Source organism: Pseudoalteromonas sp. SR45-1 (assembly GCF_014163655.1).
GTDB classification, from domain to species: domain Bacteria; phylum Pseudomonadota; class Gammaproteobacteria; order Enterobacterales; family Alteromonadaceae; genus Pseudoalteromonas; species Pseudoalteromonas distincta.
The window spans coordinates 1-57,671 of the sequence record NZ_JACJDR010000015.1; the positions used below are offsets into that span (position 1 = coordinate 1).

Below are 57,671 nucleotides of genomic sequence, written 5' to 3' on the forward strand. Positions count from 1 at the left end.
AAACGAATAAACGAATAAACGAATAACTAATAAAACAAATAAGGATATATTTATGAAACGTTTACTTATCGCACTATCAATATTAATGCTCAGTGCATGTGCTAGTACAAAAAGTGATTTTAGGTTTGATGGATCTACGCCTGAATCAACTCAGGCAGGAGTTAATAAAGTTTTAAAGGCATTAAAAACTCAAGATTCAATGCGCTTTTTAGGCGCTTTAATCGCAATTCAGTTTTCTGACGTGCAAAGCGCAGAAGATATAATAGGCGACCCTACCATGATGAATGAAGTGAATTACTTTATTATTGGTAAAAAAATTGATGGCTTAAATTATTATGAAGTACTGGATCTTGCGAGTTCGTCTCCATCAAAAGTTGAATTTTCTGTAGAAGAGTAATTTTATTTTGTTAGTTACAATATAATTTTACGCCAATGATGCAGTGCATTATTGGCGTTTTTATATGAAATTATTTATATTTAACTATTTATACTTAACTATTCGGGATGATAGTTCATTTTTTTAAAAGCGTCGTATACAGCTAAATGTAGTGTTTCAGTGTGATCTAGGTTTTCAAAATAGCCAAATTGCACTTGGCTTTTACTACTCAGAATAGGCGCTACTTTTTTATGTAATTGCTTTGCTAAACCTTCCATTAATTCGCCTTCTTTACCTACTCCAATATAAACCGATTGAGGAAAGGCAGTTGGCTCAAAAGGGCCATTCAGTAATTCATTATCGGCCCACCATAGGCTTGGGCTAATTATTACGTAATGATTAAACATTGCAGGGTGATTAAACAAAATTTCGGTGGCTAGTAAACCACCTAACGATTGACCAATTAAAGTACTTGTTGAGTTGGTACGGTATGTTTTATTGATCAGTGGCCGTAGTTCGTCGTTTATAACACTAATAAACTTTTTTGAGCCACCGTGCGTTGGCAAGTCTTTTAAATCGAGGGCATTATTACTCGGTGATGTAAAATCGTGTTTACGATCGATATTTGCTATACCCACAACAATGGCTTCGGGTATATGGTTTATCCACGGAAAAGAAGCAAATTGTACAAGTCCTGCAATATGAATAAAGTCTTCATCTTTTGAGCCATCGAGTAAGTAAATAACAGGGTAATGCTTATCGCTTGATTGCTCATAACTATTAGGCATGTAAACGTTTATAGTGCGTTGCTGCTCAAGCGTGGTTGATTTAAAGGTAAAGGTTTCACCAATACTAAAAGGTTTTGTTTTAATCGGTTCTGCATGGCTTAATAAGCTAAAAGCTAAACATATTATTGTAAATAAACTTAACACTTTATTTTTCATTAGATTGCCTTTAGTTATTGTTATCACTTAATTTAAACTTCTTTCCCGCCATGGCTCTGTGCAAGGTCATCAAGTTCGGCGCAAGTGTAATCAAAACCACTTTCGTCGTATTCGTATGTCACTTTTACACTATCGCCGCCATTAAAAAGTCGTGTTTTTACATCGTTAACCGGCCAGTCTTTGAGCTCGTGTAAAAATCGGTTAGCAACTTGTGAAGATTCAAAACAATAGCGAATTTCTGTTTTCATAAATAATAAAGCTCTGGCTGTTTACCCCTGCAGCTGGTGCATTATTAATGGGGCGTTCATGATTCGGTTACAAAAAATAAAGAGTTAAATTGTAAATTTTGTGTTTCAATAAATGCATTAAACTCGGTACACACTAACGTACTTTAATTAACAAATGATGACGACTTTACATGCATTATAAATTTGCTCTTATCGCAAGCTCGGTTTTTATACTAAGCGCTTGCGGTGGTTCCGGCTCCGATGATACGCCAACCGTTAACGGAAATAAAATCCCCATTTTGTCAGTCGCTGATATTCCTAGTGAATTAAGTAAAGGCCAAACAATTGAGCTAACAGCAACAGCCAGTGATAAAGACGGCACTATTACATCGGTTGTGTGGCAACAAACGCAAGGGCCTGAACTAATTAGTGGGACTTTAGAGGCAACAACTACTTCAGTAACACTGCTAAATGCGCAAAGTTATAAGCCTGTTGATTATGCTTTTTCGGTAACAGCAACCGATAACGAAGGGGCAAGCAGTGTAAAAACGCTAAGCTTTACTGCACGTAATAATATGGATGACATTAGCGCCGCACGGTTACTACACCAAGCAACAATGGGGCCTAAGCTTAGTGAAATACAAAACGCACAAGGTTTAAGCGAGCAGCAATGGCTTGATAAACAAATAGCGCTACCTATTAATTATCACCGTGATTATTTAGTAAAGTTAAATGACGATGATGACTTTAAATACATAAGCCGCATAGACGCATGGTGGAAGGCAGTAATGCAAAGTGACGATCAACTTCGTCAACGTGTTGCATTTGCGTTAAGTGAAATATTAGTAGTGTCGGATGAAAACAGTGCCTTAAGAGGCCAACCTGAGGGCATGATCACTTATTACGATTTGCTACTAAAGCATGCCTTTGGTAATTATCGTGACTTACTCGAAGATGTCACGCTTTCGCCTATTATGGGAACTTACTTAAGCCATTTGGGTAACGAAAAAGCAGACGATGCACTTAATATTCGCCCAGATGAAAATTACGCACGTGAAGTAATGCAGTTATTTACTATTGGCCTTGAAGAGCTAAATCTAGATGGCAGCGCCAAGCTTGATGCACAAGGTAATACTATTGCTACTTACGGACAGGTCGAAATAGAGGGTTTTGCACGCGTATTTACTGGTTGGACGTTTGCCGATAGTGAAACATTTAAGCGTAAAAGTCGTGACTATATTAAACCAATGGAAGCATTTGACGAGTACCATTCTAGTAAACAAAAAACCTTACTAAATGGCGAGGTTATACCACAAGGTTATACAGCAGAAGAGTCATTGCAAATAGCGCTCGATAATTTATTTAACCATCAAAATGTTGCGCCATTTATTACTAAGCAACTTATTCAGCGATTAATTACGTCAAATCCAACCCCCCAATACGTTGAACGAGTAGCTAATGTGTTTGTTGATAATGGCGCCGGTGTACGCGGCGATTTAGCGGCTGTAGTAAAGGCTATATATTTAGATGATGAAGCACGGCATTTTGGCTCAGTGCTTAACTATCAAGGTAAAATTAAAGAGCCTATCTTAAAAACCGTACATTTTTGGCGAAATCTCGATGCTAAATCTTTGGCTGGTTACTATAAAACATGGAATTTAATAAATAACTATGGGCAAGGGCCCATGCAGTCGGCTTCGGTATTTAACTTTTTTAGGCCTGATTATCAAACCGCAGCTTTGCGAAATGAAGGTATTGTTGCGCCAGAGTTACAAATAGCAAACGATGCAACACTGATTGGCACCATGAATGCGCTTTACGCAAGTTTAGTGTGGAGTACCGCTGAAGCACACAGTGATCTAAATTCAAATGGTATTTATGTTTATATTCAAGACGACATGAATGTTTTAGAGAAAAACGGTGTTAGCGCGCTATTAACTCAGTACAACACGTTATATTTTGCAGGCGCAATGAGCAGTGACACACGCCAAGCATTACTTGATTTAGATGCCTACTTTAATGAAGATCAATACCGTGAACGGGTTTCGTATTTATTATATATGATTGCTATTTCACCTGAATTTAACGTGCAGTATTAGGAACGCATAATGAGCATTAATAGAAGAGAGTTTTTGTCGTTATGTGTAAAAGGAAGCGTATCGGCTGCCGCGTTAACGAGCCTGCAATTACAAGCATTAACTGGAGCGACTAATGCTGTTGAGCTAGGTGATTACAAAGCATTAGTGTGTGTGTATTTATACGGAGGGAATGATTCGTTAAATATGCTCGTTCCGCTTGAAGGCGAGCAACGTAGTATTTACGAGCAAAGTAGGCAGAACCTAGCGGTAGAGAGCCCACTTGAGTTAAGTATTAAAAGCCAGTTTGCTGGTGGAGTCGGTATTCATCCTTCACTTGAACCGATACAAAATGTGTTTGAATCTCAAAATTTAGCATTTATAGGTGGGGTAGGTACTTTACTCGCTCCCACAACATTGAGTGACTATAAAAATAAAACAATAGGTTTGCCTAAGCATTTGTTCTCGCATAACGATCAGCAAGCTGCGTGGATGTATGGTCGAGAAAAGCAATCACTTAATAGCGGGTGGGGCGCACGACTTTTAGAACGTTTAGAGCTACAAGATGAGTTTGCAGCTAATGTATCACTCGACGGTACTAATTTATGGCAAACGGGAAGTGCTAGCAATGCATTTGCGCTTAACAAAAGTGGCATTAGTAGTATTAACGCGTTTGGAGGGTATCAACCTCGTAGCGAACATGTAACTTCTATTATGAACCGCTTACTAGGCAATACGAGCCATCCGTTAAGTACAGCTTATGCCAATGGCTTAACAAGTGCGATAAATAACACTCAAGCAATGAACAGCGCGTTAGAAAGCGCGCCTGCACTTATTACCCCATTTAGCGATAATAGCCTTAGTGAGCAATTTGCAGCAGTCGCTAAAACAATTAGCGTACAGGCAAAATTGAGCACTCAGCGCCAAGTGTTTTTTGTTTCTATGGGGGGGTATGATACCCACGATAACCAATTAACAACGCACCCTGCTTTATTAAATACGTTAGCTCAAGGGTTAAGTGAATTTGATAGTGCGATGAAAGAGCTTGATATGGCAGATAAAGTGACTACGTTTACTATGTCTGATTTTGGTCGCACGTTGACCTCAAATGGCGATGGTACTGACCATGGTTGGGCAGGAAACCAAATAGTAATGGGCGGCGCAGTAAAAGGCGGTAATATATATGGTGAGCTATTAACTCAACATTTGGATGGCCCACAAGATACCGGTGGCGGGCGTTTAATTCCAAGTGTTGCTAATGAGCAGTACTTTGCCACATTGGCTAAGTGGTTTGGTGTGCCAAGCTCTGAGCTTGTTGATATTTTTCCAAACTTGAGTAACTTTGATCACACAACATTGGACTTTTTTGTGTAATTAGTCGCTAATAGTAATCTAAAAGCGCTTGTTAGTAGTATAAGCTACTGTTTAATAGTGCTTAATTGTTTTAATAATAAAAAATCACACAATATAGGAATCATAAAATGAAAGTTTTAGTGAGCTTAGTTAGTCTAATCGCCTTTTTACTCGTCATACTGCCAGGGCCTTTGTATAAATTTGGTATTGTAGAATTAGGTGTTGCGTTTACGGGGTTTAAATTTGGTGTTTACGCTGGTGGCGCTGCATTGGTGCTACTTATAGTACAAGCGTTATTTATGCGTAAAACGTTAACGCTAAGCAGTGGTGTTATTGCGCTTGTGTTTTCGGTTGTGGCTATTGCTATGCCACTTAACATGATGAACAAAGCTAAAAGCGTACCGGCAATTCATGATATTTCAACAGATTTAGTTAACCCACCAAAATTTGTAGCAATTGCGCCACTTCGTGCTGAAGCACCAAATCCAGTAGAGTACGCGGGTGAAGAAACGGCAGTACAGCAACGCAAAGCATACCCTGAACTGGCAACGTTAAGCTTTGCACAATCTAAAGCCGATTTAATGACAGCAAGCGAACAAGCAGTTAAAAATCTTGGTTTTGCAGTGGTAAGTGCAAACACGGCTACAGGTATTGTAGAAGCTACTGATACAACCACATGGTTTGGTTTTAAAGACGATGTGGTAATTCGTATTAAAGATGAAGGCAGCCAACGTTTTGTTGATATTCGTAGTAAATCGCGAGTAGGGCGTAGTGATTTAGGAAAAAATGCAGAGCGCATTCATTCAATTATTAATGAACTAAACAGCTTACTTGCAAAATAATTAAATTTAGCGCCCTAGTACTAACGATTGAGCCCAAACACTGTTTGGGCTTTTTTTCTGCCTATTTTATATTGTCAGGTTCTATTCACGGGCTATGGACTATGCTGTTGATGATTTAAATTTTTAACCACTATGGAGTTATTATGAAAACAGTAGGATATGCAGCAAAAAGCCAAGGTTCTGAATTGACAGAGTTTTCTTTTGAGCGCCGCGATTTACGAAATAACGATGTAGAAATTGAAATTTTATACTGTGGTGTGTGCCATTCAGATTTACACGCCGTACGAAATGATTGGGGTGGCAGTGACTATCCGCTAGTACCTGGGCACGAAATTGTTGGTAAAGTTATGTCGGTAGGTAGCGACGTTAAAAAATATAAGCAAGGCGACACAGTTGCTGTGGGTTGTATGGTTGATTCGTGCCAAAGTTGCGATCAATGTGATAACGACGAAGAACAATTTTGCCGCGAAGGCATGGTTGGTACTTACGCAGGCAAAGACCGCGTTAGTGGTGAAATGACCCAAGGTGGGTATTCTAAACATGTTGTTGTACGCGAAGAATTTGTACTTTCTGTACCAGAAAATTTAGACCTTTCACGCGTTGCACCGCTACTTTGTGCAGGTATTACTACGTATTCGCCACTTCATAAGTGGGGCGTAAAAAAAGGTAGCCGTGTTGGTGTTGTTGGTCTAGGTGGTCTTGGTCACATGGCCGTTAAAAATGCAGTTGCAATGGGTGCAAGCGTTACGGTAATTGGCCGTAGTGAGTCTAAAAAAGATGATGCGGTTAAATTAGGCGCTCAGCACTATTTAGTGTCATCTAATGATGACGAAATGAAAGACTCGCAATCTGCCTTTGACGTCATTATAGATACAGTCCCTGTAAAACATGATTTATCTATTTACACACCGCTACTTGATGTAGATGGTACATTAGTTATTGTTGGCCAAGTTGGTCCAGTGGATGAGCTAAGCACGGTGCCATTATTAATGGGTCGCCGTCGTATTGCAGGCTCACTTATTGGTGGTATTGCACAGACGCAACAAATGCTCGACTTTTGTGGTGAAAATAACGTGCTACCTGAGTGCGAAATGATCAACATTGACGAAATTAACACGGCATACGAGCGTATGGAAAAGTCAGACGTACGATACCGCTTTGTTATTGATATGGCATCGTTAAACGCTTAATTTACTAGGTAAATTAAAAATAAAAGAGCCGCTAATTAGCGGCTCTTTTTGTATTTTAAATTAACTCGAACTCAGTTAATTAGTAGCTTGCGCTGTTGGTTGCTGTTTGTTTAGTTGTAAGTAACTTAATAGCCACATACCCAAACCACCTAAAAACAATGCAGCTGCTACGTAACCTGTTTGATTAGGTGCAGCACCTTGCGCTATTGCAATTCCGCCAACCCAAGGACCTATAGCATTGGCAGTATTAAATGCGCACTGTACTAAGGCACCAATCATAGCGTGGCCTTCGGGCGAAACGTCCATTAAAAGCGTTTGAATCAGCGTAGCCAAGCCCACACTGCAACCAATAAAGAAGATCACCGCGTAAAGAGCCCAAATATTATGGCTTGCCGTTACATATGCAAAGGCAAATACAATAGTACATACAAGCGCAAGGCCAGTCGTTTTAATTGCTGATTTATCGGCAGCTTTACCCAGTACATAGTTACCGAGTGTACAACCGATACCAAACATTACCATTGCGATAGAAATAGTATACGGAGCTGTTTTTGTTACCACTAATATGGTGTCGGCAATGTAAGTATAAATACAAAACACTCCGCCAAAGCCAATAATTACAATACCCAAAATGGACCAAACCAGTTTATTTTTAAGTACGCCAAACTCGTTTAGTAAGTTAGAAGGCTTAGCGTTATCGATACTAGGCACTACTTTATAAACAAAAACAAAAGCAATAAAGGCCAGTACTGCAGCGCCAGCTAAACAATAACGCCAACTTAAATTTTGACCTACAAGTGTAACTATAGGCACGCCAACAATAGTAGCCACAGTTAAACCCATAAACACCTTAGACATAAAGCTTGCACGCTTACCTTTTGGGGCAATATCTGATGCTAATAAAATAGCAGCACCAAAATATGCACCATGAGGTAAGCCACTTAAAAATCTAAATATTACAAGCTGCTCAAGCGACGTTGCCATCGCGCTTAACCCGTTTGAGATAAACATTAAGCTTATAAAAATGAGCAATGCTTTGCGCTTTCTCATATTAGCAGTAGTGAGCATTAAAATAGGGGCGCCAACTACAACACCAATGGCGTAAGCACTAATTGCGTAACCACTTTGTGAGGGCGTTGATCCAAATGTTTCGCTAATTAGTGGCAGCATAGGCATCATCGAAAACTCAGATAATCCTAAAATAAATGTGCCAAGTGCTAATACGAGTAAAATAGCGGTTCTGTTAAGTTGACTAGATGCCGACGTTACATCTGATGTCATAGATGATCCCTTAAGATTTAATTTTAAAAGTGAAACAGCACAATAAATTCTGAATAGAAAATATTATATGTATGCTTAAATTTTGGTGTGAGAGGGTAGTCTGTGAGAGTGCTATTTTAAGTTAAAAAAAGTACAGAGTCATGCATAAATTAGTGTTTTTGTTAGGTTTTTAAAATGTTAATTAGAAGTAAATACTACTTAAAATTTATAAAATAAAAAAACTATTTATAAAGCATGCATCTATAAGGTGTTAAATATTCGCCGAAAGGTTATTTAGAGCTTATATTTACAGTATAGTTACATATTTGTTTAACGTTATTCTGCTAATGTTTTTACTAATTTACTCCTTAAGGTTTTTATATGTTTGGTATTTCTAAAAGAAACGCAAAAATTGAAGAAATGGAGCTTCAATTAATTCAAAAACAGTCTATCTTGTCGGCAATTAACAAGCATGTGGCTTATATAGAGTTTACACCTGAAGGAATAATATTAGACGCAAATCAGTTATTTCTAGCTACTGTAGGCTACAGCAAAGAGCAAATAATTGGCAAACATCATCGCATGTTTTGCGAACCTGAATATGCAAAGTCAGATGAATATAGCCAATTTTGGCAAGCATTAAAAACCGGAGATTCAAAATCAGGATCGTTTTTAAGATACAAAGCTAATGGCGATAAGCTTTGGCTTGAGGCAACTTACTTTCCTGTAGAAGAGCATGGCGTAGTCACTAAAGTGATTAAAATAGCCTCTGATATTACGACTAGTTATATACAACGAAAGGCACAAGAAGCCATAGCTAGTGCACTCGATAAAGCATTGGCTACAATAGAGTTTACCCCACAAGGTAATATTTTAAGCGCAAATCAAAACTTTTTAGCGACAGTAGGCTACAGCTTAAAAGATATTGTAGGTAAACATCATAAAATGTTTTGTACTGAAGTGTTTTATGAGAAAAACCCACACTTTTGGAATGAATTAGCGCAGGGGCAGTTTAAGTCAGGAAAATTTAAACGTATTGCCGCCGACGGTTCAGAAATTTGGCTAGAAGCTACTTATAACCCAATATTAGATAGCAAAGGTAATGTAATTAAAATAATTAAGTTTGCATCAAATATTACTGATCGTATACACAATAATAATGCAGTGACTGAAGCCGCTGCAATCGCGTATGAATCGGCGGTAGCTACAGCGCAAACCGCTAAAAAAGGTTCTGAGATACTACAAAGTTCTGTTGCAAACTCAGATGCCATTGTAAGCCAAGTTCTTAAGTCAGTTGATTTAATTAAAAATCTTAATGAACAATCAGCTGTAATAGGCTCCATTGTTTCTACAATCAGCAGCATTGCTGATCAAACTAATTTACTTGCACTCAATGCTGCTATTGAAGCTGCACGTGCTGGTGAATACGGTCGAGGTTTTGCTGTAGTAGCTGACGAAGTAAGGCAACTTGCAGCCAGTACGAGTAGTTCAACTAATGAAATAGCGACCGTTGTTAAAAATAACCAAGAGCTCACTAATGATATATCAAGGCAAATTACGTCGGTTTCAGACTCTTCAGAGCAAGGCCGAGAGCTTATTGCGAATGTATCTGAGGTTATTAAAGAGATTGAGCGAGGGGCTGATATTGTTTCTCAAACAGTCGCTGAGTTAAATACTTAATTTATTATATGACCTTTTAGATTAAACACGCCTAACAACATTCAAAATTGATAAAGTGCGACAATATGTCGCGCTTTTGCTTTTGCAGTTCACACTATAATTACGCCAATTATTACAGTGGCATAAATTAACAATGGTTTATAAAAGCAAAACTCAAAAAACTTACTTACTTTCCCCTGTCGCACTTTTTATTAGCGGTGTGCTATCTACTTTTGCATTTGCCGACGATACGTCTTTAGAAGTAATTGAAGTACACGGACATGCTCAAAATAAGCATTTAGCACTTGGTTCGTCAGAATCGTTATTAAGTGATTTAGGTGTCGACTTTTCAGCTGCGGGCGGCGTATCTAAACTCCCTATTTTAAATGGTTTAATGGGCGACAGAGTTAAAGTGTTAATTGATGGCGCAGATGTAACCGCTGCATGCGCTAATCACATGAACCCGCCACTGTCGTATATCTCGGCTAATCAAATTACGTCTTACAATGTGGTTGCAGGCGTATCGCCTGTAAGCGCGGGCGGCGATAATATTGCCGGTGTAATAAGCGTTAATTCTATTTCACCACAGTATAGCGATAGCAATGAATTAGGTTGGCACTCAGGTTATGTGTCAGCAAAGTACAGTAGCGTTGATAACGGACGTAAACTTGGCGTTGGTGCACGTTTAGCAAGTGACACGCTTAGCCTTAATTATCAGGGTTCGTTTAGTGACGCAGATAGTTATGAAGACGGTAACGGCGATGTAGTATTAGATACATTGTATCGAGCACAAAATCATAGTTTAACCGCAGCTATGCGCGATGATAAACAGCAATTAGTTATAAAGCTAACGCATCAAAAAATCCCATATCAGGGATTTGCAAATCAGTATATGGATATGACCGATAACACCAGCTACGGTGCAATAGCTCAATACAAACGCTCCTTTGAAAACAGCGAGCTTGAAGGGCAAGTTAACTGGCATAGCGTAAAGCACGAAATGGGTTTTTTCAGTGAAGAAAAAACAGGCATGATGCCAATGAAAACCGATGCACAAGATATAAGTACGCAGCTTAAATGGCGTATTGCGCTTAATAAAAACAGCAGTATTTTACTCGCTCAAGAATATTACAATTACAGCATTGATGATTGGTGGCCAGGTATTGAAGGCTCAACCATGATGGGACCAGACGATTACGTAAATATAAATAACGGTAAACGAGAGCGCATAGCGGCATTTGCTGAATTTGAGAGCCAAATAAATACCAAGTTATGGTTAAATGCAGGCGTACGTATTGAAAGTGTTAATACCCAAGTAGGTGAGGTTCAGCCTTACAACGACGGTATGAGCATGATGGATATGGGCGATATGAGCGACATGGGGGGTATGGAAAGTATGACCATGAGCGATACGTCTACAGATAATAGCATTGCTGCACAGAACTTTAATGCTGGCGACAGAGATAAAACCGACACTATAGTTGATGCTAACTTTTTAATTAACTACCAAATAACAAATTATGATGAGCTGCAATTTGGTCTTGCCCGTAAAAACCGCGCGCCTAATTTATACGAGCGATACAGCTGGGGCGTAAGTAATATGGCAACCACCATGATTGGTTGGTATGGCGATGGTAATGGCTATATTGGTAACCCTGATTTAGACGTTGAAACAGCGCATACTTTAAGTGCTACTTATATTAAATCGGCTAAAGATGACCGTTGGCGTTTAAGCACCAATGTTTGGTATACAGATGTGAATGATTATATTGATGCTGATATTGTAAGAAGCTTCAATAGTTATGACTTGGACAACACAGCGCGTAATATTTTGCAGTTTACTAATGTAGATGCCATTTTATATGGTGCAAAAATAGATTTAACAGCCAACATTTATGAATCTAAGGATTTAGGTAACTGGCAGTTACACGCTAATGTTACTAATACGAGAGGCAAGCGCGACGATACTAACCAGCCGCTTTATCAAATTAAACCACTGCAAACCCAGCTAGGTATTAGCCAGCAAATGGGTCGGTTTGAAAACGCATTATCTTGGCAGTGGGTAGATACTAAAAACCGTGTAAATAATAATCGTTTTGAAAACCAAACAGACAGCTACAGCTTGGTTAATTTAAGCTCTAAAGCCACATGGGATTCATTAACGCTAAGCGCAGAAGTGAGTAACGTGTTTGATGAGTACCACCAACTCCCACTATGCGGCGTAAGTATTGCAGCACTTAAACAAGATAGCAGCAACGGGTTTGAACAACTTGCTGGGCAGGGTCGTTCATTTAATGTAAGCATTAGTTACGCGTTTTAACTAAATTAAATTTTAAAATAAAGTAAAAGCCATAACTGTGTTATGGCTTTTTTCATACGCTTTAATATGTAAGCCGTAAACTTATTTTTATGAAATATTTGTACGCAAAAAGCGTTCTATTAAGCACGCTTGTACTAATTTTACAGCGTTATTTTAAGGCAATGCAGTAAAAAGCAGTAACTTGTTCATCACCCAATGATTAGGAAGTACAGTGTTTAAGCAATTTAAAAATAAAGTGATGGGTGCGCCAACAGCTATGGCCGGTTTAGCTTTGGGTATTGCTAGTATGGGATGGACATGGGAAAACGTTTTTAATTTAAACTCCCAAGGGCAATTTTTGGGAGCGGTATTAGCTGGCGTATTAGTTTTACTTTTGGCTGCTAAGTTTTTACTACACCCTCATTTATTAAAAGCCGATTTAGCACACCCAGTTGCAGGAAGTGTGATCCCTACATTTGCAATGGCTAATCTTGTTATTTCAAACTCAGTTGGGCAATTTAACCAATTAGCTGGCGACATTATGTGGGTTTTAGCTTTTGTGTTGCATCTAACCTTTTTGGTGAGTTTTTTATACCAGCGAGCAAAAAAGTTTAATTTTGAAGATATGGCGCCTAGCTGGTTTGTGCCACCAGTGGGGATAATTATTGCAGATGTTACTTTTTCGGGAAATCCGACATTAGCGTGGTTAGCTTATAGTGCATTAGTTATTGGTATATCAACGTACGCGATAATGCTGCCAATTATGTTTTATCGTTTTTTATTAGCATTAAAAAGTGACTACGAAATACAGCCAACACTTGCCATTTTAGCTGCGCCTGCCAGTTTAACATTAGCGGGGTATTTTCATATTGTAGCTAATCCATCACTTGTTATAGTGGGGGCATTATTTATATTAGCGATAATAAAAACACTGATTGTTTATGTGTTATTTATAAAGTTATTAAGCAGACCTTTTACGCCGAGCTACGCTGCTTTTACATTTCCAATGGTTATTGGGGCAACTGCATTATTTAAAATGGCTGATTGGATGCAAAGTATAAACCTCGCAATGCCATATGTAGATACAGTTAATTACTTAGCCACGTTTGAACTTATAGTTGCCACGGCAGTGGTATGTTATGTAAGTGGTCGCTACTTTTGCCACTTTAAATTATCAAAGCAACAGGTAACATAAAGCTACTCTTGGGTTGCCTGTGGCTCATTACTTTCTTGTTCAGCTAGTTTTTCGCGCTCAGCTTTTGATACATAAGACGGTTTGTTGCTTTTATGCAATTTAGCGTTAGTGCGTTTATCTTTTTTTTGAAATTTAGTGACGATTTTTTTACGACGGTTCACAATTAAATACCCTGTTAATTTTAAGTCGCGCATTATACAGTCATCCTCATAAAAGCTGCTATATAAATATTTAACATGAACTCTGGGCAAGAGATTTACTTGGCCTATTGCAAGTAAGTTCAACGCAGTTAGCGCTGAAAATAGCTGCTTGAGATAGATTTATTATCCAGAGTTCCGGTTATTTACCTTAAGTTACCTGTGTGTTTGGCGTAAAGAGCTATAAGTAGGCACTTCATAGCGTTATAATTACCGCTCTTAGTTATTAATTAAATGGGAATTGTTTTGAAAAAGTTAGCTTTAGCCAGTATTGCTTTATTTGCATTTGGCGCTCATGCGCAGTTAAATAAAAATATTGATAGCGTTGCCGATTACGCAGTAAATACCTACCAAAATGCTCAAATACACACACTAACTAACTTAGTGGCTTTTCCGACGGTTAATAAAAGCGACATTAGCACTCCTCAAAATCCCGATTTTATTGGCTTTAAAGCACTTTTAAAAATGAAAGCCGCAGAGCTTGGTTTTGACTACCAAGATTTAGGCTACACCGTATTAATTGGTATGGGCGAGCAAAGCGAAAAAGTAACGGTAGTAACCCACGGCGACGTGCAACCTGCTAATGCAAGCAAATGGAAACAAAGCCCTTTTATTATTGATACATCTGAACCGGGTAAATTAGTTGGTCGTGGTACTGAGGACGACAAAGGTGCAATAGCAACAGCGCTTTACGCCATGAAAGCAATTAAAGATAAAGGCATAACCCTTAATAACCGTATTGAGCTTATGATTTACCTTGCTGAGGAGTCTGATTGGGGTCCGCTTACTCAATTTATGAAAACGTACGAACAACCAAAATATGCAGTAACGATTGATGCATCATACCCTGTAGTGGTTGCCGAGAAAGGCTGGAGCTTAATTGCACCTACTTTTAATGCAACATCACCACAAACGGGTTTATATGTAAAGGATGTAACTGGCGGTGCGTTTAGAAGCCAAATTCCAGAAGACGCCAGCTTAGTGCTTCACAATGCAGACGCGGCACTTATTAATACATTAAAAGCAAAAGCTAAAACATTAAATAAAGTTGAATTTAACTTTAGTGAAAAAAGTAATGGTTTAGCAATAAGCGTTAAAGGTATGTCGGCGCATTCATCTGAGCCGGAGTCGGGTATAAATGCTATTGCTTATTTAGCTGAGTTATTTAAAGGTGTGAAGCTTGAAAATAACAGTGACGGCGAGCTAATCGACTTTGTGAATCAGTTAATTGGTTTAGATATTCACGGTAAACAATTTGGCGAAATAGCTTACAAGCACGACTTTATGGGCCCAATGACAGTGGCACCAACCGTTATTGAGCGCGATGGTAATGCGCTAACACTTGCTGTAAATGCACGTCGCCCAATGGGTAAAGACGAAGCTGTATTACAAAAGCAAATTGATGATGCACTCGCTAATTGGCAAGCTACTAACAATGTAACACTTGCTAACATAGAAACAATTATTGGCACACCTATGCTACTTGATGGCGCGCCACATGCGCAAAAGCTGCTTGATATTTTCAAGCATTTTACGGGCGACGAAAAAGCTGACTTTGTATCAATAGGTGGTGGCACTAACGCAAAGCTGTTTGATAATGCTGTATCGTTTGGCCCTTCAATGCCGGGTAAGCGCTACACAGGTCATTCAGAGCATGAATTTATGACACTTGAGCAACTTGAACTGAATTTACGTATGTACACAGCAATGATGATAGAGCTTGGTAATATGTAGTTATAGTTGTTTAGTAAAAGCCGCCTTGGTTAACTGAGCAGACCCAGCAAGGCGGCTTTTTTGTGTTTATTAAAACTGGGCTACAAAGCTAAGATTGTATATATCATAGTTATCATTATCAGTGTAATTAGCTGTGAAGTAGTAGCTATCATTAATAAAGTACTTACCTTCAATAACTAAATCAGAGTCGTTTGAGCCAATACCGACTGCAACATTTTTATTGAAGTAATAGTTTGCGAGCACATTAAAAACTGAGTCGTCGCCAACATCTAGATAGTCAACATTTACAGCAAAATAGCTGTCATCATAAAGATGGGCAAAGTAACGTGATGATAGGTCCCACGACTCTGTTTCATCATCTGTTTCAACAGTAAAACCAATGTAGTCGGTGTCGTTAATTTCATGATTATACTGAGCTTTAAACAAATAAACTGTATCGCTATATTCATAATCTAACATACGTACAGATACTTTTAGTGAATCAGCAAATAAGTAACCTAAACCTAGTGAATAGTTGTCGGCATCACCAATATTAGGTAATTCAAAAGTTGCAAAAGCATTGCCGTAAAAACCTTCTCCAAAAATACCTTTTCCACTGTAACCATCTGAATTAAAATAATTTAAGCCTATATTACTATCTGTATCCAAGTAGCCATAATCATCCCAAACACCAGAGTTTTGCTGCTTCTCAAAGTAATAGTGAGTTGATAGCCCGTACACATCATCGTTGTAATAATCAGAATCAATTTTTGCGTAGTTTATAGAGTTAAACCATTGTTTTGATTGTGACTGCTCAGCGTTTACAGACGCTGTGCAGCTAAGTGTGAGTAAAGTGAGTGGCATTAAAAAGCGCATAAGTATCCCTTCTTATAATTGAGTAAACTTGTTACTAGAATGGGTATTCTATTAATGCAGTTTTATAAGGCAATTAAATGATTGTAATAAAGTGTTTGCATATTGTAGGCTTTCCTAATTAAAAACGTAGGTTACCTCAGGCAAGTTTTCGAAGCTTGGTTTGGCAAATAAATACCCTTGCATAAGCTCAACACCTGCGTTTTTTAGCCACGTATATTCTTCTACTGTTTCAATTCCTTCAGCCAGTGCGGTAATGTTTAAGTCGCGAAACATATTTAAGCAATGAGTTACTATTAATTGGCGTTTTTTATCGTTGCTGATATCGCGTATTAGCGCCATATCAAGCTTGATAATATCTGTTTGAAAGTCAGCCAGTAGATTTAAACCAGAATAACCTGCACCAAAGTCATCGGTAGCCGTTTTAAATCCGAGAGACTGGTAGTAATCAACAACGCGTTTAATGTGTGCGGTGTCTTCTATTTTTTCTACTTCAGTAAATTCAAACATAATATTTTGAATAGGAAAGTTATACTTTTTTGCAGCTTCTAGTGTGGTGCGTATACATCGTTCTGGTTTATAAATAGCATTAGGTAAAAAATTAATACTTAGCATTGATGTTATGCCCAGCTTTGCGGCTAGTTGAATAGCTTTAATACGACAAAGCTGATCAAATGCATAGCGGTTGTCTTCATTCACTTTTGAAATAATTGAATAAGCAGACTCGCCATTTAAACCTCTAACCAATGCTTCATAGCCATAAATTAGGCGAGTTTTACAGTTTATAATCGGTTGAAAAGCCATAGAAAAATCAAATTCAAGATCGTTGGCGTCAGCACAATTACTACATGTCACTTTTTCACAATCTTTTGATTTTTCGATCACTTAGTTCATCCTCTGATGTTTATTTTTAAAGTTAGTTGAGGGTAGATCCTAACACAAATAGATTAAAGTATTAGCTTATATTTTTTTTAACGTAATAAGTGATTATTTATATGTGAGTAATATGATGACTAATGTCATGCTATTTAATGACATTTGGCAGGAGTTTGCATTTCGTTTTTATATAAAAATAGATTTATACATTAACAGGAGGATAAACATGAATACATCAACAACAATATTTCAAAGTTTTAAACAGTATGCAGTTGCTTTAGTGTTTTTAGGATTAATTAATTTAATTACATCACCAAACACCTTATGGGTGATTTGGCCCGCGCTTGGCATGGGGATCGCTTTATTATCTGAAGTCTTAGGTATAAGCAGCTCTAAAAAGGTATCTTGATGATTAGTAAGCCAAGTAATAATTTACTTGGCTTTAATTTAATGTGCTTTATTTACAGTAATCTAAACCTAAATATTTAAAATGCTGATTGAAGTGTCACATCTAGTGATATTTCGGTATTTAAGAGTTTTGAAATAGGGCAGCTCTTTTTGGTTTGCTCGCATAAAGCTTGAAACTGCTCGTTTTGAATATCATCAATACGCGCTTTTACCTCAAGGGCAATATGCGTCACCGAAAAACCATCATCTACTTCATCAAGGCTTACAGTGGCTTTAGTATCAATTTTATCTGCGGTAAAGCCTGCATCACCTAATGCAAGTGAAAGCGCCATACTAAAACATGCACTGTGCGCTGCACCTACTAATTCTTCAGGGTTTGAGCCCGCCTCATCTTCAAAGCGGGTATTAAAACCATAAGGTTGTTTATTAAGCCCGCCACTTTGAGTTGATATGCTACCTTTGCCTGTTTTAATGTCGCCAGACCATGTTGAACTTGCCGTTTTTTTAATCGTCATCATCTTCTCCTTGCTAGAGTGTAAGCTTTTCAGGTTATCTAAGCGTTATTTACAAAATAAACTTATATAAAGCCTTAAAAGCACTAATTACTGATGATGTTGCAAAATAGGCGCCAGTTAATTGTTACCCCTGTTTATTTCGCTTACAGCGCTCTGAACAGTAAATAACGTTATCCCAGTCGCGCTGCCATTTTTTACGCCACGTAAAAGGTTTATTACAAATAGGGCATATTTTTTGAGGTAAGTTTAGTTTTTTGTGCGCCATGCTTACTTAGCCTTACTGTTATTTTTAGTATCCGTTTTACTTTTTGTTCGAGTAACTTTTTGAGTCCCCCCAACGTGCTTTTTAAGAATTTTCCCTATGGCACGTTTAACATCGGCTCGCTCACGGTATTGCCATAAGCGTTCGCGTGCTTCTTTTGAGGCCGCTGTTAAATCAAGCATGGGTTCAGGGTAATCCTCCCCTAACTTAAAGTCGTTAAAGAGTGCTTCCATTGGGGTTTGCTCCCAAGGCTGATGTAAATATTCAATAGGGAGTTTTTCAAGCTCGGGGCACCACTTTTTAATAAATGAACCTGTTGGATCTTGATCTTCTGATTGCTTAATTGGGTTGTAGTGCCTAATGGTATTAATACCTGTGACCGAGGCTTGCATTTGAATTTGCGGATAATGAATCCCTGGCTCAAAATCTAAAAAGTAATTAGCGAGCGGAAAGCTTGCTTGCTGCCAACTTATATTTAAATGATGCGTTACAAAGCTTACAAGCATGGCGCGCATTCTAAAGTTTATATAACCGGTGGCTTTTAAGCAGCGCATGCAAGCGTCAATAATTGGAATACCTGTTTGACCTTGCGCCCAGCGTTCAATATCGTTTTTCACACGTTCATCATCACGATACGGAAATACGTGATAACCCGGATTAAGAGCTAAAAACTCCATAGAGCACTCGCTTTCAAACTTTTGCATAAAGTGGCAGTGCCAATGCAAGCGCGATACAAACGCTGCTAGTGGGCGTTTCCAACCTCTTTTGTCAGGGTGTTTTGAATGATATTCATCAATGGTCATTTGATACACTTGCCTAAGGCTAATGTTCCCCCATGCTAGATAGGGCGAAAGCCGAGAGCAGTGGGTTTGGCTTAAACTTGGGCTCGATATTCCCTTTTGATAACCTTTACCGCGCTCGGCAAAAAAACTCTGCATTACAGTTCGCGCATGCAGTGGGCCACCTTGTTGAAAGCTGTCGTGATCTTGAGTGTAAGCGCTTGGCAGCTCAGGCGCTTGATAGTTATTAAGGGTAATTGTTTTTATACTCTTCCAATTAGGAACAGCAATAGGTGCTTGCATTGTTTGCTGCCAGCGTTCGTTCCAATTATTACGATTTTTTTTGCCGCGAATTACCGCGCCTGTTTGCGACTCTTGCCAATTAATGTGGTTATGCTGGCACCATGCTTTTATTGCCTTATCGCGCTCAAAGGTGTTGTTTAAGCCTATTTCTTGATGGCTAAAAATATTAACTATTTCAAACTGCGTCTTTATCGACTCAAGTAAATCGTTCATATTTAAATTAAATATATAAACACAGGCGTTAAAACGCGCTAGCTGATTATTTAACTCAACTATCGATTGATACACAAAGCGCCAGTGCCGCTCATTGTAGTGTGCATCTTCGAGCAGTAATGGTTCAAAGTTATAAAATAACAGGGTCGGTAAGCCATTACTAAATGCATTTTTTAATGGTTGATGATCGCTAAGACGTAAATCACGTTTAAACCACACGATGTTTATTTTTTCTTTCATACTGGCAATATTAAAACCGTGGCATTATAAATAATAGGACAAAACCAATACGTATTAAATGTAAAAGAAGACTAGTGTAAAAACGATTTTGATATAGGCAACTCATGTTAAGGTGATACTAAAATGAGTCGCCAATAAAAGAAGTATTATAAATAGGGAGAATTACCGTGATAGTTAAGCAATTTTGGCACTTGCAGTCATGTGAGAGTACACCTATTAAAGCTTCACCAATTGCAACTACTTCCATTATCTTTTCCTAAAACTTGCGAGGGTATCGCTTTGTATGACGATACCCTCAGTTAGGGTAAAATTAAAAACGCTTACCAATAGTAAAGCTAAAGACATGAGATATGACAACGCGCGCATTAAATATAATTGATTGATCTGCTACCGTTTCACCTGAGTGAAACTTCCCTCTGATAAGTTTCCTGAGTTATTTAAGTTTTTAACATCGACACGAAGATTTAAGGGTACTCGCCGAGATATCATGGTATGTAGGTAGGGCATCAAAGGCTCCAAACGTTGCTACTGTTTTGGCTCCGCATTTAGTAGCAAAGTCGATAGCCTTTGAAACGTTAGTAAAGTTATTTGCCCAGTCAGTAAATTCTGTTTTATTACTCACTAGCGAAGATATTTGATATAAAAAACCACCTACAAACGCATCGCCTGCAGCTGTGGTATCCACAACATATGCCTTAGGGCAAGGATAAGTACCACTAAATGAGCTAGATGAAAAAGTAATAGGCTCGCCACCATCGGTCATTAAAACTAAAGCTACGCCACTATCTACCCAACTTCTAATAGTGGTATCAATATGCTCTATTCCATAAAGCGAGATCAGCTCATCTTTACTCGCTTTAATAACATCAACTGTTTTAGCAACATCCTCAATAACAGATTTAGCTGTGAGTGGTTCATCCCAGAAGGCTGAACGAAAGTTAATGTCAAAGCATGTAACCGAGCCTGATTCTTTAAAGTGTTTTAGCGCATGTAAGGTTGTATTTAATACTAAAGGTTTTGCAAAAGAGCCTGAACAAAAACTCACAATTTTAGGTGTTGAAAATAAAGAGGGCTCTAAATCGGTTATTTGTAAATCGTAATGTGCAGCATCTTTATCGTAAAATTCAAATGTACGTTCACCGTTTTCATCCAACGATACGAACGCGAGTGCCGTCTTCCCTTTTTTTGAAAAGCCAACATAAGATGTGTTTACATTATACATTTTGAGTGCATTTATTAAAAAGCGACCAAATTTATCATTGCCTACTTTACCAAGCAAATAACTTGAACCACCAAGCTTTGCTACGGCTACAGCAACATTAGCGGGTGCGCCTCCGGCAAACTGTGTGAAGTCTAGTTCGCTATTTGATGCCTTATTGTGCATGCAGTCATGTGAGAGTATATCTATTAAAGCTTCACCAATTGCAACTACTTCCATTATATTTTCCTAAAAATTGCGAGGGTATCGCTTTGCATGACGATACCCTAGATTAGAGTAAAATTAAAAACGCTTACCAATAGTAAGGCTAAAGGTACGAGGCAAGACAACGCGCGCATTAAATGTAGTTGCTTGACCTGCTACCGTTTCACCTGCGCGAGGATCCCCCTCTGATAAGCCTTCTGAGTTATTTAGGTTTTTAACATCGGCACGAAGGTAATAACCGTCTTCGTTTTCAAGGGATAAACCAAGGTTTAACATGCCATACATAGGCAGTTCTGCTGTGTTGGCGTCGTCGGCATAACGTTTACCGCTCCAAGAGTAGCTACCATGAATAGCTGCCATACCCCACGAAAAATCTTCAAACTGATAGCTACTAGTTAATTGGCCAAAGTGCTTAGGCACACGTACAGGTAAGTTGCCGTTTATATCAATAGAGGCAGAGCTTCCATTAGCATCCAAGTATTGCGCCGCTGGTGTGTTTACAAATTCGGGTGATTGGTACGTTGCGGATACACCAATGCGCCAGTCTTGGGTGATTTGCAGGTTAAATTCGGCTTCTACACCTAGGGTTTCTGTGTTTCTAAAGGCTTGACGTTGCACTACTTGACCATTTTCCACAGTAGGTACATTAAAGAATAAATCATCCGCAGCGGCGAAGTAACCGGTTACAAATGCTGCGACATCACCTTCGTTATATTTAATGCCCACCTCGGCCATTACCGTTGAAGCTGGTTGTGTTTCGCGTCTCTCAGAGTTATTAAATTGATTAATTTCCTCTTGACTAGTTAGGTTGGTAATCGCCATGTATTTATCTACATCAGGCATACGAAAACCATCTGCATATCGAGTGAATACCGCTAAGTCGTCGTTAAATTTGTAGTTAGCTGCAATTGTCCATGCCATTTCGTTGTATTCAACATCAAAGTTTCGGTAAGTCCCATCACCAAAGGGCAGGGTAATATTCCCATTGACGGTATCAGTATCGCTGGCAAAACTGTCAATTGTGTAATTAGCTAGGTTTTGCGCTTCCCCATCTGCTTTGAGGGTTTCGTACCTTAGGCCCAGATTAAACGACACATCTTCAAGCTCGTATTCAAAGTCAGCAAAGGGCGCAAGGGTATTTTCACTATAAACAATATCGGCAAAACCATGTGATCCAGCCTGAATACCTTTGTAAGTACCGCTGGCAATGTCAAGACCTTGTGCATCTGTAAATACAACATCTAAGCGCTGCGGCAGGGGCTCTACTGATTGCAGTGTATTAATTCGATAGTCGGTAACATGGCCATTAATATTAGAGAAGAATAAGCCAAAATTAGCATAAAGAGTCCCTTCGCCTACATCATCAAAGGTGTAGTTGAATCTGGTTTCGTTTTGGAAGTTATCGCCTTCAAAACGTCTATGCCAAAAGCCTGCGTTTATTCCGTATCCATTGGTGTTGTAGGTATTTACGTTGCTTGAATCAGCCAATACAAAGCCGTTTCCTGCATCGCGTATATCGTAACTTAGGTTACCATCAACCATGGCTCCTGCAAGGACATCAGTATTTGCAGCATATATAGCTTGTGCTTTACTAGCTAACGATTCGGCGTTACCTACGTTAATGATGCCGGTAAAGGTTGTTAGCATATCGGTATAACGCATTTGATTTGAAAAGACTAAGTTTTCGTTGATTTCAATTTCGGTTGTATTGCCAAAGTAGGTCACATTAGCGTAGTTACCATCTGCAATATCCAAATCAATGTCGCCGCTTGGGGTGTTATTAAGAGTTAATAAACGCGCACCTGCTGAGTTACCGGTGGTGCCATCTCTGATATCCATCCCGCCTGGGATTGTTTTAGCATTGGTGGTTGAGCCTATTAATGGCTGAGGAATAAAAAAGAATGATCTATCGTTTTGTTTATTAAACTCAAAGCGGGTAAAGCCGCTGCCATCTTTAAAAAAGTGCTTAATATTGCCATTAAGCTCACCACCTTGGTTAGCTGTATACCCCGGATCGCGTGCGGAGTCATCCTTGCGATACCAAGCGCCAACAGCATAGGTTGTCTGATCGTCTATTGATCCGCTAACCCAACCTTGTCCACCTAGGCGGTTGTTGCTGTTGGTTTCAAAAAACACATCACCTTGGGTATCACCGGAGCCTTCACGAGAAATAAAATTAATAAACCCAGCTGGCGCGCTACCAACAAAAATTGACGAGGCACCACCACGAATAGCTTCAACGCTGCCAACAAAATTAGACAAACGGGTAAAGCGATCATTTTGAGTAAATAAAATATCTTGATTATAAAACACGGTCATACCATCACGAAGTAGTGCTGTAAACTCTGTTTGCGTTGATAACGGAAAGCCTCGTGGGGCTACGTTGTTACCGGTTTCTCCACCGGTGTCTTCGGCATGAAAACCAGGAATACTTCGCACTAATTCAGCAACACTGTGCGGAGCCAATTGCTCTAACTTTGCTTCGTTAAAGGTAGTTATTGCATTAGTTGATTCGATTTTCTCTTTTGGCCGAGATGTTCCCGTTACAATGATGCGCTCAAACCCTAAATCACTTTTTGCTACTTGTTGCTCTTGTGACAAGACGCTAGGGGATATGGATAGACCTACAGCGACTGCAATTAGAGTCATTTTTGCTGATACTTTCATTTTTCTGTTCTCTCTTTGTTGTGTGTGTATACAAATTTGCGGTTTTATTAATCAAACATGTCAGTGTTATCAAATTTGTAAATAGAATGTAGAGAACTTAAAATAATAAATCAACTATTATTACTTATTATTTTTTGTACAGCTTTTTAATTGTTTAAGTGAATTTTTTACCTCTGATAAAAAATAAATAAGCAGCCAACGTTACCGATGGCTGCTTTTTAACTTTAAAGTATATTAGTGGTGTGAAAGGCTTGCGTGATCTTGAGAAAAGTTGATAAGTAACGGAAGGTTAGCGCAGCCTACTGATTGAGCCTTGGCGCCAATAGAGCCACTTTGTACTTCACAGCGATTAATACCGCGATGATCAGCCTGGCTCAATTTTAACTTTGTTGCCAAAACTATTTTTTCTCTGACATTGATAGGAATGGCGCCATCAATGACAATTGCCTCAAAATCAAAAATAGCTAAAGAACACAATGCCGCGTAGGCGAGGCCATCTGCAACTTGGTCTATCCACTTATCGAGTACGGGGCCTAAGTCTCCCCAATACTCTTTTGAACTCCATAGTATGTCAGTATTGTAGCCATCACCTTTGAGCATTTTTTCGAGAATATACAGTGATGATTGCATAATAAGTTGTTGGGAGGTTAGTTGTCCTTCACTATTAAGCATAGGCCTAGGTAATGAACCTATAGCGCCGGCATTACCTTTTTTACCAGTAAATAAGGTTTCGTTTATAACAACTCCACCACCAATAAAAGTACCAATAAAAATATATAAAAAATCGCTAAAACGAGCAGGATTACCAAAGCTTAATTCAGCTGAACAAGCAGCGGTATCATCATTACATACATACACGGGAAGATGTACAATTTGATTTATTTTTTCTTTAAAATCAAAAGACTTCCATTCATTCAATACTGTTTTTGGAGCGCCGGCTTCTTCTGTCCAGTTCCAAATTTCGTAAGGGGTTGCAACACCCACACCTAAGATACGCTTGGCTAATTCGTCACTTAAGCTCATTTTAAGTACGCTGATCCCTTTCTCTAAAAAGGTTAGCAAGCTCTGTACTGTGGGGTAAGCGCAGTTTTCGTGCAAAGTTGCGCGTATATTTCCTACTAAGTCAATCAAGGTTAAATCAAAACTGCGACGACCTACTTTTAAGCCAATTCCAAATGCACCATCTGGATTTAACGCAAATGGGATGGTTGGTTGGCCAACCTTACCACGCTGAGGGTCTTTCCGTATTAATAACGATTCGGCTTCTAAACTATTGATAATTACTGTGACGGCCTGTGCTGAAAGCCCTGTTTTTTGTGCAATTTCAGCTTTTGGAGCACTACCGTGTTGGCGAATTAATGACATAATTCGGCGTTCATTATGAGCACGCAGGCCAGATTGGCTTCGGCCTTCTTGTAAAGAGAGTCGAGGGTTTTTAGATTTGATAATTATTCCTACCTAGTTGTTATTATCTTGAATAACCTGATTAATTGTACACCGAGTGTGTGTAATTGGCGACTATATTAGCTTTATTGCCGGGTTCATTTCTTATTATTAAATTTACGACAGAGTATAAATAAGTCACAGGAGGTTGATAAATAACTATAGTTGATTTATTGACGGAATGATATTTAACTGGTTAAATGCTTTACTTAACATTAACAACTGAGACACGGCAATGACCACACACACACACAAACACCTCTTGTCTCCAAGGAGATGGTGGTTCCCTTTATTTTACTTGTTCTGTGCTTTGCTGCATGGGGAGCTGCGGCAAACATGACTGATCCGCTAGTAAAAGTGTTTAGTAAAATTTTTACTATGTCGTCAGTGCAGTCTGCATTGGTACAATTTAGCTACTATGGAGCTTACTTTTGCCTAGCTATTCCGGCGGCATATATCAATAAACGCTTTTCGTATAAAACAGGTGTGTTAACCGGTTTAGGGATGGCTGCAATCGGAGCATTTTTGTTTTATCCCGCCAGCCAAGCAATGACTTATGGTTTTTTTTTAGTGGCTTTGTTTGTGTTAGCTGGAGGCTTATCTATTTTAGAGACATCAGCAAACCCTTATGTAATGGGAATGGGCACCCAACAAGGTGCAACTCGCAGGTTGAATTTGGCGCAATCATTTAACCCTGTCGGTACTAACATTGGTGTTTTTTTAGCCGCTACCCTTATTTTACCAAAGCTCAATACCGCAACCTCTGGTGAGCGCACAAATATGAATAGTGAGCAATTAACTAGCATTATAAGCGCAGAACTTGATGCAGTTATGGTGCCTTATGTTGGTATGGCTTGTGTGTTGGTTTTTATTTGGTTGGCAATTGCGTTTACTAAAACACCTAATTTTTGTAAGCAAAAAAAAGTCTCTAAGCATGTAGAATTTAGTGCAACGTTTAAGCGCTTGTTTAAAAATACCCATTACCGCTTTGGTGTTATCGCCCAGTTTTTTAATGTTGCGGCGCAAACTTGTGTATGGACATTTACCATCCAGTACGTAATGGAGGCACTCGATACAAATGAAGTTACCGGGGGAAGTATTTTACAATACAGTATGATCACCTTTTTAGTTTCTCGATTTGTAATGACCTGGCTTATGGGATTTATTCGTCCTGCCAAACTGTTAATGGCAACCTCTATTATTGCAATGCTGCTGTGTTTTTATATGGTGAAAATGCCAAATATAAGTGGCGTATGGGCGCTGGTAAGTATATCGGCTTGCTTGTCGTTAATGTTTCCAACTATTTACGCGATTTCACTACATGGGTTAGGCGATGATGCAAAACTAGGTGCTGCTGGTTTAGTAATGGCTATTTTAGGTGGAGCGATAGTTCCTGTATTCCAAGCTGTGTTTATTGATACATACAGTGTCGCGTTTTCTTATGTTGTGCCTGCGGGGTGTTTTATTATTGTTGCAGCTTATGCTGCATTTGATTTAAAAACAAAAGTCAGAGTATTCAATAATGTAGCGCCTTGCTAAATGGATTGAAAACCGAGCCTGAAGGCTCGGTTTTACTTTTTAACTTTTCTCATTTGTAAATCTTCTTTAACCCCAACCTTCATCGGATTAAGATATTAGGCATGTTGATATTCTTATTTAGTTGAAAAAATATGTTTTTAGATCTCACCGAAAATACCAACCAAAATGTTTACTCTTACTTAGTAGGCGGTATCAGCCCACGGCCTATCGCATGGATAAGTACATTAAATAGCGAAGGTATTGCAAATATTGCGCCTTATTCATTTTTTACTGTGGCTAGTTGCAAGCCAGCTGTTTTAAGTGTTACGCAAGTAAACCCTAGTGATAAAACGAATAAAGATACGCTCAGTAATCTAATGGCAACTAAAGAATGTGTGGTTAATATTGTCAGCCAAGAGCTAGTTGAAAAAATGAATCAAAGTTGTGCAAATTATCCTAGTGATATAAGCGAATTTGATGCAGCTAACATTGCCCAAGCTCCAAGTAAGTTAGTAAATGCACCAAGCGTTGCCGATTCAAAAGTACGGTTTGAATGTAAATTACGCGAAGTTATTAGTATTTCAAATGAGCCTGGCGGCGGAAAAATGATGTTGCTGGATGTAGTGGGTATTTGTATAGACGATGAAGTGATGAGTGGTGGCTATATTGACCCTGAATTATTAAATGCAGTGGGCAAAATGGGCGGCGATTACTTTAGTACAACCAAAGATAAGTTTTTGCTTAAAAGGCCACAGTTGTGAAATAATCGTTTACTTAGGAGTACAATAATAAAAGGATTTACGAATGTTTAAGTTCATTTTCACTTTGTTAATTGCTTTGCAAAGTTTTGGCTCTTTTGCCACACAAGATAAAAAACTACCTATAGAAGTTTTTGCAGGCTTAAAAGATTTTAGCCAAGTGAAGCTATCTCCCAATGGTAAGAACCTCGCTTTTGTAAGAAACCATCAAGGGACTTTAATCTTAATGGTTAAAAACTTGGAGACGGGGGTTACTACACCAATTATAAACTCAAATAACCATACAGTGTTTTTTGATTGGTATAACTGGGCAAATGATGACGTACTGTTACTTGGTGCTCGCTATATAAAATATCAGTTTGGCGGAGTTAAATATACATCAACGCTTATGTATGCGTATAACTTTAAAAATGATAAAGGTCTTAAATTAGCTTTTAAAGCCAACACAGTAAGAGATGAAATCCAGCCACAATATTCAGACCGAATTGTTAGTTTTTTACCTGAAAAAGAAAATAAAATTTTAGTTCAAGGGGATTTTAAAATAGCAAATACCCCAGCAGTTTATGAGTTAGATTTAACCACATTACGTAAGACCCAAATCCAAAGGCCACGCAGTAATGTTGTTACTTGGTTTGCCGACAGGCAAGGTAAAGTTCGTATTGCAAAAAAAATGGACGATACGCAATTTACTTACGATTATTTTGATGAGAATAAACAGTCGTGGGAAACTTTATTTGATTATGAGGTTTTTAGTAAGCAAAGTATTTCTATATTAGGGTTTGATAAAGACTCTAATTTTTTATACATCACTGCGTTACATGAAGGGCGCGATGCATTATTTAAACTCAATTTAACGACTAAAGCTCGCGAGCTAATTTACAGTAATAGTAAATATGATTTTGATGGGTCTATTTTTTATTCACAACAAACTGGCGAAGTTGCAGGCTTTACTGATTCACATTTAGATGATGGTATTAAATATTGGGATAAAGACTTAGATAAATTACATCGTTCTTTGCGCGTATCGCTCCTTAAAGATGAATATAAATTAGACATTGTAAGTACCAGTAAAGATCAGCAAAAATATATACTCTATATCAGCTCAGACAAAACGTCTGGTAGTTATTTATTTGGGGATAGAGTAAAAAAGCAGGTGAGTGCAATTGCTGATGTTTATCCGCAAATAGATGCCTCTGTATACAGAGGCAAAAAGCGCATTAGCTACAAGGCAAGAGATGGCTTGAAAATAGAAGGCTATCTAACTCTACCAGTAGAATATAAAGAAGGTGATAAGTTACCAACAATTATATTTCCACATGGCGGCCCCATGGCAAGGGATTATGCTAATTTTGATTACTGGACAGCTTTATTAGCCTATAACGGATATGCTGTTTTACAGCCTAATTTCCGTGGTTCGAGTGGCTATGGGCACGACTTTTTAATGCAGTCAATTCAAGGTTTTGGTTTGGCTATGCAAGATGACTTGCAAGACGGTGCAAACTGGTTAATTGACCAAGGAATAGCACAAGCAGATAGCATTTGTATTGGTGGTGCTAGCTATGGTGGCTATGCAGCGTTAATGGCTGTAATTAAGCACCCAGAAACGTTTAAATGTGCAGCTAGTTTTGCTGGGGTAAGTGATTTACAGTATTTAGTGAGTAAAGCACGACACTTTACAAACAAAAATATCGTTAGAAAGCAGTTTGGAACTGATGATGATTTACTAGAAGCTAATTCTCCAGTGAATTTTGCTAAAAAAATAACAAGACCAATATTGCTTGTACATGGAACTGACGACAGTGTGGTACCTGTTTATCATAGTAGAGAAATGCAGGATGAACTTGATGATGAAGCAAAAGATGTTACTTATATTGAGCTTGAGGATGGCGATCATTACTTATCTTATCAAGAACACAGAGTTAAAACTCTTCAGGCATTTTTAGACTTTTTTGATAAACATTTGAAAAAAAATAAATAGCCAGACTCCAGTTAAATAGCAAAAAGACAACTTAGGTTGTCTTTTTTGATCACAATCTTCCTTTGTTTGTGCACATTGTTTGCACTTTTACTTGTTAACTTTGTTTTATTAAACGTTAAAGTAAAGGTTCAAGCATTGAAAACACTTCTTAAAACAAAAGCCGCTAATGCAACTAAGTTATTTGCGTTAAGTGCGCTTTGTATCGCTTTAAGCGCATGTAATAGCGATTCAACAAGTACTGCAACAGACGGCGATACAGTCAGTAATAGTGCTCCAACGGTTGATGCTGGTATTGACCAAACTGTTAATGCGGGCGATACCGTTTATTTAAGTTCAATGGTTGAAGATGACGGTGAAGTATCGGTTAGTTGGTCGCAAACATCAGGCACTACCGTTAGTTTATCTTCAAGTACTGCAACGTCTACAGAGTTTGTTGCACCTGAAGTTTTAACCGATGAAGCACTTGTATTTGAAATTAGTGCAGATGATGGCACAAACGATGTCGTTGTAGATACAGTTATAGTTAATGTTATTGCTTCATCAGACTCAGATACAGTTGATAATAGTGCAAAACTTACCAGCTGGTTAATTAACAACGATACAACTTCTACATACATACAAAATAATGGTGCAGTGGTTGAAGATGTTCAATCAGTTGAGGTTGTTAACGTTACTGAGGAAGATGCTGACGTTGAATACATGTATGTGCAAACTACTGACATTCCTAAATATGATGTAACGCTTACACAAGACCAAGTAGACGCGTTAAATAACCGCCCGCGTGCAGCTACCGATTTTTATAACGGTGTAACTTCTGCAGCAGTAGGGCAAACCATTTCCTTTGGTGAAGATATTGGCTATAACAGCAGCACTGAAAACTGTGATGACACAGGCGGTGCAGGTTATTGGCCTCCAGGACCGGGTTGCCCAACAGAACAAGCGGTTGAAGCATATTTTCCGCTAACACCTACCGATTTATCTGACGCTGAAACTTGCGAAACAGGTTTAGGTACAGTTGGCTTAATGGTTAATGGCACCAGTATATTTAACTGGGGCGATGGTATGAGCTACGGAAATAATATTTGGTATACATTAGCGCCCATTGCTGAGCAATATGATGTTGATGTGTGTGGCGGACATGCTGCTAACGGTGAATATCATCACCATTTTTATACTAGTTGCTTAGCTGATTTACTTGAAGATGATGGCGATGCGCATTCACCTATCTATGGGTTTGCAGCTGATGGCTATCCGCTTTATGGTCCTTATGAAAGTAACGGACAACTAGCATTAAGTGGCTGGGAAATGCGAGATTACGGTGCACCTACAAGTGAAGGGGGTTGTGGTACTGAGGGTGAGCGAAGCTGTACCTTAGTTGATCAATACGATGTTAGCCAAGGTACACAAACAAGTGATGCAGGTCCTGCTATAGGTGCACAAGTAACGACGCTCTCTGGTAATACATTAAATGCCGACGATGGTTATTACTTTGAAGATTATTACTACGCGCAAAAAACAGTAACCGGTGCTCAATTAGATGAGCATAACGGCCACGATACTAATGATGGTAAGGGTTATCACTACCATATAACACTAACGTTAGACAGTGATGGTAAATTACAGCCTTCTTTTCCTTATCAAATAGGGCCTCGTTTTAAAGGTCAATTAGCCGCTAATTCAATTGGTCGCTGTGATACTGGCGAAACAATGGGTCCACCACCGGGAATGTAAGGAGTAACTATGCGTTATTTTAAATACGCATTGATCCTAACAACTGCTGCGCTATTGAGCTTTAAGCTCTTTGCGCAGCAGGAAATGATGGATCATAGCCATATGCCTATAGCTGTGCCAAATGACACGCCAATCCCGGCATTAAGCCTTAAGTTATTAAAAGATAGTATGTCGGGTTATAACTTAATTTTAGATACACAGCGTTATGATTTGTCTGTGCCGCCAGAGGGCACGATGAACATGCAACAAATGATGGGCGTGACAACAAACCAAGACACCGGTTTTTTACAAGGTCATGCTCATTTATACATTAATGGGGTTAAAATACAGCGAATTTACGGACAAGCGTTGCATTTACCTGCTAACTTATTTAAAACTGGTATAAATACCGTATCGGTTACTTTAAATAATCATGGTCATATGTATTGGACCGCTCAAGGTAAAAAAATAGTTGCTACGCTGTATGTTAACGACCAAACCAAAGAGTTTATAACATACCGATTTGAGAGCTTTCCTAGCAAGGTTGAAAACACGCATTAATGAAAATTCATAATAAACTTTTTTTAATACTATTTAGTTTTACCTTTAGTGTTATTGCAGGGCTGGTGGTTCTTATACAGTGGAGCATAGGGCAAGGCGTAATTGATTTTGTTAATGCAAAAGAGGTGAAAGCGCTTGAACCACTTGTTGTGCAATTTGCAAAGCAATACGAACAAACACCCTCATGGGAGCATGTTGTCGGCAATGGCGAAAGCTTTAGAAAACGTGTTGAATCGCAATTAGAAAATAGCCAGTTTTTGCCTAGGCCACAAGAAGGCCCAGGTCCGCGTGGGCGAATGATGCGACCACCGCCGCCAGATCATATTCGTTTAGAGGAAGATCGCCGCCCACCGCCAGAAAATATTGCTCACTACGCTTTGCTTGACGAAAATAAACAGCGAGTAGTGGGTAGATACCTCAGCGATTTAAAATATATAACAACCCCAATTATTGTTAACGATAAAATAGTGGGTTACTTAGCAGTTTCTAAAAGAGATAGCTTGGTTGATGGCTATGAGCTTGATTTTTTACAGCAGCAAACTAACTACTTATGGTTTATTGCTTTAGCTGCGGTATTGCTAACATTAATGGTTACTTTTTTATTGTCTCGTCACCTAGTAAGCCCTGTAAAGCAAATTGCTAACGGTATGCATCGCTTAACGCAAGGTAATTACGAGACCAAACTCACGCTTGAGCGAAAAGACGAGCTAGGACAGTTGAGCGAAGATTTTAATACGCTTGCATTTACACTCGCTAAAGATGAGCAAGTACGTAAGCGTTGGCTTGCTAATATTTCTCATGAGCTTAGGACGCCAATGAGTATTTTACTCGGTGAACTTGAAGCTATGCTACTTGGTATACGAGAACCGAACGCAAAAAATATAAGTTCGGCTAACGATGAAGCCCTACATTTAAAACGCTTAATAGACGACTTGCATATGCTCAATAGCGCAGAGTTAGGAGGTATGCACTACACTATGCAACCTACTGATATGGCGTTATTATTAAATACTATTGAGCAAAAGTATCAGGTTTTGCTTGAACAACATAATATAAAAATATACCTACTAAATAGCGCTAAACACATAACTGTACAAGCAGATAAAACACGCCTTTTGCAGCTACTCGATAATATTCTAATGAACGCAGTACACTATGCACAATGTACAACTATTTCTTTAACGGCTAATAATATAAGCATTAAAGGGCAAACTTATTTAGAGCTTATAATCGAAGATAATGGCGTAGGTGTAGAGCAGTCGCATTTATCGCATTTATTTGAGTATTTATACCGAGTAGATAGTTCGCGTAATCGCCAAGAGGGCGGTTCTGGCTTAGGTTTATCTATTTGCCAGCATATAGTTAAAGGTCATAAAGGTGAAATCGCTGCAGAAAAAGCCAGCTTAGGCGGCCTTGCTATTATTATTAGATTGCCAACTATTTAGCTTATAAAATAAAGTTAAGGTTACTTACAGAGATGCCTATGAGTGAACAAATACTAATTGTGGAAGATGAAGTAAAGCTAGCTAACTTAATGAGTGACTTTTTAAGCAGCCATCACTTTATTACTCATCAAATACATCACGGGAATGAAGTATTACCTTGGCTTGAAATTAACAGGCCGAGTGTAATCTTGCTAGACATAATGTTACCAGGTCAAAGTGGTATTGAACTGTGTAAAGCAATCAGGCGCTTTTCAAATGTGCCTATTATTATGGTATCGGCAAAAGTAGAAGAAATAGATAGGCTGCTTGGGCTGGAATTAGGTGCAGATGATTATATTTGTAAGCCGTTTAGTTATGCTGAGCTGGTGGCACGCGTAAAAGCTATTTTAAGGCGATTAAATAACGCAAGTGACGTTACAGAGTCAACAATGAAGCTTGACGAAAGCAGCTATAGCGTAAAATATAAATCAAACAGCATAGAATTGACGAACTTTGAATTTCAGCTATTTAAACCTTTGTTTAACAACCCAAATCGTATTTATTCGCGCGATAGCTTAATGGACACTATGTACGCCGATCAGCGTATTGTGAGCCACCGTACTATTGATAGCCATATTAAAAAGTTGCGTAAAAAACTAGATGAAGTGACACAAACTGAAAGTGTTATCCAGTCTGTTTATGGGGTTGGCTACCGGTTTGTGCATCCACAGTAAGGTGGAATGAGCTATGACGATGAGTTACTCATCGTCGTCAGCATTTTTAATTCGCTCTAAACGGTCAAACTCTTCGTATTCGGCAGCTTGAATTTCATCAAGAATAGAATCTACATCAGCAAGTTCGTCGCTGTCTTCAAATTCACCTGTAAGCGTTGAATTAGGCGTTAAATTGGCCTCTTCAAATAGTGCCCACATTTCTTTAGCGTATTGAGTTTTTAGTATGCTTGGCGCAAATTCACCATAGTAGCGGCGTATGTTATTTACATCGCGTGCAAACATAGCTTGTGCACTGTTATTAGCTGAAGCGTTAACGGCTTGCGGTAAATCTATAATTACAGGGCCGTTATTATCTACAAGTACATTAAACTCAGATAAATCACCGTGTATTATACCAGCGCAAAGCATAAGCTTAATGTAATGTATCATGAGTTTATACTGCTCAATCGCTTGCTCTTCACTAAAAACGACATGTCCTAGTTGAGGGGCTACGTTACCATCTTCATCAGAGACGAGCTCCATAAGCAGCACGCCATCAATACAAAAGTAAGTATCAGGAACGCGTACACCCACGCTAGCTAAACGAGATAACGCATCAACTTCGGCATTTTGCCAAATTTCTTCTTCTAATTGGCGGCCATAGCTAGAGCGTTTACCCATTGCACGCGCTTGGCGTCCACCACGTACTTTTCGGCCTTCTTGATATTGTGCCGCTTTTTTAAAACTACGTTTAACCGCATCTTTATACACTTTCGCACAGCGAATATGTTCACCACAACGCACAATAAATACATCGGCTTCTTTACCGCTCATTAGTCGGCTTATTACTTCGTCAATAAGGCCATCATCAACAAGAGGTTGTAGGCGTTTAGGTATTTTCACAGACTGCCTGCTAAGTAGGGTTGGTTATTAATCATTATTTATGAAAGTGCTCTGTATTTGTTTGTTTAATTGGCTCAAGCAGTATATCAGCTTTGAGAATTAAGGGCAGTAACACTACTGCCAGAGAGTAATTAATCGTATTATTTTATTAGCTTATATATTGATTGCAAAGCAATCAACCAGAACTTTTTTTGAATCATCAGTTTTTATTAAAAATAATTTATTACTTCCTCATTATTTGCACATTGTTTGCGTTTTTAAAGCGTAAGCTTAGTTTAATTCTTAAATACGAGGTTATTACTATGAAGCATTTTTCAACTCTTGCCACTGTGGCAATATTATCTATTGCTTTTTCAGCTAATGTAGCTGCTCGAGGCGGTGACAATCCTCCTGAAAAACCTGACTTTTCAACTATTGATACTGATGGTGATGGCGTAATCAGCTTTGAAGAGTTTAGTGCTAAAAAACCGCCGCACGGTGATGCACAAACAATTTTTGATTCTATAGATGCCGATGGTAATGGCGAAATTAGTGAACAAGAGCTTAGCGATCATAAACCACCTCGTCGTGAACGTTGAAAGGATACTAAAATGATTAATAATATTGGCAGCAGCTCTGTGAGTTTTGTGCCGCAACAAAGTAGTCAAGCTGCAAAATTAACAACAGAGCAAAGTGATTTTGTTAAAGAAACGCTTGCACAGTTTGATGCAGAAAACTTAACTAGCGACGATGCGCAAAGTATTCAAGCTGCATTTAAAGAACAAGGTATTGAACCAACAAAAGAGCTTGCTGATTTAATGGGCGAACTCGAGTTTGATGCTAAAAGCATTGGTGATGCAGGAAGAGCAGAAGGTCAAAGACCGCCGCCACCGCCACAAAACTCATTAGAATCAGTCGATACAGACGAGGTGGTGAGCTACTTAGATGAGCTCTTAACTGAGTATTCAAACCAGTTGTCTGATGAAGATAAAGAATCAATCCTTGCATCAGTGCAAGAGAAGTTTGGTTTAAGTGAAGGCGATTCACTGCTAAATGTAACTGCTTAGGTGTTATTACTTAGAGTAAAGCTGACTGTTACTCGAAAGTCTTAAGTCCAAAGCCCAACGGTTAATTCTGTTGGGCTTTTTTATTGGCTTAATTTAATCGTGTTTCTATTTTGCTGGTGCCATCTTCTTCGGTAAATTTAAATACAAAATCTTTTTTACCGTCTTGGTTTATATCTACCAGAAGAATATCTTTATTATTTTTAGGCAGCGTTAGCTTTAATTTTTTGCGTTTATCATTTAGCAGTGAGTCTTGCTCTCCATAATAAATATACAGCGTTTTTTTACTGTATTTGTATACCGCATCAATATAGCTATCGCCGTTAATGTCACCTAAATAGAGAGCCGGTTCTGATTCATCGCCATTCATCCCCACTTCCATTTCTAAATCAAGTTCAATACTCGATTTATTGGCAAATGAGCCGTCGGGTTGCTGCTTATAAAGATTCATTTCTACATCTACATCAGTACTGCCACCGCCTAATGCCATAGAGGCGATAGTACCTAAGCCAATATCTAAGTCCATTTTTTGTAAATCAATTAAGCCATCATTATTAAAGTCAGTTTTGAGCAATAACTCACTAGGGCCCTGTGTTTCAAATAAGGTAATGGGCGTATTAGTAAAACCTTTAGCACTCCCTAGGTACAAAGTATGTGCTATTTTTATATCTAGCGAGTCCATACCTTGTGTAGGCTTAAACTGTCTGGTTGTAAAATCTAGAAATCCGTCGTTATTAATATCAATAATTTGCTTTATTTTGCGAGTCTCGCCATTGCTTAGCTCGCCTAGCTCAATGCTAAAATCAATTGAGGTAAGCTTTTGCTCAAAGCCCTCTGAATTAGCAAGTAGTACATCTGCTCCAAAGTCATTTGAAAAAACCAGGTCGTTTAATCCGTCGTGGTTAAAATCGATAACCACAGGTTTATTGTTAATATTAACTTCTAAAGAAAGCCCTTTTCCTGAAAAGCGGCCTTCATATTTAGGTATTTGCTTAAATTGGTTAGGCTTAAAGCTGCCATCTTTATTTTGAATGTATAAAGTACTGCTTGCTAACCCAGGAATGAAAATATCGCTTAGACCATCGTTGTTAGCATCGAAAACAAAGTCTACTTTTTCAAATTTATCTATTTTTAATTGATTAAGAACCGACTCATAATTAAACAACAATGTTGGTTTACCTGCTTGGGCTTTATATACGCCATCACTTGTTAGTACGAGTGCTTGTTTATCGGTGATGTTAGCAAGTGTTGCCACATCAAACCCGATGGCGTTTTTTGGTAAAGCAAGTTCACTACTAAGTGATGTAAGTAAATTGATGGCTTCTAATTGTTTTAATTCTTTATTATATGCAAATAAAATCTCTGAATCGGTTGATACTAATTCATCCGTTGTTTTTATTGCCATTGTTTGAGCTATAACGCTTATGGGGGTAAGTAAAGTGATGAGTGAATAGCAAAGTGGTTTTATCATGCAAATTCCTTTTTTATATTTAGTTGTATCGTTAAAGTTTTTATTATTTAAGCAGCGTCAGCGCATAATTCTACCTACTATCCAGCGCTGGGGCTTTTTCGTTTAAACGTAATATACATATGTAAGTTGGATTATATTTAGCCTACGCTAATTACTATGTACTGGGTGTAAGTAATTGTAAGATTATGTTTTAGGGAGGGCCTGCTGACCTTTAAGGATTGAAATTTGTTCAATCCAAGGACGATTTAATCGCGGCGCGAGGTTTGTAACCTAGTAACAAAGAGTCTATCTCCCTAGGCAGAACCTTTGGGCAGCGCATGTTTGGCATTAATACTACGTTGTCAACTATGTATGGTTAATAACCACACTTCATAGGCTCTGCCTTGCTTAAATACCAGACAGTCTACTGCAAATTCAACCTCAAAAAATAAACAGGCCCTAATAAGAAAGGTTGCGCATAACTCATATGTTAGCTAAGCGCTTTTAGAGGTGTTTGCTATTAACTACATTGCTTATTTTGCTCATTTAAATAAGCATCTACAAAACCTACTTCCATCGGTTTTGAAAAGTAATAACCTTGTAGGTGAGATACACCAATTTTAGTGAGTGTGTTTGCTTGCTCAATAGTTTCAACGCCTTCTGCAACAACAGTAAAATCTAAAGTAGAGGCCATTTGTACAATTGCATGAATAATACTTAACCCTCTTTTATCCATATTTTGAATAAAGCTTCTGTCTATTTTTACTATATCTACACCAATATCAAGCATGCTTGATAGTGATGAGTAGCCTGTACCAAAATCATCAATTGAAATACAAAAGCCTTGTTTTTGTAGTGCTTTAACGGCTGTCAAAAATGTGAGTTTATCCTCGGCAAATACTGACTCAGTAATTTCTATGTGTAGGTTTTTAGGTTCTACCAGGTGGCGATTTACTATTTTTAATACCTTAGATACAAAATCAGGATCTTGTAGCTGAATAACCGATACGTTTACGCTTATAGCAATTTGTGGTTGTAAGTGACTTAATTTTGTTGCTTGTACACATGCCTGTTCTATTACCCAAATACCTAACTCGGTTATTAAACCGTATTGCTCGGCAATAGCTATAAATTCATCAGGGAAAATATTTTCACCATCTAGTTGCCAGCGTAATAATGATTCAAAAGAGGTTACTTTTGAGGTTTTGCTATCAACAATTGGTTGAAATACTAGCCTTAAACTATTTTCTTCTATGGCACTGGCTAGGCGTTGACTCAAAAGATACTCCCTTTCTTGTATTAATTTGAGTGAATCGTTATAAATATTGATATTACCTTTCGCGATGCGTTTTTGGTGATACATTGCAGTATCAGCAGAGCGAATTAAAGTATTAAAATCACTCCCGTGCTCAGGAAACATGGCAATACCAATAGTTGCAGATACCCATTTTTGATATTTATATGTTTCATGCTCGGCACCAATGCTTTGAAGTACTTTATCTGCAAACTCGATAAGCTCAGCTTGTTTTTGATACGTTGCTAAAATTAAAAACTCATCCCCGCCCCATCGGCATTTAAATAGCTGTTGATTGCATACATTACTAATTCTTCGTGCTATTTCTTTTAATACTTTATCGCCTACTTTATGACCCAACGAATCATTTATTTGTTTAAACCCATCTAAATCTACAAATAATAAAGCAAAGGGTTCTTGAGGGTTGTCTGCTAGTTGTCTGTTTGCATTTTTTAAAAATGCGGTTCGGTTTAATAGATTTGTAAGTGGATCGGTATTCGATAAACGGTAAATTTCTTCTGTGCGTTGCTCAACCTTGTTTTCCATTTCATTAAGCAGCTCTCTGTTTTGGTTTTTGAGCTTGATTGCGCTGTGTGTAAATGTGGCTGATTTGTACGATGAAGCTACCATAATAGCAGTAAATGCAAGGCCTAAAATACCGAGGACAGAGTTGTAGTTTTCGTTAGAAAAGGTTAATAAAAAAGAGTAGGGCGCCAGTAAAATAATGCTATAGAGTACAGCGGTTACTCGACTTCCTGAAAGCAGATTTGCAGAGCCTCCTGCAAATGCCGATAAAATAGCAATCGTGGTTGTCGTCTCTATTGCTGATGAGGTGCTATGAAACCAAAGTGCATACCCACACCACGATAGCGCAGTTAAAATACACCCGGTTGAAAATCTTTTTGAGTATGTGTCAGCATTAAATAACGGGCTATCCTTTTTGGTTTTATAAAACCACATTACATCAATAGCGCGAGCTGCTAATAAGACAACCATAATGCTTAGCCAAATACTTTTTTCGTAGGATATTTTCTGGTTATTTAAATCAAAAGCAAACACTAATATAAAACTGACTACAGTCGAAATGGCAATGCCAGAGATGGCATTAGAGTATAAAATTTTAACGGTTTCTCTGCGTTCTTCACTATTTAGATTTTTATATGGCACTAAGTAAAACCTTATACAAAAGTCACTCCAACTAGCGATGGAGAAACGTTCAAGAAATACAGCAAATATTTCAGATGAACAAAAGCGTATTAAACATCGATTAGTTAGGCTCTAATCCTGAGTATAAGAATAAATATAGTTTATGAAAGCAAAAAAAAAAGCTAGCACAGTAAAAAGGCTCATAATAAATAATCATTATGAGCCTTAAAATTATTAAGCAGGTTAAAGTGTTAACGACTTTACTTGCTGTTTAGTAGATTTAACCTTCGAAATCACTATCGTTATGGCGCTCTGCCATTTGATCTTCTTCAGGGCCCCATGTGCGATTTACGCGGCGGCCGCGCTTTACAGCAGGGCGATCAGCAACTTGTTTTGCCCAACGAACAACATGAGTGTATGAGGCAACATCTAAAAATTCAGCTGCATCATATAAGTCGCCTAAAACAAGCGAGCCATACCAAGGCCAAATTGCAATATCGGCAATTGAGTATTCATCACCCGCCATGTATTCATTTTCGCTTAAATGACGATTTAACACGTCAAGTTGGCGTTTAGTTTCCATGGTAAAACGATCAATAGGGTATTGCATTTTACTTGGTGCGTAACTATAAAAGTGACCAAACCCACCACCTAAGTATGGCGCTGATCCCATTTGCCAAAATAGCCAGTTACGACACTGCGTTTTAGCTTTTAAATCCTTAGGGATGAGTACATCAAATTTTTCAGCCAAATATTGTAAAATAGAACCCGATTCAAAAACGCGAGTAGGTGGGGTAGTTGAATGATCCATTAGCGCTGGGATTTTTGAGTTTGGATTAATATCAACAAAGTCAGATCCAAACTGATCGCCATCACCTATGTTTATTAAATATGCGTCATAGTCTGCATCGGTGCAACCAAGCTGTAAAAGCTCTTCAAACATGATTGTAGCTTTTTGGCCATTTGGTGTAGCAAGAGAATAAAGCTGAAATGCGTGCTCACCAATAGGTAGGGTTTTGTCATGAGTCGCGCCTGCAATTGGGCGGTTAATGCTGGCAAATTTACCGCCACTTTCACTTTCCCACGTCCATACTTTTGGTGGCGTGTATTCGTTTTGATCACTCATAAATAACCTCAATGTTAAATGAAAATGCTTAATACTTACTCATAAATGTGGCCATAAAAAATTAATTAAAGGCCCTAAATATTTAATTTACCGACCTTTTAATTTATCGGCTTTTGCTAATCTATAACCTAAAAACAACCCGCTTAGCGCTCCAAATAAATGGCTTTCAAACGATACATGATAGCGCTGAGGTAAAACACCCCATATAAAACCGCTATAAAGTATAGCCACTACAACTGCAATTATAATTGATTTTAATGAGCGTCTTACTAAGCCGTAGCATAGAATAAAGCCCCATAAACCATATATAACACCGCTTAAACCAACATGTATGTTACTGCGCCCAAATGCCCAAACTAAAAGTCCACCGATTAGAGCGGTAAAAATAAATACGTTATAAAAACGTTTTACGCTGTACTGGCAAATTAGCCAACTTAATACTACAAATGGGATCATATTACTGGCAAAGTGCCACCAGCTACCATGTAAAAAAGGTGCGCATAGTATGCCAATTAATCCTTGGATACTGCGTGGATATATGCCTAAACCATTAATATTTATGCCAGGTAGACTATTGATCACCTGTAGTACGAAGCAAATAACAACAATACTAAATATTGCGAAACGGGTACTTGTTAGTAATGACAGTGTGGTTGGCTTGGTTGCCATATAATCGCCCTAATTGACTTTAAGAGTTGCCAGTATAGGAATTGTATTTGCTAATGAAAAGCAATTAAAAAAGCACAGCATTAAATGCTGTGCTTAATTTTAATTATTACTCACTATTAACCTAATTTAGTTAATAGTTTTTTTGCAGCTAGTTCAGAGCTTGCTGGGTTTTGGCCGGTAATTACTAAACCGTCTTCTAGTGCTAATACACCCCAGTCGTCAGTTTTTTGATAATCGCCACCTTTTTTAATTAGCTCGTCTTCAACTAAAAATGGCACGATATCGGTAAGTTGCACTGCAGCTTCTTCAGAGTTAGTAAAACCAGTTACTTTTTTACCCGCTACTAGTGCATTGCCATCGGCATCTTTAACATTTAAAAATGCAGCACTTGCATGACATACCGCAGCAACAGGTTTTTGCTCTTTTACAAAGCTTTCGATAAGAGAGATTGAATCTGTGTTGTCAACCAAGTCCCATAATGGACCGTGACCGCCTGGGTAAAATACAGCGTCAAAATCGCTAGATTTTACTTCACTCAACACTTTAGTGTTTGCCATAAGTGTTTGTGCTGCGCTATCGGCGTCGTAACGTTTAGTTGCATCTGTTTGAAAATCGGCAAGTGTACTTGTCGGATCAATGGGTGGTTGGCCGCCAGCTGGAGACGCTAATGTTACTTCAACGCCTGCATCAACGAAGGCGTAATAAGGGGCTGCAAATTCTTCTACCCAAAAACCTGTTTTTTCGCCAGTGTTACCAAGTTCTGCGTGAGATGTAAGAACCATAAGTACTTTTTTAGACATTGAATATATTCCTTCTGATGATTTGAATTAGTTTATCTTGCTTACCAATTACTATATGCACTAACACTGCTTTAAACAACGATGATAAATTTAACTTTATTGGTTTAATAATTGATACAATAAAAAGGTTGAATTTAAAACACACTACGGAGCATTTATGAAAGTGTCGTTTGAGCAGTTAAAGAGCATGGTTGTATTTGCACAAATTGTAGAGCAGGGCAGCTTAACCGCTGCTGCCAAACAGCTAGGGCTTACGCGAGCAGTTGCAAGTTATCATTTAAAAAAATTAGAAACGCAGCTTGAAGTTACTTTACTAAATCGCTCAACCCGTACCATGGCGCTCACTGAAGCGGGCATTGCTTATTATGAGCGTTGTAGAATAATTACCGAACAAGCTAATGCGGCTAATCAGCAAATAGAAAATATAAAGAGCGAGCCACAAGGTTTACTTAAAATTAGTTGCCCAGTAAATGTGGGAATGCAGTTAATTGTGCCTGCAATAAATACGTTTAAGCGCCAATATCCTAAAATTCAAATAGACTTACAGCTTACTGACGATGTGGTTGATATTATTAAAAATGGGTTTGATTTTGCAATTAGGGGCGTGGCACTGAGTGACTCCAACTTGCAGGCAACCAAGCTGACTACAATGAGCACTTGTATTTGTGGCGCGCCGGAATACTTTGCACATTTTGGTAAACCTAAAACGCCTTTAGAGCTAGCAGAGCACCAATGGGTCGTTTATCAATTGGGCAGTAAAACATTAACACTTCAAAAAGATGGCAAAAAACACGATATTACAATGCAAGGCGCCTTAAGCACCAATAATGCCGCTGCTCGTACTGCTTTTGTTGAAGCAGGGCATGGCATTGGGCGTATTCCGCTTTACGATGCGTGGCCAAAAGTGCAAGCTGGACTGCTTGAAATAATATTAGATGATTATAAAAGCAAAGATATTGAGCTTTACGGGGTATTTCCGCCAGGGGCTGCGGGCTCTAAAAAGCTACGATTGTTTATTGATTACTTAAAAGCATACTTTGTAAAACAGCATACCGCTTTAGGTATGCTGAAAAGTACTTAATGAGTAGTTTTTACAGCATTTATAAAGTTCGGCTAAATAATGCCACCGCTTGTTGATACATATTTATCGCAAGGGCTGCATCGTATCGCTCACCTTCATCACGCATAAAGGCATGCTGTGCGTTAACTTCCTGCCACTGGTAATTGATGCCTGTGCTTACGCATTGCTGGTATATTTTAGCGCGGCCTTCTTTTGGCACATGCGGGTCTTGTTTGCCCCATATAAAGTGAATTTCGCCTTGTATATCAGCCATACGCTCGAATGAGTTATTTCCAGGTTGCGCAGGTAATGTATTGCTGTGAATATCAGTTGCGTATAAACAAAAAGCCGCATTAATTTCAGGATTTAGTGCCGCTCTGTAAGCTAAGTGACCGCCAATACATACGCCCATTGCGCCGACGGAGCCTGTGCAATAGCTTTGTAATCTAATGAAGTCGATCATAGTTTGTGTGTCACTGTCGTGGTGCTCAAGTGGCTTTGCCCATTTGTCGGCATTGCCTTTGTCTTTACCTGTATCATCATAAGCAAGCACAGTGCCTATAGGGTTTAACTCATGAAACACTTCAGGCACTAACACTACAAAGCCATGGCTTGCTAAAATAGCTGCGCTGCGTGCGATGGGGGCAGTTTGCTGAAATATTTCAGAATAAAAAATGATAGCAGGGAACTGTCCTTGCGCTTGAGGGCGATATACCGTTGTTCGCATTAAACCTGTAGGTGTTGGCAAGTCTGCATTATGTTGTTGAATTATCATAAAAGCGCTCAGTAAAATAAAATTATATATGCTGATATGGTAACTGAGCGCGATAAAATATACGACTTTTGTCGTTGAGTATTTATACCAACCTGCATAAATCTTTGATCAATTTAACGAATTAAATTTCACTACAACGTCGTCAAAAATTTTTTATTTAGAACAACTAGATAAAAAAATTTTTGCCTAGTTCTAGCGTAATTTTCTTAACGTTAAATAGACCCCATATATAAGCAGATTGGTATTAAATACTTGCAGGCATTTTATTACAACTGGCGTAGTAACTTACCGTGGCCGGCCAATCTGAAAAAATACCCATTACCCCCACGTCCTTTGCGAGTACGTCGACTACTGTCATCATGTCGCCATCGTTATCTATAACATCAGCAATTGATTGATAGTAATAACCTCCACCTTCATTAAGCGGGCCCGAGCGCTCAAGGCTCCATGCAATAAGCTTTAAACCAGCTGCTTTTGCGTCAATAGCGTATTGCGATGGCACAATATTACTTTCGTTATCTATTGTTAGCATCATCCAAATTGGAGGAGCTAAAATCTTCACCCCATCAGCCACTAACTCATCCATACTCGGTTGCCATGTTTGTGGGTTACTTGGATCAAATCCGGCTTCACTGTCACGTCCATCTAGGTATACGCTTTTATCTGCAAAGTCAGGGTTATTGTTAATCCAGTATTTTACGTCTTCAAGGTTAAATGATTGCGGATAAACTTTTGAGGCTGGCACACCCATTTGCGTGTACTCGTCTAGCATTTTTTGCGCATATTGTTCTTGTGTCATTCCATCAAATGGCATACTTACTTGTGGCGATTTTAGCTCTGGTGTCATTTTTACACCTAGCTCATTAAACAGTGCAATGCTTTGTTTATGGGTCATCAATGTGCCGTTGGTGGCATATAAATCAGTGCGCCAACTTGGTGTGCCATCCATGTAATCGGCTACGGTCGTTGCATTAGTGTTTGCACCATCCATTTTACCTTCAAGGGTTAAAAACTCCGCTAAGCTTATATCGCTGGTACAACATTTTGCAGAAGCGGCAATACCATTAGCAGGGTCGGCTGGTGTAAATGGCACACTGCATTTAGCTGCAAGTTCAGGAATGGCTAAAATATTAGTTGTGGTATGCAAATCGCATTGAGAGTGGCGACAAACAAGCTCTTTGTCGTTTGTAAATGTAACATCGCATTCAACAATACCAGCGCCCATTCTCGCTGCCGCAATGTAGGCTTCTTTAGTGTGTTCGGGGTATTGCATTGATGCACCGCGATGACCAATAGAAAAATCGGTGCGGTAAAAAGGACCTTCGCTGCATGACTCTAATTTTGTTTTTAGTGTGCTTTGAGCCATATCGTTAATTAAATAGTCAGGGCGAGTCCCTAGCTGAATATTTACTCCTTCAGCAACCTCTACAACAATGGGCGTAGGTACTTCAACAATTTCCACTTCGGTGTTGGTAACAACCACTTCTTTTTCTACTATTTCTACATCGTCGTCGCAGCCTGCAAGTGTGGCTAACAATATACAGCTTGTAAGTAAGGTAATACGTTTCATTGTTTATCCTTAAAAAAGTAAAATTTGTACTACCTTAATGATTATTAATGACAACTTTGCTACAAGCTTATTAATTTACTTTTTTATTAAGCATTTGATTGACCAATAATGCACCTAACATTATAGCAGCCCCAATACTTAACCTGACTATATCGGCATCTCGGTTCCAGATCAGCACGTTAATTATAATCCCAGCTGGGATAAGCAAATTATTCATAACTGCCAAAGCACCTACGTTGACAAGGGTTGCGCCTTTATTCCACATAAAGTAACCAAGTCCTGATGCAACCAACCCTAAATAAATTAGTATGCCCCACTGTGTGAAAGTGGTTGGTAATTTGTTTGAGTTACCAAATAATGCATAGCAAATTGTGGCAATAATAAGTGCGCCTATAAAAAACCATCCAAATACGGCTTTGTCATCAAGCTGATTGTTATTCATTAAGCGTTTGTAGGTAACTTGGCCTACAGCAAAACTTATATTCGCCCCTTGAACGATTAATAAGCCGATTATGAAATCGCTATTTAGGTTTTCGTAACGAATAGTAATTGCACCGATTACAGCAATAAGTGCGACTATAAAAAAGCGTGGGTTAAAGCGTCTGTTCAATCCATCATTTAGCAGGGTAATGTACAAAGGAGTCATTACAGTAAATAGCAGCACTTCGGGAACGGTTAAAAATAAAAATGAGTGGTAGTAAAAGCTATACATAACACCAAGTTGTATAGCGCCAATCAGCATAAGCTTTAAGGCTAAAGGTTTAGGCGTTTGTTTAAGCTTTAAAAAAGGTAAAAAAATCAGTGTTGCCAGTGCTATGCGTATTAATACGCTAAACCAAGCGTCAACTTGGCCTGCTAAATACACACCAATTAAACTAAACGAAAACGCCCAAAGCAAAGTGACTGCAAATAAGTACTGCATAACCATCATCTTTTAATAAATATTGAGCTAAGTTTATCTGTTATATGTGAGGGTATAAACAATAAAAGCCCGCAAGCGGGCTTTTATAAAAGTGAGCTTAATAAATTAAGTTATTTACTCAACTAAACCACGGCGCTTAAGTAATGCGTCGGTAGTTGGTTTTTGACCTCTAAACTCAATGTAGCTTTGCATTAAGTCGCGGCTGTTACCTTTAGATAGGATTTCTTTACGGAACTTATCACCATTTTTACGTGTTAAGCCGCCGTTGTTTTCCATGTGTGCAAAGGCATCGGCTGCAAATACTTCAGTCCAAAGGTATGCGTAGTAACCCGCAGAGTAACCACCGGCAAATGTATGGCTAAAGTAGTTTGATTTATAACGCGGTGGTACAGGGTAGTAATCAATACCGTGTGCTTTTAGCGCATCGCTTTCAAACTTTTGAACATCAGTAATTTTTTTATCTGAGCCAAACGAGTGCCATTCCATATCAAGTAAAGCAGCAGCTAAATATTCAGTGGTACCAAAACCTTGGTTGAATTTTTGCGATGCAAGTACTTTATCAAGTAAAGCTTGTGGAATTGGCTCACCTGTTTTGTAGTGTTTGGCGTAATTAGCAAGTACCGTAGGTTCAATCATCCAATCTTCATTCGCTTGCGACGGAAACTCAACAAAGTCACGCGCTGTAGCAGTACCTGCTAAGCTTGGGTATTTAACGTCAGAGAATAAACCGTGCGCCGCATGACCAAACTCATGGAACATAGTTGACACTTCGTCAAACGTCATTAACGTTGGCTCGCCTGCAGCAGGTTTTGGAATGTTCTGCGCATTGTAAATAACTGGTTTAGTGCCTTTTAAGCCGCTTTGACTTACGTAAGCGCTCATCCATGCACCGCCACGCTTACCTTCACGTGCGTATGGGTCTAAGTAAAATAAACCGATGGCGCTGCCGTCAGCGTTAAATACTTCGTAGGCTGTAACATCTTCATGATAAACCGGTAAGTCTTTACGCTCTTTAAATGTAATACCGTATAGCTTGTTCATTGCAAAGAATAAACCATCGTGAATTACAGAATCCATTTCAAAGTAAGGCTTAACAAGGGCAGGATCTAAGTCGTACTTTTCAGCACGTACTTTTTCTGCGTAAAAAGCCCAATCCCATGGTTTAAGCTCAAAGCTTTCACCTGAATCGTTAATTACTTTTTGAATAGCAGCGGCTTCAATTTTAGCTTTTTCAACTGCTTTTGGTGCTAAGTCATCTAAAATGCCATACACGTTGTCAGTTGTTTGTGCCATACGCGAAGTCATTACATACGATGCCCAATCTTTAAACCCTAGTAGCTCTGCTTTTTGAGCGCGTAGGTTTGTTTCTTCAATAATAATTGGGCCATTAGTTTTTGCTGCACGGTTAGCAGAGGCTTTAAATATTTGCTCACGAAGGTCGCGGTTTTCAAGGCTTGATAAAATTGGCTGTTGGGTCGTATTTACCAGCGTGATCATGTAGCCGTCTTTACCTGCTTTTTTAGCAGCGGCCGCAAGACCTGCAATTTCACCTTCAGAAAGGCCAGCAAGTTTAGATTTATCGGTAACTACAATGACATCTTCTTTAAACGATTTTAAAATGTTTTGAGAAAACGCAGTAGAAAGCTCTGCAAGTTGTGAGTTGATTTCACGCATTTTTGCTTTTTCAGCGTCATTTAATTTAGCGCCTGCTTTTACAAATTGCTTATAGTAAAAATCCACAAGGCGTTGATCTTCAGCATTAAGCGAGTCTTTGTTGTCGTAAATAGTTTGTACGCGTTTGAATAATGCACCATTTAAGTAAATGTCGTCAGAGTGAGCAGATAATACCGGCGCCATTTTTTTACTTATACGTTGGTATTCGTCATCAGAAATCAAACCTGAAAGGTTATAAAAAGCAGCTGATACACGGTTTAGTAGCTCGCCAGACATTTCCATTTCAACTAATGTATTTTTAAAAGTTGCAGGAGCTGGGTTGTTAGCAATAGCTTGTATTTGCGCAGTATGCTGAGCAATACCAGCATCAAAGCCGGCTTCGTAGTCTTTTGTACCAAACTTATCAAACTCAGGTGCCATGTATTGTAATGGGCTTGGTTTGAATAAAACATTGTTTGCGTTCATGTCTTGCACTTGTGCTGCGCTCTCTTTTGCCATGTCTTGAGGTTCGTTAGAAGAACAAGCCGATAGGATTAGGGCACTAGCAATAGTAGTGGCGATCAGGGTTTTACGCATAATAACTCCATAAAAAGATTAGCCGAAATAGGCTTTGCGAGTCGAAAAACCTAGTTAACTTATCAAATTTGTGGGTTTATACAATAAAGTTTATCGGTATTAAGGGGGATTTGAACGCAAATTAGCTAATAATTAGTATTAAGGTGGGTAAAAGTAGCTCTAAAATCAAACGTTAAAGCTACTTAATTATACGATTGTGTGCTTGAGAGGGGGTTAGTTATAACCTAAAACAAATTTTTTCTCTGAGCCAAAGCTATTAGATTGCTGCCCAAACTCTTTATTAATAGTTGCTAGAGTTTGCTCTTGTTCGGCCAGCAAGCACAAAACTTTATTTCGGTAATCTAGGCTGCTTTCAAACAATTTTAAATCTACCTGCGGCTGCAAAGTAGCGAGTCTTTGATTTAGAGTAAGTTGTGTCATATGTGATCTCCAGTGCTTGTACACTATTTATATAGCACTCGGTGCAATAAAGAGTTAATAAATTGTTTATAAAATTCATATTGAACTTATTAACTTGGCGTTTTAGTTATATTATGACGTGCTAAGCTTAGCGAAAACTGAACCACACTTATTTTTAGTGAACAAATAACAATCAAAAAAGATATTGGGAACACTTATGACCCTCGAACAAATTAATCAATACTTAGCCTTTGTAATATTCACTTATAACGATGTGAATATTACGGTAGCAAAAGTAATTCAAGTGCCACTTATATTGTTTGCTATGTGGTTTGTAGTCACACGTATTGGCAAGCTTATTAAAAAAACATTACTCGCTAAAAAAATAAGCCAAGATGCAGTGCATTTGTTTACTCGTATTTACTTTATTTTAAGTATCGCAATTTTAATTTTTACATCGCTTGAAGTGCTCAGCATCCCGCTTACGGCATTTGCTTTTGTATCCGGTGCGATTGCTATTGGTGTAGGTTTTGGTGCACAAAACATTATTAATAACTTTATCAGCGGTTGGATATTGATGTGGGAACGTCCAATTCGCATTGGTGACTTTTTAGAGGTAGGTAACGCAAAGGGCGTAGTTGAAACTATTAATACGCGTTCTACACGTATTCGCCGAAATGACGGCGTACATATGCTTATACCTAATTCTCAATTGCTCGAAAATACAGTAACAAACTGGACGCTGATAGATGGCAATGCACGCTCATCGGTCAGTGTCGGCGTTGCGTATGGTTCAGACGTTATACTGGTTAAAAAGCTTATCCAGCAAGTGCTTGATGATCATGATGCAATATTGGTTAATCCAAAGTCATCAGTGTTATTTGATGACTTTGCAGATAGCTCGCTTGTATTTAATGCTATTTTTTGGGTATGCGCCGAGTCTGAAACCATGCTTAGAAAAGTGCGCAGTGATATTCGTTTTAGTATTTATGCTGTATTTGAAGAGCATGATGTAGTGATTGCGTTTCCACAGCGCGATATTCATATAGATGGTGAAATTGCTTTTAAAAGGTCGTAGTTCTAATAAAAAAAGTCGCTTGCGGGTGACTTTTTTATGAGTAACCACAACGTTTCTATTTTGGGTTAATATGGAAGGTAATCCATTTTTCCTACTTCACTTCGCGATCTTCAATAAAGGACATATGTCCTCATTATTAGGTTTTTGCATCTAAATATTGATAAAAACACGTAATCTTGTAGTTAAATGTTGCAAAAAAGTTTCCATTTATGTTCATATTTATGCAGTAAAATTATTACACAATGGTATAATCTTAATCGTTCGTTCAGCCTTGTTACTCCGTTTTGTACTCTCGGTGATGAGGTCCGCGCGCCATATAGCAAGTCGCGAAAAATTGTACGAGCCCGCAATGAATACATTGCGCAACACAAAAAACCGTTGAACAAGAGTGCATACTAAAGGTTAATACCCGACATGAAATCATTAAAGAAATCTGCAATAGCGACAATTATTAACGCTGCACTACTATCTGCTGCTGGCACATCTATTTCAGCATTCGCCGCTGAAGAAGAAACGGCTAAAAAAAGCAATCAACTAGAAGTTATTCAAGTTACCGCCCGTAAACGCGTAGAAAATGCACAAGAAGTACCTGTAGCTGTATCTGCATTACAAGGTGATAACCTTGATGCATATAGCTCTGCAGGTATGGATATTCGCTTTTTAAATGCGAAAATTCCAAGTTTATCTATTGAGTCTTCATTTGGTCGTTCATTCCCACGCTTTTACGTTCGTGGTTTAGGTAATACCGATTTCGATTTGAATGCATCACAGCCAGTATCACTTGTTGTTGATGAAGTAGTTCAAGAAAATGCAATTTTAAAAGGTTTCCCAGTATTTGATGTTGAACGCGTAGAAGTATTACGTGGTCCTCAAGGAACGCTATTTGGCCGTAACACGCCAGCTGGCCTTGTTAAGTTTGATACTGTTAAACCAAGTCAAGAATTTGATGGTTATGGCTCTGTTTCATACGGTAGCCGTGGTGCTGTAGATACAAGTGGTGCTGTAGGTGGTGCTTTAACTGACCGTTTATCTGCTCGTGTTTCATTATTATGGCAAGACAAAGACGATTACATTGATAACCAAGCTCCAGGCTTTGAAGCTAAAGATGAGCAAGGTGGTTACACTGAAAAAGCGGCACGCGTTCAGTTTTTATATGAAGGCGATGATTTTACTGCTTTATTAAACTATCACACACGTGACTTAGATGGCTCACCAATTGCCTTTCGTGCAAATGTAATTAAAGCGGGTACTAATGAGCTAGTAGATAACTACGAAAATGATGTTGTTTATCAAGATGCGGCATCTCGCTCTACTCAACAAGTAGAATCGGAAGGTGCAAGCTTAAAGCTTGAGTGGGAACTTAAAAACCACACAATCACTTCTATTTCTGCATGGGAAAGTGCTGAAATTTATTCTCGCGCTGACATCGACGGCGGTTATGGTGCTTCTTATATTCCAGATTTCATGGGACCCGGTTTTATCCCTTTCTCTTCAGAAAGTGCTGATGGCATTCCAGATCACGACCAGTTGACGCAAGAGCTACGTATATCTAGTAACTTTGATGGTGACTTAAATTATCAAGTAGGTGTATTTTACTTTGATGAAGAGCTAACGATTGAAAACTTCAGCTACGATACATTCTCAACACCTAATGCTGGTGCTTTAAATGGTTATGTTCGCCAACAACAAGACACAACTGCATGGGCTGTATTTGGTTCTGTAGATTATACTTTTTCAGATGATTTAAAAGTAACAGCGGGCCTTCGTTATTCTGATGATGATAAAGATTTTGTAGCTGATCGTACACTTAGCCCAATTGGTGGCGGTGCATTACTTGTAGAACGTGATGTTAGTGACGACCATGTTAGCTGGGATTTATCTGCAAACTATAAAGTAAACGATGATGTTAACTGGTACGGCCGTGTAGCAAACAGCTTCCGCGCACCTAGTTTACAAGGTCGTATTTTATTTGGTGATGACGTTACAACAGCTGAGTCAGAAACGGTAACATCGTACGAGACAGGTATTAAATCAGACGTGCTAGACGGCCAAGGCCGTGTAAATGCAACTGTATTTTACTACACGATGGACGACCAACAGCTTACTGCTGTAGGCGGTGGTGCTAACTTTAACCGTTTAGTTAATGCTGATAAAACGACTGGCTATGGTTTTGAGTTAGACTCGCAGTGGGTATTAAGCGATGAGTTTAATGCAACGTTTAACTTAAGCTACAATAAAACAGAAATTAAAGATAACGATTTAGCTGTCGCTGTTTGTGCTCAATGTACTGTAACTGACCCAATTAATGGTTCTGGTCTTGCTGTACTTGATGGTAATAGCTTACCGCATGCTCCTGAGTGGATCTCTAACTTTACGCTTCGCTACACTAAAGAACTTGCCGATGGTAACTTCTTCGCAAGCGGTGATATTTCTTATCGTAGTAAAATCAATATGTTCCTTTACGAATCAGTAGAGTTTGAAGGTAAAGAGCTTATTGAAACAGGTCTTCGTACAGGTTACACATGGTCTGAAGGCGATTACGAATACGAAGTTGCTGCGTTTGTTCGTAACTTATTTGACGAGCAACAAGTTATTGGCGCTGTAGATTTCAATAACAATACAGGTATTGTTAACGAAGAGCGTTATGTTGGTGCTGAATTTAAAGTTAACTTCTTCTAGAGATAACCTTAAATTATATTAATTTTTAAAAGCCTGCCTTGTGCAGGCTTTTATGTTTTTATAAAGCTGGTAAAGTAGCGTTAATTAATTTAAAGAGATAAAAAGATGGCTGGATTTTGGAATTACCGTGTAATTTTTTGTGAAGCAACGAAAGACGAAGCAGCGCAATATCAAATACATGAAGTAGAATATAACCTAAATGGTAAAGTAACTAACTGGTCAGAAACTGGCGCAGCCCCTTTTGGAACAACCTTAGATGAGTTGAAAGATGACTCTGAGCGTTTAAAAACTGCATTTGATAAACCAGTACTTAAAGTTGTACGTAAAACGCGTGGCTACGAGCTTGTTGATGTTGAAACGGGTGAGGAAGCAACGGGTGAGCCGCCAGCAGGCTTAACGCAATAACTGTATTTATATAAAAGGTGCTTAAGGCGCCTTTTTTATTGTTAAAATTTAGCACAAGTTAAATAAGGAATGAGGATGACTTTAAAAGCAATATTATTTGATATGGATGGCACATTAGTTGATTCAGAAAGCATGCACTTTGTATGCTGGAGTAAATTACTTAAACCCTACGGTGTTAGTTATTTAGAAAATGATTTTTGTCAGCGCTTTTCGGGACGGCCCACTTTAGAAGCCGCAATTGAAATTAAGCAAGAGCATAACTTATCGGTAAGTGCACAGTTTTTAGCAGATGAAAAATACCGTTTATTTGGTGAATATGTAGTAACACATTTACCGCCACTGATGCCATTTACAGAGCAAACATTGAAAGCTGTAAAAGCGAGTGGCTTAAAAATGGCGCTAGTAACAGGCAGTGCTAAAAGTGAAGCTATGCCAATACTGAAAGGCTTAGGGTTTTATGAGCTGTTTGATACGGTGGTTACAAAAGATGATGTAACTAATCCTAAACCTGCAGGGGATCCGTATTTACTGGCACTTGAGCAGATAAATATACAACCTGGCAATGCAATTGCTGTTGAGGATACTTACACAGGGGTAACAGCTGCTAATAATGCTTTGTTAAGTGTTGTAGCCATTGCCAATAGCCATACTAAAGATCACGACTTTAGCCAAGCTACCTATCAAATGAGCAACTTAGATGAGTTTTGGCAATGGGCGCAATCTCAACTATAGTTTAAGCCAACTTTTACGTGCTTGGATGCGCCAATGTTTACTATTAAACACCTGCTTTTAATTGTTATTGTACTTTTTACGCAATGCATAAGTGCAGCACAACCGTCTGTTTTACTGGCTAAAGTATATGACGAAACGAAGCATTATGATGTAAGTAAATATTTAGTCAGTGAAAAATATGATGGCGTAAGAGCTATCTGGACCGGCACGCAGTTTGTCACTCGTAAGGGTAATATTATCAATGCGCCAAGTTGGTTTACAGCGCCATTGCCAAATGTATGGCTTGATGGTGAGCTGTGGACTAAACGTGAGCACTTTTCTGCGCTTAGTGGCATAGTCAGAACTAAAAAACCTAATAATCATGATTGGCAAACTATTACTTATAAAGTATTTGATATGCCAGATAAAAATCTGCCTTTTAGCACTCGCTATAAAAACTATAATGAGCTTATTACTAGCCTAAACTCGCCGCACATTAGTGCTGTAGTTCAATATAGCTTTACAAATAATGAGCAACTTACAGAGTATTTTGAGAACATAACTAAGCAGGGCGGCGAGGGCGTAATGCTTCATTTGGCCAGCGCGAAGCACAGCAATGGAAGAAGTAATGCATTACTAAAATTAAAACCTTATTTAGATGCAGAAGCGGTTGTAATTGCGCACTTACCAGGCAAAGGTAAATATCAAGGTATGTTAGGGGCATTAAGGGTAAAAACAGCGCAGGGGCAGGTATTTTCTATTGGTACTGGGTTTAATGATGCACAGCGCTCCATACCACCGGAGATTGGTAGTACTGTAACGTACCGATTTCATGGCTTAACAAAAAATGGGTTACCGCGTTTTGCCAGTTTTTTACGGGTCAGAGATAGTTTATAACATTTATAAATTTTACAAAGTGTGCTAAATTGCGCGGCCTTTTTGGTAATGTGTGGTGAAGTATGTTTGTAGGTTTTGATTACGGTAGTTCTAATTGTGCTATGGGTGTAATGAGCGAGGGTAATGTTCAATTAGTACCGCTAGAGCAAGGAAAACATTACTTACCGTCTACACTTTACACTCATCACAGCGCGTTGGTTGTTGATTTTGTTGCTAAGCATTTACATGGCACAGCCCATGAGCATGACTTTTTAACGCAGCGCCAAGCATTATTAAATACCTTACCTCGTATTAAGTCAGACCTTGATTTACAACCTTCAGATGAAACCCTATTTATTGGTCGTGAAGCGATTAGCGAGTACGTGCAGTTTCCTGAAGAAGGCTATTTTGTTAAGTCTCCTAAATCATTTTTTGGTGCAACAGGTTTAAAGCAAGGTCAAATTAACTTTTTTGAAGATATCGCAACCGCGATGATCTTAAAAATTAAGCAACGTGCTGAGCTCTCTTTAGGTAAAACACTTACACAAACAGTGATTGGTCGCCCAGTAAACTTTCAAGCTGTGGGTGGTGAGCAATCAAATCAACAAGCGGTCGGTATTTTAGAGCGTGCTGCTAAACGTGCTGGTTTTAAAGACGTAGAGTTTTTATATGAGCCACTTGCTGCGGGTATCGATTACGAGAGTGATTTAACTCAGGATCAAAAAGTACTCGTTATTGATATTGGTGGTGGTACAAGTGACTGCTCATTTGTACAAATGGGCCCAAGCTTTAGAGGAAATAGCCAGCGCGATAGCGATTTTTTATCTCACAGTGGTAAACGTGTTGGCGGAAACGATTTAGATATTGCTTTGAGCTTTCATGGTTTAATGCCGTTATTGGGTTTAGGTAGTACGTTTAAATCGGGTTTGCCTTTGCCTAATCAAGCGTTTTGGCAAGCGTGTAAAATTAACGATGTAAACTTACAAAGCCAATTTTATAGTGAAAGCCATACCCGAGAGCTAAACGCACAATTACGTGATGTAAGTGCACCTGAGCTTTATAAACGTTTAATACATTTACAGCAAAACAAGCAAGGCCATCAGTTAGTGCAACAAGGTGAAGCGGCTAAAATAGCACTTTCGTCTGCTAGTGTGTTTGATTGTGATTTAAGTTTTTTAGATAGTGGGCTGAATAAAAATGTATCTGTAAGAGATTTAGCTATTGCCGTTGAGAGTAGTATTAGCCAAATAGTTACTTTAGCAAAACAAGCAATCAGCGACGCTGCGACCACGCCAGACATTATTTACTTAACAGGCGGTAGTGCACAGTCACCATTGATTAAAGCGGCTTTAAGTGAGCACTTAGGCGATATAAAGATGGTTAACGGGGATCACTTTGGTAGTGTAACCGCTGGCCTGACTAAATGGGCCAGCATGCTTTATAAATAACCTAAATTACAATTGAGGTTTAAAGATCTATTTGTCGGGTTGCGAGGTATTTTTCGTAATCTGGCAATGTGCGTTCAAGCTCTACGTCCATAAGCGGTGAGCTTAATAACATATCTGCACTCACTTCATTACACGCCACCGGAATATTCCAAACAGCTGCTAAACGCAGCAGCGCTTTAACATCAGGGTCATGAGGCTGTGATGCTAATGGGTCCCAAAAAAATATTAAAACATGTATCTCATGTTCTGCTATTTTAGCGCCAAGTTGTTGATCGCCGCCCATAGGACCACTTAAAAGCTGAACTACATCAAGCCCCGTAGTTTTTTGAATTAAATGCCCCGTAGTACCTGTGCCATATAAAGTGTGCTTACTTAGTATTTCTTTGTGCTTTTCACACCATAATTTTAGTGCTGCTTTTTTACCATCGTGTGCCACTAAAGCAATATTTTTTTGTGCGGGAAGAGATTGTGTTTTTTGTTCCATGCTAATTCTTTTTATTGATGAACCTAAACTCGGAAGAATAAATCTCTTAACCAAAGTGCAGGTTAGTTAAAATAATAGATTGATAGCAAGGGCAATAAATACAATGCCAGTGATCCTATCAATCCAAAGTTGGCTATTTGGGTTACGTCTAAAAAACTGTGCAATTTTGTCGCCAAAATAAATATACGTGCAGTCAATCGGAAAAGCAAAAAGAGGGTAAAGTAAGCCAAAAAATGCGAGCTGAAAAGTAGCCGATGAAAGCGTTGGATCTACAAATTGTGGAATAAATGCAATAAAGAATAATGCTACTTTAGGGTTTAATACTTCAGTCATCATGGCCTGAAACATGACATTACTTTTTTTACTGGTACTTATATGCGGTTTATCGGTTTGCTTGTCATCAGATGTCGGCTCTGGCTGCTTTAGCGTGCCTTTAATCATCATAAACCCTAAATAGCATAAGTATGCTGCGCCTGCATATTGCACTGCGGCATAGGCACTAGGGGAAGCTTTCAGTACTGCGCTTAGGCCTACAACAGCAAATAGCGTATGAACAACCCCACCTAATGCAAAACCAAAAGCACTTTGC

Annotated in this window: 51 protein-coding genes (1 of these 51 running past the window's edge); 26 read left to right on the forward strand and 25 right to left on the reverse strand. The window is 38.7% G+C overall.

The features are described from left to right. Positions 1–52 precede the first annotated feature (52 nt). Positions 53–397 carry a hypothetical protein gene (locus H5089_RS14940; protein WP_182712553.1) on the forward strand — a complete coding sequence of 115 codons (345 nt, stop codon included), beginning with the start codon at positions 53–55 and terminating at the stop codon, positions 395–397. A gap of 98 nt (positions 398–495) precedes the next feature. Here H5089_RS14940 and H5089_RS14945 read toward each other — a convergent pair whose 3' ends face one another. Continuing rightward, positions 496–1,320, reverse strand: coding sequence for an alpha/beta hydrolase (locus H5089_RS14945; protein ID WP_182712554.1), 825 nt, complete (start codon positions 1,318–1,320; stop codon positions 496–498). Positions 1,321–1,352: 32 nt separating this feature from the next. Further along, complete coding sequence (locus tag H5089_RS14950) at positions 1,353–1,568, reverse strand: hypothetical protein (RefSeq protein WP_002958138.1); 216 nt, start codon at positions 1,566–1,568, stop codon at positions 1,353–1,355. Between the two features lie 170 nt (positions 1,569–1,738). On the opposite strand from H5089_RS14950, the gene H5089_RS14955 reads away from it, so the two are divergent. The 4 genes from H5089_RS14955 (at position 1,739) to H5089_RS14970 (ending at position 7,007) form a co-directional block, all read left to right on the forward strand. After that, positions 1,739–3,646, forward strand: coding sequence for a DUF1800 family protein (locus H5089_RS14955; protein WP_182712555.1), 1,908 nt, complete (start codon positions 1,739–1,741; stop codon positions 3,644–3,646). 9 nt (positions 3,647–3,655) lie between these two features. Continuing rightward, positions 3,656–4,996, forward strand: coding sequence for a DUF1501 domain-containing protein (locus H5089_RS14960; protein ID WP_182712556.1), 1,341 nt, complete (start codon positions 3,656–3,658; stop codon positions 4,994–4,996). Positions 4,997–5,103: 107 nt separating this feature from the next. Further along, positions 5,104–5,817: a DUF1499 domain-containing protein gene (locus H5089_RS14965; RefSeq protein WP_182712557.1), complete on the forward strand. Its 714-nt coding sequence runs from the start codon at positions 5,104–5,106 to the stop codon at positions 5,815–5,817. Between the two features lie 143 nt (positions 5,818–5,960). Then, complete coding sequence (locus H5089_RS14970) at positions 5,961–7,007, forward strand: NAD(P)-dependent alcohol dehydrogenase (RefSeq protein WP_002958143.1); 1,047 nt, start codon at positions 5,961–5,963, stop codon at positions 7,005–7,007. A 75-nt stretch (positions 7,008–7,082) separates the two neighbouring features. On the opposite strand, the gene H5089_RS14975 is transcribed toward H5089_RS14970, so the two are convergent. Next, complete coding sequence (locus tag H5089_RS14975) at positions 7,083–8,288, reverse strand: MFS transporter (protein WP_182712558.1); 1,206 nt, start codon at positions 8,286–8,288, stop codon at positions 7,083–7,085. 360 nt (positions 8,289–8,648) lie between these two features. Here H5089_RS14975 and H5089_RS14980 point away from each other — a divergent pair, with 360 nt between their 5' ends. The 3 genes from H5089_RS14980 (at position 8,649) to H5089_RS14990 (ending at position 13,420) form a co-directional block, all read left to right on the forward strand. Continuing rightward, positions 8,649–9,947 carry a PAS domain-containing methyl-accepting chemotaxis protein gene (locus H5089_RS14980; protein ID WP_182196878.1) on the forward strand — a complete coding sequence of 433 codons (1,299 nt, stop codon included), beginning with the start codon at positions 8,649–8,651 and terminating at the stop codon, positions 9,945–9,947. Positions 9,948–10,080: 133 nt separating this feature from the next. Further along, on the forward strand, positions 10,081–12,246 hold the full coding sequence (locus tag H5089_RS14985) for a TonB-dependent receptor (protein ID WP_182712559.1): 2,166 nt from the start codon (positions 10,081–10,083) through the stop codon (positions 12,244–12,246). A 211-nt stretch (positions 12,247–12,457) separates the two neighbouring features. Beyond that, positions 12,458–13,420: a TDT family transporter gene (locus H5089_RS14990; RefSeq protein WP_182712560.1), complete on the forward strand. Its 963-nt coding sequence runs from the start codon at positions 12,458–12,460 to the stop codon at positions 13,418–13,420. A 2-nt stretch (positions 13,421–13,422) separates the two neighbouring features. Here H5089_RS14990 and H5089_RS14995 read toward each other — a convergent pair whose 3' ends face one another. Then, a complete protein-coding gene (locus tag H5089_RS14995) occupies positions 13,423–13,614 on the reverse strand; it encodes a DUF2986 domain-containing protein (RefSeq protein ID WP_024597023.1) in 192 nt (63 codons plus the stop codon). 249 nt (positions 13,615–13,863) lie between these two features. Here H5089_RS14995 and H5089_RS15000 point away from each other — a divergent pair, with 249 nt between their 5' ends. Beyond that, on the forward strand, positions 13,864–15,351 hold the full coding sequence (locus H5089_RS15000) for a dipeptidase (RefSeq protein ID WP_182196875.1): 1,488 nt from the start codon (positions 13,864–13,866) through the stop codon (positions 15,349–15,351). Positions 15,352–15,420: 69 nt separating this feature from the next. Here H5089_RS15000 and H5089_RS15005 read toward each other — a convergent pair whose 3' ends face one another. Both H5089_RS15005 and H5089_RS15010 read right to left on the reverse strand, forming a co-directional pair. Beyond that, on the reverse strand, positions 15,421–16,206 hold the full coding sequence (locus H5089_RS15005; protein ID WP_182712561.1) for a putative porin: 786 nt from the start codon (positions 16,204–16,206) through the stop codon (positions 15,421–15,423). 114 nt (positions 16,207–16,320) lie between these two features. Next, a complete protein-coding gene (locus tag H5089_RS15010) occupies positions 16,321–17,088 on the reverse strand; it encodes an EAL domain-containing protein (protein ID WP_182712562.1) in 768 nt (255 codons plus the stop codon). A 217-nt stretch (positions 17,089–17,305) separates the two neighbouring features. Between H5089_RS15010 and H5089_RS15015 the strand changes: the two genes are divergently transcribed. Next, positions 17,306–17,488 carry a 2TM domain-containing protein gene (locus H5089_RS15015; RefSeq protein ID WP_002958152.1) on the forward strand — a complete coding sequence of 61 codons (183 nt, stop codon included), beginning with the start codon at positions 17,306–17,308 and terminating at the stop codon, positions 17,486–17,488. 76 nt (positions 17,489–17,564) lie between these two features. Here H5089_RS15015 and H5089_RS15020 read toward each other — a convergent pair whose 3' ends face one another. From H5089_RS15020 to H5089_RS15045, 6 genes are all read right to left on the reverse strand, one after another. Beyond that, entirely contained in the window at positions 17,565–18,002 is a 438-nt protein-coding gene (locus tag H5089_RS15020) for an OsmC family protein (RefSeq protein WP_182712596.1), read from the reverse strand. A gap of 124 nt (positions 18,003–18,126) precedes the next feature. Then, positions 18,127–18,267, reverse strand: coding sequence for a DUF2256 domain-containing protein (locus H5089_RS15025; RefSeq protein WP_002958154.1), 141 nt, complete (start codon positions 18,265–18,267; stop codon positions 18,127–18,129). Between the two features lie 2 nt (positions 18,268–18,269). Next, a complete protein-coding gene (locus H5089_RS15030; protein WP_182712563.1) occupies positions 18,270–19,799 on the reverse strand; it encodes a cryptochrome/deoxyribodipyrimidine photo-lyase family protein in 1,530 nt (509 codons plus the stop codon). 445 nt (positions 19,800–20,244) lie between these two features. Further along, positions 20,245–21,237, reverse strand: a complete 993-nt coding sequence (locus tag H5089_RS15035; protein ID WP_024598256.1) for a carbohydrate kinase — start codon at positions 21,235–21,237, stop codon at positions 20,245–20,247. 63 nt (positions 21,238–21,300) lie between these two features. Then, positions 21,301–23,889, reverse strand: a complete 2,589-nt coding sequence (locus H5089_RS15040; RefSeq protein WP_182712564.1) for a TonB-dependent receptor — start codon at positions 23,887–23,889, stop codon at positions 21,301–21,303. Between the two features lie 234 nt (positions 23,890–24,123). Further along, a complete protein-coding gene (locus tag H5089_RS15045; protein ID WP_100218334.1) occupies positions 24,124–25,341 on the reverse strand; it encodes an ROK family transcriptional regulator in 1,218 nt (405 codons plus the stop codon). A gap of 267 nt (positions 25,342–25,608) precedes the next feature. Between H5089_RS15045 and fucP the strand changes: the two genes are divergently transcribed. The 7 genes from fucP (at position 25,609) to H5089_RS15080 (ending at position 34,015) form a co-directional block, all read left to right on the forward strand. Continuing rightward, on the forward strand, positions 25,609–26,871 hold the full coding sequence (gene fucP, locus H5089_RS15050; protein ID WP_024597029.1) for an L-fucose:H+ symporter permease: 1,263 nt from the start codon (positions 25,609–25,611) through the stop codon (positions 26,869–26,871). Between the two features lie 131 nt (positions 26,872–27,002). Further along, positions 27,003–27,611 carry a flavin reductase family protein gene (locus H5089_RS15055; protein WP_182712565.1) on the forward strand — a complete coding sequence of 203 codons (609 nt, stop codon included), beginning with the start codon at positions 27,003–27,005 and terminating at the stop codon, positions 27,609–27,611. Between the two features lie 43 nt (positions 27,612–27,654). Then, positions 27,655–29,586, forward strand: a complete 1,932-nt coding sequence (locus H5089_RS15060; protein WP_182712566.1) for a S9 family peptidase — start codon at positions 27,655–27,657, stop codon at positions 29,584–29,586. Positions 29,587–29,661: 75 nt separating this feature from the next. Beyond that, the gene (locus H5089_RS15065) at positions 29,662–31,317 is read left to right on the forward strand and encodes a YHYH protein (RefSeq protein ID WP_182712597.1); all 1,656 of its coding nucleotides are present in this window, start codon (positions 29,662–29,664) and stop codon (positions 31,315–31,317) included. Positions 31,318–31,326: 9 nt separating this feature from the next. Continuing rightward, positions 31,327–31,857 (forward strand): hypothetical protein, encoded by a 531-nt coding sequence (locus H5089_RS15070; protein WP_024597033.1) that lies wholly within the window; start codon positions 31,327–31,329, stop codon positions 31,855–31,857. Then, positions 31,857–33,302, forward strand: coding sequence for an ATP-binding protein (locus H5089_RS15075; protein WP_182712567.1), 1,446 nt, complete (start codon positions 31,857–31,859; stop codon positions 33,300–33,302). The genes H5089_RS15070 and H5089_RS15075 overlap by 1 nt, the downstream gene beginning before the upstream one ends. A gap of 38 nt (positions 33,303–33,340) precedes the next feature. After that, the gene (locus H5089_RS15080; RefSeq protein ID WP_024597035.1) at positions 33,341–34,015 is read left to right on the forward strand and encodes a response regulator; all 675 of its coding nucleotides are present in this window, start codon (positions 33,341–33,343) and stop codon (positions 34,013–34,015) included. A 24-nt stretch (positions 34,016–34,039) separates the two neighbouring features. Here the strand turns inward: H5089_RS15080 and H5089_RS15085 are convergent, their stop codons facing one another. Beyond that, a complete protein-coding gene (locus H5089_RS15085; protein ID WP_182196864.1) occupies positions 34,040–34,897 on the reverse strand; it encodes a PA4780 family RIO1-like protein kinase in 858 nt (285 codons plus the stop codon). Between the two features lie 302 nt (positions 34,898–35,199). On the opposite strand from H5089_RS15085, the gene H5089_RS15090 reads away from it, so the two are divergent. Together H5089_RS15090 and H5089_RS15095 are read left to right on the forward strand one after the other, a co-directional pair. Then, entirely contained in the window at positions 35,200–35,475 is a 276-nt protein-coding gene (locus H5089_RS15090; RefSeq protein ID WP_007581281.1) for an EF-hand domain-containing protein, read from the forward strand. Between the two features lie 12 nt (positions 35,476–35,487). After that, on the forward strand, positions 35,488–35,943 hold the full coding sequence (locus H5089_RS15095) for a hypothetical protein (protein ID WP_024603529.1): 456 nt from the start codon (positions 35,488–35,490) through the stop codon (positions 35,941–35,943). 88 nt (positions 35,944–36,031) lie between these two features. Here H5089_RS15095 and H5089_RS15100 read toward each other — a convergent pair whose 3' ends face one another. The 5 genes from H5089_RS15100 to H5089_RS15120 all read right to left on the reverse strand — a co-directional run bounded on the left by H5089_RS15100 (position 36,032) and on the right by H5089_RS15120 (position 42,425). Continuing rightward, positions 36,032–37,411: a VCBS repeat-containing protein gene (locus H5089_RS15100; protein WP_182712568.1), complete on the reverse strand. Its 1,380-nt coding sequence runs from the start codon at positions 37,409–37,411 to the stop codon at positions 36,032–36,034. Positions 37,412–37,910: 499 nt separating this feature from the next. Next, positions 37,911–39,851 (reverse strand): EAL domain-containing protein, encoded by a 1,941-nt coding sequence (locus H5089_RS15105; RefSeq protein ID WP_182712569.1) that lies wholly within the window; start codon positions 39,849–39,851, stop codon positions 37,911–37,913. 259 nt (positions 39,852–40,110) lie between these two features. Further along, positions 40,111–40,956, reverse strand: coding sequence for a glutathione-dependent disulfide-bond oxidoreductase (gene yghU / locus H5089_RS15110; RefSeq protein WP_024597039.1), 846 nt, complete (start codon positions 40,954–40,956; stop codon positions 40,111–40,113). 87 nt (positions 40,957–41,043) lie between these two features. Beyond that, positions 41,044–41,625: a rhomboid family intramembrane serine protease gene (locus tag H5089_RS15115; RefSeq protein ID WP_182692844.1), complete on the reverse strand. Its 582-nt coding sequence runs from the start codon at positions 41,623–41,625 to the stop codon at positions 41,044–41,046. 116 nt (positions 41,626–41,741) lie between these two features. Beyond that, a complete protein-coding gene (locus tag H5089_RS15120) occupies positions 41,742–42,425 on the reverse strand; it encodes a type 1 glutamine amidotransferase domain-containing protein (RefSeq protein WP_024597040.1) in 684 nt (227 codons plus the stop codon). 157 nt (positions 42,426–42,582) lie between these two features. On the opposite strand from H5089_RS15120, the gene H5089_RS15125 reads away from it, so the two are divergent. Then, entirely contained in the window at positions 42,583–43,506 is a 924-nt protein-coding gene (locus H5089_RS15125; RefSeq protein ID WP_024597041.1) for a LysR family transcriptional regulator, read from the forward strand. 19 nt (positions 43,507–43,525) lie between these two features. Here H5089_RS15125 and H5089_RS15130 read toward each other — a convergent pair whose 3' ends face one another. The 5 genes from H5089_RS15130 to H5089_RS15150 form a co-directional block, all read right to left on the reverse strand. Further along, positions 43,526–44,260, reverse strand: coding sequence for a dienelactone hydrolase family protein (locus H5089_RS15130; RefSeq protein WP_024597042.1), 735 nt, complete (start codon positions 44,258–44,260; stop codon positions 43,526–43,528). Between the two features lie 244 nt (positions 44,261–44,504). Continuing rightward, positions 44,505–45,830 carry a glycerophosphodiester phosphodiesterase family protein gene (locus H5089_RS15135; RefSeq protein WP_182712570.1) on the reverse strand — a complete coding sequence of 442 codons (1,326 nt, stop codon included), beginning with the start codon at positions 45,828–45,830 and terminating at the stop codon, positions 44,505–44,507. Positions 45,831–45,900: 70 nt separating this feature from the next. Beyond that, complete coding sequence (locus H5089_RS15140; RefSeq protein ID WP_175413904.1) at positions 45,901–46,752, reverse strand: carboxylate/amino acid/amine transporter; 852 nt, start codon at positions 46,750–46,752, stop codon at positions 45,901–45,903. Positions 46,753–46,866: 114 nt separating this feature from the next. Beyond that, positions 46,867–49,002, reverse strand: a complete 2,136-nt coding sequence (locus tag H5089_RS15145) for a M3 family metallopeptidase (protein WP_024598247.1) — start codon at positions 49,000–49,002, stop codon at positions 46,867–46,869. Between the two features lie 213 nt (positions 49,003–49,215). After that, entirely contained in the window at positions 49,216–49,422 is a 207-nt protein-coding gene (locus H5089_RS15150; protein ID WP_002958182.1) for a hypothetical protein, read from the reverse strand. 196 nt (positions 49,423–49,618) lie between these two features. On the opposite strand from H5089_RS15150, the gene H5089_RS15155 reads away from it, so the two are divergent. From H5089_RS15155 to yegD, 6 genes are all read left to right on the forward strand, one after another. Beyond that, positions 49,619–50,479, forward strand: coding sequence for a mechanosensitive ion channel family protein (locus tag H5089_RS15155; protein WP_002958183.1), 861 nt, complete (start codon positions 49,619–49,621; stop codon positions 50,477–50,479). Positions 50,480–50,893: 414 nt separating this feature from the next. Beyond that, on the forward strand, positions 50,894–53,158 hold the full coding sequence (locus H5089_RS15160; RefSeq protein WP_182712571.1) for a TonB-dependent receptor: 2,265 nt from the start codon (positions 50,894–50,896) through the stop codon (positions 53,156–53,158). A gap of 105 nt (positions 53,159–53,263) precedes the next feature. Continuing rightward, on the forward strand, positions 53,264–53,563 hold the full coding sequence (locus H5089_RS15165) for a hypothetical protein (protein ID WP_002958185.1): 300 nt from the start codon (positions 53,264–53,266) through the stop codon (positions 53,561–53,563). Positions 53,564–53,638: 75 nt separating this feature from the next. After that, positions 53,639–54,295, forward strand: a complete 657-nt coding sequence (locus H5089_RS15170; protein ID WP_182712572.1) for an HAD family phosphatase — start codon at positions 53,639–53,641, stop codon at positions 54,293–54,295. 33 nt (positions 54,296–54,328) lie between these two features. Continuing rightward, entirely contained in the window at positions 54,329–55,171 is an 843-nt protein-coding gene (locus H5089_RS15175) for a DNA ligase (protein WP_182712573.1), read from the forward strand. A gap of 62 nt (positions 55,172–55,233) precedes the next feature. Further along, the gene (gene yegD, locus H5089_RS15180; RefSeq protein WP_182712574.1) at positions 55,234–56,598 is read left to right on the forward strand and encodes a molecular chaperone; all 1,365 of its coding nucleotides are present in this window, start codon (positions 55,234–55,236) and stop codon (positions 56,596–56,598) included. Between the two features lie 19 nt (positions 56,599–56,617). Here the strand turns inward: yegD and H5089_RS15185 are convergent, their stop codons facing one another. Continuing rightward, a complete protein-coding gene (locus tag H5089_RS15185; protein WP_002958191.1) occupies positions 56,618–57,082 on the reverse strand; it encodes a methylglyoxal synthase in 465 nt (154 codons plus the stop codon). 66 nt (positions 57,083–57,148) lie between these two features. Continuing rightward, a protein-coding gene (locus tag H5089_RS15190; RefSeq protein WP_024595670.1) for a LysE family translocator crosses the window boundary here: on the reverse strand, positions 57,149–57,671 show its 3' portion. It continues 122 nt past the right edge of the window; the window shows 523 of its 645 coding nt (coding positions 123–645); its start codon lies off the right edge, out of view — the gene reads right to left on this strand; the stop codon is at positions 57,149–57,151.

Excerpts from the sequence above, each read along its gene's own strand:
- H5089_RS14940 (WP_182712553.1), top strand. The coding sequence starts at position 53 with ATGAAACGTTTACTTATCGCACTATCAATATTAATGCTCAGTGCATGT.
- H5089_RS14945 (WP_182712554.1), bottom strand. The coding sequence starts at position 1,320 with ATGAAAAATAAAGTGTTAAGTTTATTTACAATAATATGTTTAGCTTTT.
- H5089_RS14950 (WP_002958138.1), bottom strand. The coding sequence starts at position 1,568 with ATGAAAACAGAAATTCGCTATTGTTTTGAATCTTCACAAGTTGCTAAC.
- H5089_RS14955 (WP_182712555.1), top strand. The coding sequence starts at position 1,739 with ATGCATTATAAATTTGCTCTTATCGCAAGCTCGGTTTTTATACTAAGC.
- H5089_RS14960 (WP_182712556.1), top strand. The coding sequence starts at position 3,656 with ATGAGCATTAATAGAAGAGAGTTTTTGTCGTTATGTGTAAAAGGAAGC.
- H5089_RS14965 (WP_182712557.1), top strand. The coding sequence starts at position 5,104 with ATGAAAGTTTTAGTGAGCTTAGTTAGTCTAATCGCCTTTTTACTCGTC.
- H5089_RS14970 (WP_002958143.1), top strand. The coding sequence starts at position 5,961 with ATGAAAACAGTAGGATATGCAGCAAAAAGCCAAGGTTCTGAATTGACA.
- H5089_RS14975 (WP_182712558.1), bottom strand. The coding sequence starts at position 8,288 with ATGACATCAGATGTAACGTCGGCATCTAGTCAACTTAACAGAACCGCT.
- H5089_RS14980 (WP_182196878.1), top strand. The coding sequence starts at position 8,649 with ATGTTTGGTATTTCTAAAAGAAACGCAAAAATTGAAGAAATGGAGCTT.
- H5089_RS14985 (WP_182712559.1), top strand. The coding sequence starts at position 10,081 with ATGGTTTATAAAAGCAAAACTCAAAAAACTTACTTACTTTCCCCTGTC.
- H5089_RS14995 (WP_024597023.1), bottom strand. The coding sequence starts at position 13,614 with ATGCGCGACTTAAAATTAACAGGGTATTTAATTGTGAACCGTCGTAAA.
- H5089_RS15005 (WP_182712561.1), bottom strand. The coding sequence starts at position 16,206 with ATGCGCTTTTTAATGCCACTCACTTTACTCACACTTAGCTGCACAGCG.
- H5089_RS15015 (WP_002958152.1), top strand. The coding sequence starts at position 17,306 with ATGAATACATCAACAACAATATTTCAAAGTTTTAAACAGTATGCAGTT.
- H5089_RS15020 (WP_182712596.1), bottom strand. The coding sequence starts at position 18,002 with ATGACGATTAAAAAAACGGCAAGTTCAACATGGTCTGGCGACATTAAA.
- H5089_RS15025 (WP_002958154.1), bottom strand. The coding sequence starts at position 18,267 with ATGGCGCACAAAAAACTAAACTTACCTCAAAAAATATGCCCTATTTGT.
- H5089_RS15030 (WP_182712563.1), bottom strand. The coding sequence starts at position 19,799 with ATGAAAGAAAAAATAAACATCGTGTGGTTTAAACGTGATTTACGTCTT.
- H5089_RS15035 (WP_024598256.1), bottom strand. The coding sequence starts at position 21,237 with ATGGAAGTAGTTGCAATTGGTGAAGCTTTAATAGATATACTCTCACAT.
- H5089_RS15040 (WP_182712564.1), bottom strand. The coding sequence starts at position 23,889 with ATGAAAGTATCAGCAAAAATGACTCTAATTGCAGTCGCTGTAGGTCTA.
- fucP (WP_024597029.1), top strand. The coding sequence starts at position 25,609 with ATGGTGGTTCCCTTTATTTTACTTGTTCTGTGCTTTGCTGCATGGGGA.
- H5089_RS15055 (WP_182712565.1), top strand. The coding sequence starts at position 27,003 with ATGTTTTTAGATCTCACCGAAAATACCAACCAAAATGTTTACTCTTAC.
- H5089_RS15060 (WP_182712566.1), top strand. The coding sequence starts at position 27,655 with ATGTTTAAGTTCATTTTCACTTTGTTAATTGCTTTGCAAAGTTTTGGC.
- H5089_RS15070 (WP_024597033.1), top strand. The coding sequence starts at position 31,327 with ATGCGTTATTTTAAATACGCATTGATCCTAACAACTGCTGCGCTATTG.
- H5089_RS15075 (WP_182712567.1), top strand. The coding sequence starts at position 31,857 with ATGAAAATTCATAATAAACTTTTTTTAATACTATTTAGTTTTACCTTT.
- H5089_RS15080 (WP_024597035.1), top strand. The coding sequence starts at position 33,341 with ATGAGTGAACAAATACTAATTGTGGAAGATGAAGTAAAGCTAGCTAAC.
- H5089_RS15090 (WP_007581281.1), top strand. The coding sequence starts at position 35,200 with ATGAAGCATTTTTCAACTCTTGCCACTGTGGCAATATTATCTATTGCT.
- H5089_RS15095 (WP_024603529.1), top strand. The coding sequence starts at position 35,488 with ATGATTAATAATATTGGCAGCAGCTCTGTGAGTTTTGTGCCGCAACAA.
- H5089_RS15100 (WP_182712568.1), bottom strand. The coding sequence starts at position 37,411 with ATGATAAAACCACTTTGCTATTCACTCATCACTTTACTTACCCCCATA.
- yghU (WP_024597039.1), bottom strand. The coding sequence starts at position 40,956 with ATGAGTGATCAAAACGAATACACGCCACCAAAAGTATGGACGTGGGAA.
- H5089_RS15115 (WP_182692844.1), bottom strand. The coding sequence starts at position 41,625 with ATGGCAACCAAGCCAACCACACTGTCATTACTAACAAGTACCCGTTTC.
- H5089_RS15120 (WP_024597040.1), bottom strand. The coding sequence starts at position 42,425 with ATGTCTAAAAAAGTACTTATGGTTCTTACATCTCACGCAGAACTTGGT.
- H5089_RS15125 (WP_024597041.1), top strand. The coding sequence starts at position 42,583 with ATGAAAGTGTCGTTTGAGCAGTTAAAGAGCATGGTTGTATTTGCACAA.
- H5089_RS15130 (WP_024597042.1), bottom strand. The coding sequence starts at position 44,260 with ATGATAATTCAACAACATAATGCAGACTTGCCAACACCTACAGGTTTA.
- H5089_RS15135 (WP_182712570.1), bottom strand. The coding sequence starts at position 45,830 with ATGAAACGTATTACCTTACTTACAAGCTGTATATTGTTAGCCACACTT.
- H5089_RS15140 (WP_175413904.1), bottom strand. The coding sequence starts at position 46,752 with ATGCAGTACTTATTTGCAGTCACTTTGCTTTGGGCGTTTTCGTTTAGT.
- H5089_RS15145 (WP_024598247.1), bottom strand. The coding sequence starts at position 49,002 with ATGCGTAAAACCCTGATCGCCACTACTATTGCTAGTGCCCTAATCCTA.
- H5089_RS15150 (WP_002958182.1), bottom strand. The coding sequence starts at position 49,422 with ATGACACAACTTACTCTAAATCAAAGACTCGCTACTTTGCAGCCGCAG.
- H5089_RS15155 (WP_002958183.1), top strand. The coding sequence starts at position 49,619 with ATGACCCTCGAACAAATTAATCAATACTTAGCCTTTGTAATATTCACT.
- H5089_RS15160 (WP_182712571.1), top strand. The coding sequence starts at position 50,894 with ATGAAATCATTAAAGAAATCTGCAATAGCGACAATTATTAACGCTGCA.
- H5089_RS15165 (WP_002958185.1), top strand. The coding sequence starts at position 53,264 with ATGGCTGGATTTTGGAATTACCGTGTAATTTTTTGTGAAGCAACGAAA.
- H5089_RS15170 (WP_182712572.1), top strand. The coding sequence starts at position 53,639 with ATGACTTTAAAAGCAATATTATTTGATATGGATGGCACATTAGTTGAT.
- H5089_RS15175 (WP_182712573.1), top strand. The coding sequence starts at position 54,329 with ATGTTTACTATTAAACACCTGCTTTTAATTGTTATTGTACTTTTTACG.
- yegD (WP_182712574.1), top strand. The coding sequence starts at position 55,234 with ATGTTTGTAGGTTTTGATTACGGTAGTTCTAATTGTGCTATGGGTGTA.
- H5089_RS15185 (WP_002958191.1), bottom strand. The coding sequence starts at position 57,082 with ATGGAACAAAAAACACAATCTCTTCCCGCACAAAAAAATATTGCTTTA.